A 56595-nucleotide genomic window follows, 5' to 3' on the forward strand; every position below is an offset into this window, starting at 1 on the left:
AACGCGAAACGGGCCACCGTCTCGCGACGGCGGCCCGCTCCGGGGAAGCCCTGTCGTCGCCGCGCCTGGGGCGCGGCGACGCAGGTCGGCTCAGTTGTTGACCTTGGTCGGCGGCGCGGGCTGGTAGACCGCGTAGCCGCCCATGCCCTGCAGGCTGCCGCGGCCGGCGTAGCGCGGCAGGCCGCGCACGTCGACCTTGTTGAGCACCACGCCGAGCAGGCCGCCTTCGTCGAGGCCGAGCCGCGCGAGGTTCTCCACCAGCATGTCCTGGTCCACCCGGCCCCACTCGGCCACCAGGATGAAGGCGTCGATCAGGTGGCTGACGGCATGGGCGTCGATCACCGGCGCCAGGGCCGGCAGGTCGACCACCACGCAGTCCTGGGTGGTGCGCAGCTCCTCCATCACGCTGCTGGCGCGCTCGGAGTAGAGCAGGCCGGCGGCATCGGGCACGCGGTTGGCGGAGGCGGGCAGGAAGCGCAGGCCGGTCTGCGGGTCGCGCCACAGCGCGTCGGTCAGCGACAGCTTGCCGGTCACCACCTCGAAGAAGCCGGGCTGCTTCTCCGGCACCAGCCCCTGCGTCAGCGTCGCCTTGCGCAGGTCGAAGTCGAGCAGGACGGTGCGCCGGCCGGACTGGGCGAAGACCTGCGCCAGGTTGGCCGAGACGGTGCTCTTGCCCTCGTTGGCCATCACCGAGACCACGCCGATCACCTTGATCGGGCGCGAGCGGCGGCGCGGCTTGGCGACGTAGATGCGCAGGTCGCGGATCACCTCGGAGAACTGCGACAGCGGGTGCATCACCACGTGGCGCAGCGTCGAGGGGCGGGTGGAGAGGGTGTGGGCGGCCAGCTGCGCCGCCGCCTCCTCCCGGGTGGTGCGGGCGGCGCGGCCGTGGCGCAGCTCGCGCTTGGTCATGCGCGGCAGCAGGCCGATGCAGTCGAGGCCGGTGAGGGCCTTGACCTGGCTGGGGGTGCGCAGCCCGCGGTCGCCGATGTCGCGCAGGAAGGCGACGGCCACGCCGGCCATGAGGCCGGCCAGGATGGCGCCGCCGAGCACCAGCGGCTTGTTCGGGTTGCTCGGCTTCAGCGGCGCCGTGGCGGCGCTGACCACGCGGGCGTCGGTGATCGGGAAGGACTGGTCCTGCACCGCCTGGGTGTAGCGCTGCAGGAAGTTCTCGTAGTTGGTCCGGTAGGTGTCGGCCGAGCTCTGCAGGGCGCGCAGCATGATGCGGTCGGCATTGGTGTTGGCCGAGGCCGCCACCGCCTCCTGCATCTGCTGCTCGAGGTTGGTGAGGTTGGCGCGGGCCACCGCCAGGTCGCTGCGGTAGCTGTCGGCCAGGCGGCTGAGCTCGCTGCGCAGCGCCTGCTGGAGGCGGCCCATCTCGGCGCGCAGGTTCACGGCGGCCACGTGGTTGGCGCCGTAGCGCTGCGACCACTCGGCCTCACGCCGGGCGGCGTCCAGGTACTGCTGGCGCAGCTGCACCACCACCTGGTTCTGCAGCATGTCGCCCATCTGGGCGCCCATCTGGGCATCGCGCGGGTTGCTGCTCAGCAGCGCCTGGGCGCGGTCGACGCGCGCCTCGGTCTCGGCGACGCGGGCGCGGGCGGCGGAGAGCTGGGTGTTGAGGTCGGAGAGCTGCGCCTCGTTGATCAGGCCGCGATCCGTGTCGACGATGTTGTTGCGGACCTTGAACTCCTGCACCGCGCGGTCGGCGGCGATCGCCTGCTCGCGCAGCTCGCGGATGCGGTCCTCGAGCCAGACGCTGGCGCGGCGGGAGGTCTGCACGCGGCCGTCGAGCTGGGCGGCGGTGTAGGCGTCGACCACCGCGTTGGCGATCCGCGCCGACAGCTCGGGATTGGGCGAGCGGACGCTGATCTCCAGCATGTAGCTGAGGCCGATGCGGCGGATGGCGATCAGCCGCTGCACCGCCTCGGTGTTCTGGATCTCGCGGCGCTCCGCCTCCGTCGCCGGGTTGGCCGGCGCGGCCGAGCGGGGGGAGGTGTCGAGCAGCCGCATGATCGGGCCGACCACGGACTGGATGATCCCCGGCCCGATCGACTGGAAGGCGTGGTCCTCGGCCAGGTTCAGCCGCTCCACGACGAGGCGGGCCACGCCGAAGGAGCGCAGCACCTCGACCTGGCTCTCGACCAGCGCGCTCTCGGAGGCGGAGTCCGAGGAGGTCGGCTGCTGCAGGAACGGGTTGCCCTGGCGCGCGTCGATCACGAGGCTCGTGGTCGCCGTGTACTGGGGCGTCGCGAGGAACAGGTAGACCAGCGCCAGCGCCACGACCCCGGCGGCGGTGCCGATGATGATCGGCCAGCGCCGGCGGACGAACAGCCCCATCTGGCCCATCCACTGGAACGGCAGTGGTTCCGCCAAGGGTGCGGCGTAGGTCAGTTCGGGGGGCCTGTTGGTCGTTGTCATGGCTTGGCGATCCAGGTCTTGGTGGCGTTGGATGCTATGCCGTCGCGGCATGGCGGGCGACGAGGCGGCGGTGCTATCCGGAGCCGTTTCCGGTTGGTCGGCCGTGACCGTCCTGTCGCCCCCGGGACGTCGCTCATGCGGCCAAATCCGGCCAAAAGCGAGCGCTGCCCGAGCGGCGTTCCAGAGAACGCATAGCGTCTAGCGAATTGAGACGCAATGATTTGCTTACCCGCTATCACGATTGTGTTCGACTCCGGGCCTTCGTGGATCGGCGGCAGCCACGGGCGGCGGAGGTGCCCTCGCGCTTCTGTCGCGGTCCTGGACGGCGGACTTCTTCCGGCGAGAGGTCTGAATATCCTTAGCCGGCACCATGGAGCAATCGAATTGCTGCGGCGCAGCGAGTAATTCCGCCGGCATGGTGTCCCGGGCGGAACCGGCCGCGGGAGGCGGCGGATCCGTTCCGGAATCGGATCCGTGGGCAGGGCCGCCCGGTCTTGCATCCGGTGCGACACAACCATTATGATTAATCGTTTATGTAATTCGTATACGAAGATTGCGCCGTCGAACCCGGTTGTGTCAGCGATGACCATGCTCCGGGACCATGGTCCGGTCTGGCCGATGGACCGCCCGCCGCACGCCGCCGCCGGCCGGCCCTGACACCTCCGCGTGTATCGCCGGCTTCCCGACAACCCGGCCGCATCCGTGCCCTGCCCCGCGACGAGGCGGCGCCGGAACGCCGCCCCACGCGCCCCGTTTCCGCCGGACCGGGTGCGGGCCTCCGGCGGGATGGCCGCCGACGACGGGAAACGCCTTTCCGCGTGGGGGAGGGGACCGAAGGCCCCGCCCCCCGCCGTCCGCGCGGCCCCGTCGCCGCTACGGGTTGACGATCCCGCGGATGTTGTTGCCGGAAGTCGTGAAGGGAAGCACCAGCTCGAGGAACTTGTTGAACTCCACCGCCGGCGCGACGGAGATGAAGATGATGTCCTGCTCGCGGATCGGGAAGGCGTTCGAGAGGAAGAAGCCGTCCGCCAGCGTGTAGTCCACCGCGTAGATGGTCGGCACGCGCTCCTCCGCGTCGGCCGGCGGCTGGATGCCCATGTTCGCCAGGGTGGTGCGCGACTCCATGCGGAACAGGAACACCGCCGTCGGGTCGGCGCGGTCGTCCTGCAGGCCGCCGGCCTTGGCCACCGCCTCGGCCATGGTCATGCGGGTCGCGTCGAACGGGAAGCGGCGGGTGAGCTGGCTGAGGCTGGCGCTCTGGCCGTTGGCGCCGAGCACCGAGAAGTAGCGCGGCGTGGTGGCGATGAAGATCGTGTCGCCCGGCCGCAGCGGGATGTTCTGCGTCGGGTCGGCCGCGATCTCCGAGAGCAGGGCGCGCTCGGTCTGGCCGCGGCGCTGCAGGGTGACGATGGTCTCGTAGGCGGCGCCCTTCTGCCCGCCGGCACGGGCCAGGGCGGTCAGCAGCCGCTCGCCGCTCGGGTCGAGCGAGAAGCGGGTGGAGGTGACCACGTCGCCCACCACGCTGACCGGGTCGGCGCGCTTGTCGGCGATGGTGACGACGACCTGCGGCTCCAGGGCGCGGTTGGCCAGGCGGCTCTCGATGTCGCGCTGGATCTCGACCGGGGTGCGGCCGGCGGCGCGCACCGTGCCCGCGATGAAGGGGACGGAGACGTTGCCGCTGCGGTCCACCTGCTGCACCGGCAGGGCGACGGAGTTGCCCTGGCCCATGGAGCCGCCGGTGGGCGACAGGAACAGGCCGCCACGAGCGGACTCGAAGATGGTGATCAGCAGCGAGTCGCCGATGCCGATGGTGCCCGCCGCCTGCGGCGCGTCCGGCATGACCGCGCTGAAGCGCGGCGGCGTGTCGTAGGAGGAGAGCAGGCGGACCACCTCGCGGTTCAGCGGGATCAGCGCGTAGCTGATCTGGCGCTGGCCCTGCGGCTGCTCCACGCGGATGCTGGCGTTGTTGAACACGGAGCGCCGGCCGACGCCCGAGGAGGGCAGGAAGGCGGCGCAGCCGGGTGTGAGGGTCGCGGCGAAGCCGAGCGCGCCCTGCAGGAGGCGCCGCCGCGCGGCGGCGCCCGGCATCAGGTCGACCTGCCGCGCCTCGGGAAGAAGGGCCGGCAGGTCGAGGTGTTTCTTCAGAGCCATGTCACCCCTGTGCGGACGGGGTGCGCGGCACCCCGGAGGAGAGATTGAGGAAGCGCGAAGCGATGGCCTGCCTTTCCCGGTCCCGTCGCAACGCCGGCCTGTCGCTCGCGCGGGCCGCCGGCGTGCGGGAGCGGACGCCATCGCGGAATGGCCCGACGCGCCCGTCCCGGCGGGCGAGGGTGACGCTTCCCGATGGGCGATCCGGCCGCGACGGTCCGGCGACGCCAACCGTTCCGTAATCCGTTCAGTTGATTGACAAGTCAATCCAAATCGCAATGATTCAATATACGAATTTATTCACTGCGCTGTCGGGGACACAGTATCGAGCCGCGGAGCCATGGGCTGGGACGGAAGCGGCGCGAAGGCGGCGCCGGCCTGCGGCGAGTCCGGGAGACGCCCTTCCCCCGGCACTACCGGCGGTAGATGCGCGTCGGCGGCCGGCAGCGCCGCCAGGCCGCCCCTGGCGAAGGCCACCACCTCGGCGTAGCAGGCGGCGGCGGTGAAGCGGGCGCGCGCCGCCGCCAGCGCCGCGGCGGCCAGCGTGCCACGGGCCGCCTTGTCGCGCAGCAGCCGCGTCACGGCCGCGGCGAACTCGGCCGGCTCGTCGGTCACCACCACGGCGCCGTCCCCCAGATCCTCGACGCCCTGCACCGTGACCGGGGTCGCGACGATCGCCTTGCCCCGCCCCATCGCCTCGATCAGCTTGATCTTGAGGCCCGAGCCCGCCAGCAGCGGCGAGATCACCACGGCCGCGTCGCGGTAGAGCCCGTCGAGGTCGTCCACCAGGCCGAGGAAGCGCACCCCCTCCGGCGGGGCGCCGGGGAAGTCCTGCGCCACGCTCCCCGCCACCTCCAGGGTCGCCGCGGGCACGGCGGCGCGGATGGCGGGCCAGCACTCGTCGAAGAACCAGCGCAGCCCGGTGCTGTTGGGCGGCGTCTTGCTGCCGACGAACATCACGCGCGCACCCTGGCCGGGCTGCGGCGCCGCGACCGGCGTGATCGCCATCGGCGCCACGATCACCCTGGTGCCGGGCAGGGCGCGGCGCACCACCGCCCCCTCCTCGGCCTGGATCGCGATCACCGCGTCGGCGCGGCCGAGCAGCGCCATCTCGGTGTCGTGGTCGAGCTGCGTCACCGTGTCCCCGCCGCCGATGCGGCTGAACACGCTGGCGCGGCTGGAGAACAGGTCGTGCATCACCACGGCGCTCGGCGCGTCGGGCCGCAGCGCGTAGGGGATCGCCTGGTTCTGGAAGCAGTAGTCGGTGAGGATCATGTCGGCCCGACCCTGCGCGTGGCGCGCCACGAAGACGAAGTCGGCGGGCTTCCAGGGCGCGCCGATGCCGTAGGGCGCGGCCTTGGCCAGCCCGCCGAGCACCCCGATCCCCGCCCGGCGCAGCAGGCGGTCGGCGACGTAGACGCCGGCCCGCAGCGCGATGCGCGGGTCGGTGGCGACGACCACGTCGCCGAAGCGCCAGCCACCACGTATCGATATCGAATCGAATACCCGCATCTCCGGCTGCAGCTTCAGCCAGGGCCAGCGGCCGAACAGGACGGGGGAGGGGAACACCCCGTGCACCTCCAGCCCCGCCCGCTTCAGCGTCTCGCACAGGCTCAGCAGGTAGGTGGAGCTGCCATTGGTGTAGCCCACCACGCGCTGGCGCGAGATCAGGCAGACGCGGCGTGGCGCGACGGCGCCCGGAGAGACAGGCGCGACGGCGCCCGGAGAGACAGGCGCGACAGAGCCCGGAGAGACAGGCGCGACGGCGCCCGGGGAGGCGGCGGCCGTGGCGGGCGTGCCGGTGGCCGGCGTCTCGCCCCCGCGCCCCGCGAGGCGCTGCCACAGGCGCTCGAGCCGCGCCTTGACCGGCATGCGCAGCAGCAGCGCCCCGCGCGGCCGCTCGGCGGCCAGGCGCAGCAGCCCGCCCAGGTCGCGCTGGCGCACCGCCCCGACCATCTGCTCGTAGGCCAGCGCGTCCTCGATCGAGGCGCGCCGGAAGTCCAGCGCGCGGACGACGCGGCGCTCCAGCGTCGGCGCCTGCGCCCGGAAGCGGTCGTCGGCCGTCGCCATCGCCTCCAGGGTCGCCTCCGAGAAGCGGTGCGAGATCGAGGCCTCGTGCTTGCGGTAGAGGTAGCCGAGTTCCGGCACCAGCCGGAACCGCGCCCCGCGCAGCAGCAGCCGCATGACGATGTCGTAGTCCTCGGCGATGCGCAGCGCGGGATCGTAGCGCACCCCGCTCGCCAGCCAGGTCGCGGCGCGGAACAGCGGCTTGAGGAAGCCGAGCGGCGGGGCGCGGCGGAACAGCGCGTTGCAGCGCGCGTACTCCGCGGCCTCCACCCAGCGCGGCCCGGCCGCGCGCCCGGCGAGGATCAGGTATGGCGCGTAGCGGGCCCGTTCGTCGAAGACCAGCATGTTGTCGGCGACGAGGTCGGCATCCTCCGCCTCGCCCGCCGCCACCAGCCGCTCCAGCCGCTCGGGGTGCATCAGGTCGTCGCTGTCGAGCACCGCGATCCACTCGCCGCGCGCGGCGTCGAAGCCGCGGTTGCGTGCCGCGGCGGGGCCGCCGTTGCGCTCGCTGGTCAGCAGCCGCAGGCGCGGCTCCGCCGCCGCCATCGCCTCGACGATCGCGACGCTCCGGTCCGTGGAGCAGTCGTCCACCACCACAACCTCGATCGACCGCAGCGTCTGTCCCAGGGCGGAAAGCAGCGCGGCCTCGATGAAGCGCTCGCCATTGTGGTTCGCCACCACGACGGTAACCCGGGGGGGCGCGGCGGTGTCGCTCATCCTGCGGTCTCCTGGAGGCGCGGACGGCGCATGGCTTCTTCTTCGCGCATGGCCTCTTCGCAATTGCAGCAATTGCCGGCTAAAGCGGCCGCTGTCAAAGCCTGCGGCGGCAATTCGCGCGATCTTGCCCGGGCGAGCGCAATCGCCGGTCGAGTGTCGCCCGCCGGCAACGGGCCCGCCGCCCGTCCCCTTCCTCCCCCTGGCCTCCCCCTGGCCTCCCCCTGGCCTCCCTCTGGCCTCCCTCTGGCCTCCCTCTGGCCTCCCTCTGGCCTCCCTCTGGCCTCCCTCTGGCCTCCCTCTGGCCTCCCTCTGGAAGCTGGCCCCTGGAAGCTGGCACCCCGCGCCCGGTCGTCCTATAGGCCGGCCATGTCCTCCAGCCTGTCCAGGCGCGCCTCGCACCGCATCCTGCTCACCCTCGGCGTCGACTCGCTGCTCGCGGCGGCGTCGCTGCCGCTCGCGGTCTGGCTCGCCTCCCCCGGCATCCCCTCCGAGGCCTCCCCCGGCGGCTGGCCGCCGGCCGCCTGGTGGCTCGGCGCGGTGCCGGGCGTGGTGCTGGCGCTGCAACTGGCCGGCCTGCCGGTGCGGCTGCGCCAGCAGTACTGGCGCTACGCCGGCCTGCCGGACCTGCTCGGCGTGGTGGGGGCCTCGCTCGGGGCGGCGGTGCTGTTCACCCTCGCCCTGTACCTCCTCGGCGCCTGGCGGCCCGCCAACCCGGGCTTCCCGCTGCTGCACGCGCTGGTGCTCGGCACCGCCATCGGCATCCCGCGGGTGGCCGGCCGGATGCGCCAGTCCCATCGCAGCGGGTCCCATCGCGGCGGGTCGCACCGCCTCGGCCACGCCGAGGGCGACGAGGCGCAGCCGGTGCTGCTGGTGGGCGACGGCGGCGGCGCCGACCTGTTCCTGCGCGCGCTGGCCGGCGAGCGCACCCCGCGCTACCGCGTCACCGGCATCCTCTCCCGGCGCGACCGCCAGTCCGGCCGCCGCATCCAGGGCCACCCGATCCTCGGCACGCTGGAGCAGGCGGAGACGGTGCTGGACCGGCTGCGCGCCGCCGGCCGCCTGCCGGCGGTGATCGTGCTGGCCGGCGCCGAGCTGCACGGCCCCGCCCTGGAGCTGCTGCTCGACGCCGCCGACCGCCACGGCGTGCCGGTGCGCCGCGCGCCGCAGATCACCGTGCTCGGCCCCACCGCCGCCCCGGACGCCGCGCGCGACGCCGACCACCCCGGCGGCCCCCGCCGGGTGGAGCTGCGCCCCGTGGCGATCGAGGAGCTGCTCGACCGCGCCCAGGTGCCGCTGGACCGCGAGGGGATGGCGCGGCTGGTGCAGGGCCGGCGGGTGCTGGTCACCGGCGCCGGCGGCACGATCGGCGGCGAGCTGGCGCGGCAGGTGGCGGCGCTCGGCCCGTCCAGCCTGACGCTGCTCGACCACGGCGAGTACGTGCTCTACGAGATCGACCTGGAGCTTTCCGAGCGCCACCCGACCGTGCCCCGCCGCGCCGTGCTGGCCGACATCCGCGACGAGCCGCGCCTGCGCCGGCTGTTCGAGGAGATCCGGCCCGAGCTGGTCTTCCACGCCGCCGCGCTGAAGCACGTGCCGATGGTGGAGAACGACCCGCTGGAGGGGCTGCTCACCAACGCGCTCGGCACGCGGCAGGTGGCGGACGCGGCGCGCGCCGTGGGCTGCCGCGCCATGGTGTTCATCTCCACCGACAAGGCGGTGAACCCGACCAGCGTGATGGGCGCCTCCAAGCGCCTGGCCGAGATGTACTGCCAGGCGCTCGACCGCACCGCCCGCGCCAACGGCGAAGGCATGCGCTGCGTCACCGTGCGCTTCGGCAACGTGCTGGGCTCCACCGGCTCCGTCGTGCCGCTGTTCCGGCGGCAATTGGAGCGCGGCGGGCCGCTGACCGTGACGCATCCCGACATGCGCCGCTACTTCATGACGGTGCGCGAGGCGGTCGGGCTGGTCCTCCAGGCCAGCGTGGTCGGCGCCGGCGAGGCGACTTCCTCTCCCCCCCTGGCCGCCCCGGCCGGCGGGGAAGGGGGCACGGAAGGCACCGCCGAGATGCGCCGGGCGCTGGCCGAGGGCGGCATCTTCGTGCTCGACATGGGCAAGCCGGTGAAGATCGTGGACATGGCAAGGCGCATGATCCGCCTCGCCGGGCTGCGCCCGGACGAGGACGTGGAGATCCGCTTCACCGGGCTGCGCCCCGGCGAGAAGCTCTACGAGGAGCTGTTCCACGGCCAGGAGCCGCCGCGCCCGACCGTCTATCCCGGCCTGCTGGTGGCCACGCCGCGCACCGCCGACCCGGCCCTGGTCGGGCGCGCCATCGACGAGATCGCCGGCGCCGCGCGCGCCGGCCATGCCCGCGCGGCGCTGGCGCAGCTCTCGCGCCTCGTGCCGGAATTCGCGCACGAGCCGAGCCCGGCCGCGCGGGACGGCGCGGCGACGTGAGGGAGGATCGGGGCTCCGCCCCGGACCCCGCCAGGAAGGGCTTCGCCCCCCCTGGACCCACCCACCGGGGCTTCGCCCCTGGACCCCGCCAGGGTCGGGCGCACTGCGTCCGACGAGTTCCCGGACCTCCCGGGACCTCGGGCCTCGCGCGCCGCGACAGCCGGGCCGTCTCTTTCGCAACGGGGGGTTCCAGGGGGGCTTCGCCCCCTGGCGGGGTTTCCAAGGGGCGGCGCCCCTTGCCGGGGTGCAGGGGCGGAGCCCCTGCTTCTGGTTCCCCTTGCGGCGGCGCCCCTGTCGCTGGCGCCGGCGCCCCCGCCCCGTGATCGCCGCCGCCCTCATCGCCCGCCTCGACGCGCGGGCCGCCCGGATCGGCGTGATCGGCCTCGGCTATGCCGGCCTGCCCCTCGCGCTGCGCTTCGCCGAGCTGGGCTTCCCGGTTTCCGGCTTCGACACCGATCCCGGCAAGACCGGGGCGATCAATGCCGGCCGCTCGCCGGTCCATGGCATCGCGGACGCCCGTGTCGCCGCCGCCGGCATCGCGGCCCATGCCGGCCTCGCCCCGGCGCGGGAATGCGACGCCCTGCTGATCTGCGTCCCGACCCCGATCGGCCCGCACAAGGAGCCCGACCTCGGCGCGGTGCGCGACACGCTGGCGGCGCTGGCGCCGCATCTGCGCGCCGGCCAGGCCGTCTCGCTGGAGAGCACCACCTATCCCGGCACCACCGAGGAGTACGTGCTGCCGGCGCTGCGCGCCGCTGGGCTGACGCCGGGGGTGGACGCCTTCGCCATCTACAGCCCCGAGCGGGAGGACCCCGGCACGCCCGCGCACGGCGTCGGGCAGGTGCCGAAGCTGGTCGCCGGCGCCACGCCCGCCTGCCTCGCCGTGGCGCGGGCGCTGTACGGGCCGGTGGCGGGCGAGCTGGTGCCGGTCTCCTCGCTGGCGGCGGCGGAGATGACCAAGCTCTACGAGAACGTGTTCCGCGCCGTGAACATCGGGCTGGTCAACGAGCTGAAGCGGCTGTGCCACGCCATGGCGCTCGACGTGCACGAGGTGATCGACGCCGCGGCCACCAAGCCCTTCGGCTTCATGCCGTTCCGGCCGGGGCCGGGGCTGGGCGGGCACTGCATCCCGGTCGATCCCTACTATCTCGCCTGGAAGGCGCGCGAGCTGGGCCTCGCCGCCGACTTCGTGGAGCTGGCGGGGCGGGTGAACGACGCCATGCCCGGCTACACGGTGGCGCGGCTGCGCGACGCGCTGGACCGGCGCGGGCGGACGCTGCACGGGGCGCGGCTGCTGCTGCTCGGCCTCGCCTACAAGCCCGGCGTGCCGGACACGCGCGAGAGCCCGGCGATCGAGATCTTCCGGCTGCTGGCCGAGGCGGGCGCCGAGGTCGCGTATCACGACCCGCTGGTGCCGCGCTTCCCCGCCACGCGCCGCCTCGGCGGCACGGCGCCGGACCTCGCGAGCCTGCCGCTCTCGGCCGCCATGCTGGCCGGGTTCGACGGGGTGGTGCTGGTGACGCCGCAGCCGGGGATGGACCTGGCGCTGGTGCGCCGCCATGCCCGGCTGGTGCTCGACACGCGCGGCACGTTCCGCGACGTGCCCGCCGCCCCGCTTCCCGCCGCCCCGCTTCCCGTCTCGCCGGTGGCCGCGCCCCCCGGCTTCGCCGAGCCGCAGGAACCCCTGGGGCCTCCCGAGGCTCCCCCGGGCGCCCCTCTGGTCGTCCCCTTGGCCGCCCCTCTGGCCTCCCCCCTGGCCTCCCTTGCGGGCGGCCCGTTGCAGGACGACACGAGCGGTGATTTTCCCTCGCGCGCCCCGGGCGTGTACGAGAAGGCCGCCGCCGCCTCCGCGCCCGCCCCTCCCGGCGGCCAGGCCGTCATCGTGCAGGGCTGACGCCGCGGCGGCACGCAACAGGGATCTTCCGGACGGATGAGCGCCACCACCCCACGCCCCATCGCCTTCTTCGACATGCAGGCGCAGCAGCGGCTGATCCGCGGCGACATCGATGCGCGCATCGCCCGCGTGCTCGACGGCGGCCGCTTCGTGCAGGGGCCGGAGGTGGACGAGCTGGAGGCGAAGCTGGCCGCGTTCGCGGGCGTGGCGCACTGCGTCGGCGTCTCCTCGGGCACGGACGCGCTGCAGATCGCGCTGATGGCCGAGGGCGTCGGGCCGGGCGACGCGGTGTTCCTGCCCGCCTTCACCTACACCGCGACCGCCGAGGTGCCGCTGGTGCTGGGCGCCACGCCGGTCTTCTGCGACGTGGAGGAAGGCAGCTTCAACATCGACTTCGCCGACCTCGAGCGGCGCCTCGCGCTGGTGAAGGCGGAGGGGCGGCTGCGGCCGCGCGCGGTGATCGCGGTCGACCTCTACGGCCGGCCCGCCGACTGGCCGGCGATCGAGGCGCTCTGCGCGCGCGAGGGGATGTTCGCGCTGGACGACGCGGCGCAGGCCTTCGGCGGCCGGCTGCGCGGGAAGCGCCTCGGCGGCTGGGGCGACGCGGCGGCGCTGAGCTTCTACCCGACCAAGACTCTCGGCTGCTACGGCGACGGCGGCGCCATCCTGACCGACAGCGCCGAGCGCGCCGAGCTGTACCGCTCGCTGCGCACCCACGGCGAGGGCAAGTCGCGCTACGAGGTGCTGCGCACCGGCATGAACGGCCGGCTCGACACCATCCAGGCGGCGATCCTGCTCGCCAAGCTGCCGCTGTTCGAGCAGGAGCTGGCGGCGCGCGCCCGCGTCGCCGGCTGGTACGCGGCGGCGCTGCGGGGGAACGACGCGGTGGTGGCGCCGGCCGCGATGCCGGGCGGCGAGAGCGCCTGGGGCATCTACACCGTGCTGCTGCCCGACGCCGGGGCGCGCGGGCGGGTGCAGGCGGCGATGCAGGCGCGCGGCGTGCCCGCCGCCGTCTACTACCCGCGCCCGCTGCACCATCAGCCCGCCTATCGCGACCACCACGCCGCCGCGCTGCGCGGGGCGCCGCCGCTGCCGGTCAGCGAAGCGCTCTGCGGCCGCGTGCTGTCGCTGCCGATGCACCCCTACCTGACGGAAGCCGAGGCGCACCGCGTCGCCGAGGCGGTGCTGGCCGACCTGTAGCGCCCGGCGGCATGCCATCGGACCCAGCCGACCGCGCCGCCGATCCGGTGCCCGCCTCCCGGATGACAGCTCCCGGGACGACAGCTTCCGGGATGCCAACTTCTGGGATGCCAGCCCCTGGGATGCCCGCCTCCGGGACGCCGGCGCCCGTCGCCGTGTCGGCCGCCGGTCCCGATGGCGCCGTTCCCCGTCCCGGCCCGGTCGCCGCGCCGGATGCCGACGGCCCGCCCGGCGGCATCCGCGCCGCCGGCGCCGCCGACGCGCCTTCCCTGGCGGCGCTGCACGCCCTGGCCTTCCCGGCGGAGAAGTGGGGGCCGGATGCCATCGCCCTGATGCTGGAGCTGCCCGGCACCGTGGCGCTGCAACGGCCCGGCGAAGGCTTCGTGCTGCTGCGCGCGGCGGCGGGGGAGGCCGAGATCCTGACCCTGGCCGTCGCCCCGGCGGCCCGGCGCCGCGGCTGCGGCGGCGCGCTGCTCGCCGCCGCCCTCGCCGCCGCCGCCGCCCTCGGCGCGCTGGCGATGTTCCTGGAGGTGGCGGCGGGCAACGCGGCGGCGCGCGCCCTCTACGCGGCGGCGGGCTTCACGCAGGTCGGCCTGCGCCGCCGCTACTACGCCGACCGCTCCGACGCGCTGGTGCTGCGCCGCGACCTGGCGCCGATCGAAGACGGACCGGACCGCCCGCGGGCGTAGCGCGGCCGCGGGCGGCGACCGGCCCGGCGCCGCCGCCGGCGTCCCGCCCGTCGGCAAGGCCCGAAGCCTACCTAGAGCATTTTCAAGCTGGGTGTACTCACCCAGCGACCCGGAAAATGCGAAAAACCAAAAAGTTAGAGCCGTTCCGGCCTGATACAGTCAGGCCGGAACGGCTCTAGCCGGGCGACTCCTCGGGCCGGGCGGCGACCGGCCCGGCGGGCCTCGCCGCGATCGCCCGTTCCGGCCGCCCGTCCGGGCGTCCGGCCAGGGGGATCAGGCGCGCCTGCGAAGCAGCATCCGGGCTTCGCCGTCCGGCAGCTCCTCCAGGGAAAGGACGGTGTGGCCCTGCTCCGTGGCGGTCCGCGGCAGGTTGCGCCGTGGCTCGTCGCCGCGCAGCAGCACGAGCAGGAGCTGACCCGGCTGCAGCCTGTCCAGGGCCAGCCGCGTGCGCACGAAGGTCATCGGGCAAGTCTCGGCTCGTATATCCAATTCGCCGTGAGGACGTTCTTCTTCGGGCCGTGGCGATTCGACTGATTTCGTCATGGTGCCACCTGCTGTCCATTGCTAAGGATCGTTTCTGACCTCTATAAGTCAGAAACTGCGCTTTGAGAGGATTTTTTGGGATGACGGATGAGTCGGCACCGGCGCACCTGCTCGGCCTGACCGCTGAAATCGTTGCGGCGCACGTTTCGAACAATACGGTAGCGGTGAGCGACCTTCCTACCCTGATCAACGAGGTATACAGAACACTTTCTTCCGTTGGCACCCAGCCGGCTCCCGTGGCCGACAAGCCGCAACCTTTCGTTGCGGTCAAGAAGTCGATCACACCGGAGTACCTGATCTGCCTGGAGGACGGAAAGAAGCTCAAGATGCTCAAGCGGCATTTGAAAACCGCCTACAATATGACGCCGGAACAGTATCGCGAGCGCTGGGGCCTCGGCCCCGAATACCCCATGGTGGCGCCGAACTACGCCAGTCACCGCTCCTCGCTCGCCAAGAAGATCGGACTCGGCACCAAGCCGCGCGCGAAGCCGGTGCGCCCGGGCGGCCGTGCCGCCACCTCGAAGTCGCCGGCCTGAGGGAGCCGACGGGCCGGCGGGAAGGGGCCCGCGAGCGGCCTAGGGGTCGGCGGCGTCGGAATCCGGCCTGTCCGCCCCGGGCAGGGGCTCCCCGTCGGCCCCCCGACGGGCCGCGCGAAGTTGCGGCCGGCCGTGGGGGAGCCGATGGCCGTCCGCCAATCATGGCGCTATGGTCGTCCCGAACGCCCGGCACGGCCTCGCCCAGCGAGCCCGCGTGCCGCCCAGGAGAGTGCCCGACGCGCATGGACATGCGGCCCCATTCCTCACCGACCGGCCGGGCGGAGCCTGCGCGGCCCGATCCGTCGCGCATCGAGCGCCTGTGCATCGAGCGCGGCCTGAAGATGACGGGCCAGCGACGGCTGATCGCGCGCGTCCTGTCCGAGGCCGAGGACCACCCGGACGTGGAGGAACTCTACCGCCGCGCCATCGCCCTCGATTCCAAGATCTCCATCGCCACGGTCTACCGCACCGTCCGGCTGCTGGAGGAGAAGGGCATCCTGGAGCGGCACGACTTCGGCGGCGGCCGCGCCCGCTACGAGCCCACCGAGCACGGCCACCACTACCACCTGATCGACGTCGACACCGGCAAGGTCATCGAGTTCGAGGCCGGCGAGCACGAACAGCTCGCCAAGGCGATCGCCGCCCGCCACGGCTTCGTGCTGGTCGGCCACCGGCTGGAGCTGTTCGGCCGCCGCGCCGAGCCGGCCGAGCCCGCCCCACCGGCCCCGGCCCGCGGCGGGCCCGGGGCGGGAACGACGGATGAGCGCTGACGGGGAGCCGCGTCCGGTCGGCGGCGACCCCCGCCTACCGCCGTCGCGGGAGATCTCCCCGTCCGCAACCCCGCTGGCCGGGCGCGACGACGAGGCCGGCTTCGGCGAGCAGCGCTCGGGCCGCCTCGGCGTCCGCGTCGCCGCCAGCGAGGCCGAGATCGACGCTGGCCAGGCGCTGCGCTACCGCGTCTTCTACGAGGAGATGGGTGCCCTCCCGGACGACGAGGCGCGCCGCACCCGCCGCGACCGCGACGAATTCGACGCCGTCGCCGACCACCTCGTCGTGGTGGACCACGCGCTCGGCGAGGGGCCGGAATCGGTGATCGGCACCTACCGGCTGATCCGCCGCGCCGCCGCCGACCGCATCGGCCGCTTCTACTCCGCCAGCGAGTACGACCTCGCGCCGCTGCTCGCCTTCCCCGGCGAGGTGCTGGAACTCGGCCGCTCCTGCATCGCCACCGGCTACCGGCAGGGCAAGGCGATGCAGCTCATGTGGCGCGGCATCGCGGCCTACGTGTTCAAGCACCGCATCGACCTGATGTTCGGCTGCGCCTCGCTGCCCGGCACCGACCCGGACGCGCTGGCGCCGGTGCTGACCTACCTGCGCGCCCAGCACCTCGCCCCGCCGGCGCTGCGCCCGCGCGCCCTGCCGGAGCTCTACGTGCCGATGGACCGGCTGGACCCGGCCACCCTCGACATGCGCGCGGTGACGGCGGAGCTGCCGCCGCTGGTGAAGGGCTATCTGCGTCTCGGCGGCTTCGTCGGCGACGGCGCGGTGATCGACCGGCAGTTCAACACCACCGATGTCTGCGTGCTGGTCAAGACCGACCTCGTGACCGAGAGCTACTACAAGCACTACGAGCGGCGCATCGCCCAGGGCAGCGCGGAAGAGGCGGGCTAGAGCGGCTACGCCCGGAGGCGTGAATCCGCTCGGAAGACAATGGGATGGGGCGGCACGCAGTCCCAACCGGTCGGCGTTCCGCTCCAGAGCATTTTCAAGCCGGGTGTACTCACCCGGCTACTGGGGAAATGCGAGAACCCAAAAGGCTGGAGCCGTTCCGGCCTGATACGGTCAGGCCGGAACGGCTCCGGCGCATTTTCGCGCTGCCCTGGGCGATGCGCTCGGCGGCTCGGAAACCGCGCCGTGTCCAGTGCGGCTCGCCGGAAGGCGGACATGCCCGAAGGCGTGCCGCCGCCCCGGAACGGGACCCCGTTGCGACGCGCGGTCCCGACGCATGGTCCCGGCCGGGCCGCGGCTTCCGTGATCGGCACCCGCCGACGCCGGCCTTCCGGCTGGATCGACGCTCAGCGCTCGGCCGACAGCACCGGCCGTGGCCCCGCCGCGTCCCGCGCCAGCGCGATCCGCAGCCCCGGCCGGTCCAGCGCCTCGTCCACCGCCTCGCTCAGCGTCGCCGCCGCGAGCCGCCCCAGCGAGCCGCCCGGCGCGATCACCACCGGCCCCGTGTCGAGCGTCACGTGGCTGGCATCGAGGTTGTAGGACCGTGCATGGTCGAACCAGACGGAACGGCCGTCGCCCCGCGCCACCACGTCCACCAGCAGGTCCGCGGTCGCGTCGAGCCGGTGCCACCGGTCGGCATCGAGCTGCAGCACCGTGACGCGCAGCTCGTAGGCCGGCGTGGTGCCCGCCGGCGCCAGCGCGCCGCGCTGCGCCAGCCCCGCGGCGAAGGCGGCGGACACCACCGACGCGACCGGCGCCTCGGCCGCCACCTCGGCCTGCCGGTAGCCCCAGCCGGTGCGTATCTCGCCCAGGCGCGCGGCCGCCGCGTCGTCGGCCGGGGGCGGGGCCTCCGAGGGTTGCGCCGGCAGGGCGCGCGCGTCGCGCACCTCGGCCACGGCCATGGGCGGCAGCGCCCCGGGTGCCGATACCGGCCCGGTCGGCCGGTAGGGCAGGGCGATCCGCTGCGTGCCGCAGCCGGCGAGCAGGAGCGGCGCGAGCAGCAGAAGCAGTCGGGACATCATGGCTCCGGTGACGACGGGGCAGGGTAGGGCGGATCGCCGGATGTAGCGAGGCCGCCCCGGCCACGGGATTGCCGCCCGGTGACGATTCCCCCAGATCCGCCTGCCCGGATCGCCTTCCCTGTCCGGCGCCATTCCCGCCTCCGCCCCTGCGCCTGCCCCCGGCATCGCCGCCTTGCCGGGTCCCGGCGCCGGCCGTTCCCGCCGTGCTCAGCCCGTGACGCGCGGCAGCCGCGTCAGCCTGCCGTCGCGCAGCCGGAAGCCGAGGCGGTAGGCCAGGGAAAGCAGGTAGTAGGCCGCCTTGAAGGCCAGCACCGGCGTCTGCCGCGCCACGTCGGCATGCACGTCCCCCGCCAGCATGCTCACCACGCCCTGGCGCATGCGGAAGCGGTTGGAGGGCTGGATGAACATGTCGCGGAACACCGGCCGGTTGATCCGGTAGATCAGCCAGGAAAGCCCGCCCACCGCGCGCCGCACCTTGCGCTGGAAGGTGCGGAACAGTGGTGCCGCGCGCGCCGGGTCGTCGAGCCAGGCATCCACCGCCTCGGCCCCCATCTCGGCGCTCGCCATGGCCAGGATCACGCCCGAGGAGAAGACGGGGTCGAGGAAGGCGAAGGCGTCGCCCACCATGATCCAGCCCTCGCCCGCCATCACCGAGGAGCTGTAGGAGTAGTTGCCCGTCCCGGTCGCCGGCCCGGCCGGCGCCGCCTCGCGCATCCGCGCCGAGAGGCTCGGGCTCATCGCCACCGCCGTGCGCAGCACGGCGTCCAGCGCGCCGCCCTCCTTCCCGTCGCCTCCCTTCGCGGCACCCTGGGCCTTGCCCAGCGTCTTGAGGAATTCCGGGTCGCTGACCACGCCGATGCTGGTCAGCCCGTCCGGCAGCGGGATCGCCCAGAACCAGCCGTGGTCGAACAGGTGGATGGTGATGTGGCCATCCTCCGCCACCCCGTCGCGCGGCGCCACCCCGCGGAAGTGCCCGTACACCGCCGCCGTGTTGTTGCGCCTGTTGCGATGCTTGGACCGCATCCGCGAGGCGAGGAAGGTGTCGCGCCCGGAGGCGTCCACCACGAAGCGCGCGACGAAGCGCCGCTCCCGCCCCGCCTCGTCGCGCGCCGTGACGCGCGAGCCGTGCGCGGCGTCGAGCTCGACGGCGGTGACGCGCATCCCGTCCAGCGCCTCGGCCCCCTGCGCCGCCGCGCCGCGGAACAGCAGCGCGTCGAACTGGTCGCGCCGGACATGGTAGCTGTGCGTGTATTCCTGGTTCAGCCCGTCGCGGAAATTGAAGCTGGTGCTGCGGCCGTGCTCGTCGGAGACGAAGGTGGCGCCCGGCTTGTGCACGCCGATCGCCGCCACCGCCTCGCGCAGCCCCAGCCGGTCGAACAGGCGCAGGTTCAGCGGCAGCAGCGATTCGCCGATGTGGAAGCGCGGGTGCCGCTCCTTCTCCAGCAGCACCACCCGCCGCCCCTTGCCGGCCAGGATGGCGGCGGCCGTGGAGCCGGCGGGGCCGCCGCCGATCACCAGCACGTCGCAGCTTGTCGCGGCGCCGTCCCCGGCATCCGTCGCGGGGGAGGTCGAGCTGTCCAGCGGCATGCGTCGCGTTTCCGTCCGGCGCCGCCATGCCCGCCGCAACCACGTCGGTTGCGCCGTCGCCGGCCGGGGCCGTTGCCTCGAATGGTGTCCCAGAAACATCATTCGCCGTTGCAAGGCAACGGATCCTGCCCCGCCACCCTTACGGCTCGGCGCAGGTCCGTGCGATGGACGCGGCGGACCGGCCCGCGATGGAGGAGGCAGCCGTTGCCCACGCACACGGTGCCGAGCGGTGCTCCGATCGGTTCTCCGACCGGGGCTCCGATCGTGGCGCCGGCCGGGAAGGCGCCGGACGCCCGGCCGTGCCCGCCGGAGACCGTGCTGGTGATCCCCGCCTACCAGGAGGCCGCCAGCATCGCCGAGGTGGTGCGCCGCGCCCGCGCCGCCGTGCCCGGCGCGCCCGTGCTGGTGGTCGACGACGGCTCCACCGACGGCACCGCGGCCCTCGCCGCCGCGGCGGGCGCCACCGTGCTCGATGCCGCCGGGCCCGGTACTGCGGGGCCCGGTACTGCGGGGCTTGGTGCCGGCGCATCGGGCGCCGGCGTATCGGGTGCCGGCGAGGGCGGCGTGCCCGCCACCGGCCGCAACCGGGGCAAGGGGGTCGCCCTGCGCCGCGGCATGCGCCACGCCCTCGCGCTCGGCGCGGCGCGGGTGGTGACGCTCGACGGCGACGGCCAGCACCGGCCGGAGGACATCCCGGCGCTGCTCCGCCGCGCCGAGGCGCGGCCGGGTGCCATCGTGATCGGCTCCCGCCGGGCCCAGGCGTCACGCCCCGGCAATGCCGTGCCGGCGGCGCGCCGGCGGGCCAACCGGGTGGCGGACTTCTGGATCTCCTGGGCCGCCGGCCACGCCATCGCCGACACGCAGTCGGGCCTGCGCGTCTACCCGGCGGCCGCGTTGCGCGAGCTCGGCCGCTACGGCGACGGCGTGCCGGGCTTCGTGTTCGAGAGTGCCATCCTGATCGACGCCGCGCGCCGCGGCCACCGCACCGAGGCGGTGGAGATCGAGGCGCTGTACGGCGACGCGCTGCGCCGGCCGAGCCACTTCCGGCCGGTGGCCGACGTCACGCGCATCGTGCTGATGGTGGCGGGCCGGCTGCTCGCGCGCGGCATGGCGCCGACGGGGCTGTGGCGCAGCCTGGCGGAGCGGCGCCGGGCGCGGCGGTGACGCCGGCCGGCCCCGGTTCAGGTCCAGGCCGCGACGAACCGCTCCAGCCCGAAATCGTGCCCGGTGCCGAGCGCCTTGAAGCGCCAGCGCCCGCCCTCGTCCTTGTAGAGCGAGGCGAACTGCACCGCGATCATGCCGACATGGTCCGCGCCCAGGTCGTACTCCGCCAGCACGCCGCCGCTCTCGTCGTTGTAGAGCCTGATCGACGCCTTCAGCCGGCTCCAGTCCTGGCCGCGCGCCCTGCCCTCGTGGATGGTGGCGATGATCGTCACCTCCACCGTCTCCGGCGGCAGCGCCGTGAGATCCACGGTGACGGTCTCGTCGTCGCCCTCGGCCGCGCCGGTGCGGTTGTCGCCCGAGTGCTTCACCACGCCGCCCGGCGAGGCGGTGTTGTTGTAGAACACGAACCACTCGTCGGCGACCAGCTTGCGCGCCTCGCCCACCTGCTTCAGCACGGCGCAGGAGACGTCGGCGTCGAATTCGGCGCCGGCATAGCCGTTCGGGTCCCAGGAGATGCCGACCCGGACGCGCTTCAGGCGCTTCTCCAGGTCGATCGCGCCGCTCTTCTCCAACCTGATCGCCATCCTTCTCTCCCGCCTGTCCCGCCCCGGCCGCCGCATGCCGCCCGACGGTCACGCCCCGCCGGGCGCCTGCCCGGGCATGTGGTTTCCCGATCCGCTTCCGACCAGCCCGTGCCGCCTGGAGCATGTTCAAGCCGGGCGTACTCACCCGGCGACCCGGGAAATGCGCAAAACCAGAAGGCTGGAGCTGTTCCGGCCTGATACGGTCAGGCCGGAACGGCTCCGGAGCGGATCGCCGGCGGGCGGACATGTCCGGCGGCGTGAATCCGCGCCGGGAACAATGAGCTACGGCGAACCGCAATCCCAACCGGACCTCGGTTCGCCGCAGGCCCGGCCCGCCCGCGCCCGCCGTGTTCCGTCCCGGCCTGCCTCAGCCGCGCTGCCCGGACTGCCGCAGCCAGTCCGCCAGCTCCCGGCTGACCAGCCGCTCGTACAGCTCGTCGTCGGAGATGCGCTCCAGGTCCGCCACCGACAGGAAGCCCACGTTCGGGTAGCGCTCGGCCACCTCGCGGATGAAGTCGAACCGCGCCGCGCCGATGCCGATGAACGAGAAGTACACGGGCCGGTCCTGCATCGCCCGCAGCAGCGCGTCGGTCTCCGCCGGGTCCTGGTTCTCGCCGTCGGTGGCGATCAGCAGCAGCGAGGGCTGCGCCGCCGGTGCCGCCGGCCTCGCGCCGAACAGGCGCGAGAGGAGGCCGCCGGGCGAGGGCCGGCCGAACCACGCCTCGGTGGCGAGGCGGATGGCGCCCTCGTAATTGGTGCCGCCCCATTTGTGCACGGCGCGGTCGTCGAGGATGGCGCGCCGGACGTAGCCGGCGAAATCCGCCTCGCCCACCGGCGGCAGCGCCGTCGCGCGGTGGTCGAAGGCGACCATGTCCATGGTGCCGTTGTCGTCGAAGCGCAGCGCCAGGGCGAGGAGGCGCTCCACCACCTGCTGCACCGTGCCGCGCCGGAACAGCTCCTCCATCGAGCCGGAGACGTCGATCGCGAATCCCGTCTGCGCCCGCACGCCGATCAGCCGGCGCTTCTCGAGGACGATGCCGACTTTCTTCTTGCGCAGGTCGATCGAGATCATGGCGCCTTGTCGCTCCCTTTGCTTGCACCGCGCTTACCGCGCCCGGCCGCCCGGCCCGCCGCCCCGCCCACGCCCCCCGGCCGACCGCGCATCCGGCAGCCCGGCACCGCGATACCGGCATCCGCCCGCCCCGTGGCCGCCGCGCCGGCACCCCGCGCGCCGACACCCCGGCATCGCGGCACCCCGCCCCGCGTGCCGGGACCGCGGCGGCGCTACCCCGCGCTGGCGTCGATCGCCGCCACCAGCCGGTCGCGCGAATCGAGCAGCGCCGCCGCCGCCTCGTCCAGCCGCGCGGTGCGGCGCGACTGCAGCAGCATCAGCGCCGCGCCGCACTGCCGCTTCCACAGCCCCACCAGGTCGAGCACCGTGCCGCGCGCCGCCTCGATCAGCCGGAGCTGCCCGTCCTTCATCGCGGCGATCTGCGGCGCGTCCGTCGCCGCGCCGGCGCGCGAGGTGCGCAGCGCCTCCAGCCGCCGCTCCAGCACGCCCATGTTGTAGAGCAGCGCCTGCAACGCCGGCTCGGCCGCGGCGTCGGCGGCGACGCGCCGCTCCGCCGCCGGCACCAGCACCGCGCGGCAGTGCGCCAGCGCCACCTCGCCGGCCACCACATGCGCCTGCACCGCGCGACGTGCTGCCTCGGCCTCGCCGCGCAGCGCGTCGAGCGCCGCGATCCGGTCGTCGGCGGCCGGCAGCGCCGCGCGGATCGCCGCCGATTCCGCCTCCACCTCGGCCAGCGCCGAATCGAGCCGCGCGCGGGGCGAGGCGCCGCCGCGCAGGATCATGCCGAGCAGCCCGGGCGCGGCCGTGCCCAGGATCTCGTCGGCGCCGATCCCCTGCACCGTCCCGCGGATGCGCAGCAGGTGGTCCGTCAGCTCCGCCCGCCCGGCGCGCGCGAGCGCCAGGAGCCGGTCCGAGATCGCCGCCAGCGCCGCCTGCGCCGCCACGCCGTAGCCCATGGCGCGGCGCGTGTCGGAAAGGTCCACGTCGCGCACCAGCCGCCGCACCGCCCGCGCCGCCTCGCGGTCCAGCGGCCCGTGCGGCGCCAGCATGGCGTCCGTCACCTCGATGCCGCCCGGAACCGGCCCGCGAACCCCCGCAAAGGCCGGCATCGGCTCGGCGGGCGGGGCCGGGATCGGCCGGGCCGGGACCGGCGCATCGGAGGTTCGCAAGCCGGAAGCCGCCGGATCCGGGACCGGGGGAGCGGCGCCCGGCGAACCAGCGGCCGGCGGGGCGGGGCGGCGGGGCGCCGGCGCGGCCGGCAGCGGTGCCGCGGCGGGCGCCGGTGGCACGGGAGCAGCGGGGGGAAAGAGCGGCACCGGCTCCGGCCGCCGCGCCGGCGAGGGGACGAAAAGCGGCCGCGGCCCGCCATCCGCGCCGCCATTCGCGCTGCCGGCCGCGACCGGCGGCGCGGCAGGAACCGCCCCGGGAGCAGCCGCCTTCGTCCCGGCGGATGCCCCGGCGGGCGCTCCGGCTGGCGCTCCGTCGGGCGCTCCGGCGGCCGCGTCGGGGGCGGTATCGGGGGTCGGCCCGCGTGCCGCCGGCGGCGCGGCCGGGAAGAGCGGCTTCGGCTCGTTCGGCACCGCCGCCGTGCTCCCTCCGGCCCCGCCGCGCTCAGCGCGCCGGCAGCGCCCGCGGCGGCGCGGCGGCGGCCGGCGCCTGCAACCGGGCGCGCAGCCCGGCCTCCAGCTCGTCCAGCGCGCGACGACCCTCCTCGCGCCGGCGCCGCCCCTCCTCGGCGATGCGCGTGACGCCCTCGATCGTCGAGATCAGGTTGTCGTGCACCACCTTCAGCGTCTCCACGTCGATCACGCCGCGCTGCGTCGCGCGCGCCGTCTCCTGCACCGTGGTGTTCAGCACGGCGGCGTTGCGGCGCATCAGCTCGTTGTTGGCGTCCTGCAGCGCGGTGCCGAGCGCCACCGCGTCGCGCTGCTCCTTCACCGTCAGCGCCAGGGTGAACTGGTTCTTCCACTGCGGCACGGTGAAGGTCACGGCTTGGCGGATGCTGTCGGCCACCTCGATGGCGTTGGCCTGCATCATGCGGATCTGCTGCGCCTTCTGGATGCTGTCCATGCGCAGCAGCTCCAGGTCGTGGATCTTCTTGTCCAGCCGCTCGGCGGCCCGCCGGATCTCCTGCACGCGCTGCAGGCCCACCGCGTCGCCGCCCGCCTGCACCTCGGCGTTCGGGATGTCGTTCGCCTCCGCCTCGCGCAGCCGCTCGCGCCCGGCCGCGATCAGCACCTCCAGATCGCGGAAGCGCTGGTGGTTCAGCGAGTAGAGCTCGTTCAGCTCGACGGCGCGGCCCTCCACCGCCGAGACGCGGCGCTCCAGCTCCGCCACCACCTGCCCGATCTGGTCGGCCACGCTGTCGAAGCGGGCGCGGAAGCGGACCAGCTCGTCGCCGCCGCGCCCGAACAGCCGCGACAGGAGCCCGCCCTTCGCGCCGCCGGCATCGAGCGGGTTGAAGCCCTTCGCCTTCACCAGCAGGTCCGCGAGCAGCCCGCCCACGTCGCCCGCATCGGCGCCCTTCACCCGGCTCAGGAGCTGGTCGTTGAAGGCCGCCATCCCGGCCTGCACCTCCTGCCCGTAGCCCGAGATGCTGAGCGGATCGGCGAGGTCGAGTCGTGCCTTGGCCTGCGCGACGGCGGGCAGCGCCTCGGGCGCGGGGGCCGGCAGCCGCGTCCCCGGCGCCCCCGGCGCGTCGGCCCCCGGCACCGTCGGCGCGTCGGCGATAACGGCGAGCGCGCCGCTCCGGCCGTCGGTGGGGGTGAGGCTCTGCGACATGCGGATCTCCCTCGCTGCCGGCACCGCGTCCCGGCCCCTGCTCCGCGCCAGACTAGCACCGCCCCGCCACCGCACCGAAACCCGATGCCCGTCCGTCGCGGCATGCCTCATGCCGCCGCGCACCTTCCGGCACGACGCTGCCGCGTACCGTCCACTCCACGCCGATTCGCCGCCGGACGACCCGGCCCCGCCCCGCCCGATCCGGCGGCCGGTCGCGGCGCGCCCGACGCCCGCAGGGGGGCGCCGAGAGGGCCGCAACGGCGTGCCGAGGGCGTGCCGAGGGCGTGCCGAGGGCGTGCCGAGGGCGTGCCAAGGGCGTGCCAAGGGCGTGATTGACGCGCTGGCGCAACCGTCCTAGTCCGGCCGCCCCTGGAGGTTGGAGACGGCTGCATCATGACCCCGCTTGCCCGCCGCGTGGCGCTCCGCGCCGTCCTCCTCGCCCCGGCGGCTGCCGCCGTGGCGGCCTCCCTGGCCGGCTGCGCCGCGCAGCCCGCCCCCGCCGGCCAGACGCCGCTTCCCGTGGTGTTCTTCACCGAGGACAGCGCCGCGCTGAACGACGCGGCGCTCGGCGTCATCCGCGAGGCCGCCGCCTCCGCCGCCGCCAACCCGCAATCCGCCGTCTACGTGCTCGGCTTCGCCGATCCCGATGGCGGCCGCGCCTTCAACCGCGCCCTGTCCGAGGCGCGGGCGCAGAACGTCGCCAACCAGCTCCGCCAGGAAGGCGTCGCGCCGGCGCGCATCCGCGTGCGGGCGCGCGGCCCGGTGCCGTTCGAGATGTTCCCGCTGGAAAGCCGCCGCGTCGAGATCCGCATCGGCGAGTAGCGCCCGCCGGGGTGGACGCCGCGTCACCGCGCGGCAACCATCCCGCCGCGGCGCGGTTCAGTCCTCGCTTCCGGCGCCGCGCCCCGGCGGCAGGCAGGCCCCTGGCCGGCCGCCGGCGCGACGAATCCGACCGGGACGACGAACCGGATCAGCCAGATGACGGAGACGAAGATGAACGCCCGCCCGCCCGCCGCATCGCCCGCGCTCCAGGGAGCCGCGCCACGCCGGGCCGCGCTGCTCGGCCTCCTCGCCATCGCCGCCTGCGCGCCGCTCAGCTCGCAGCCGGTGCCGGTGGTGTTCTTCACCCAGGCGGGCACCACCATCGACGAGAACGGCATGGTGGTGATCGAGCAGGCGGCGGCCCTGGCGCGGCGCTGGCCGCTCGCCCGCGTGCGGGTGATGGGCTTCGCGGTGGACCGCGCCAACGTGCCCGACGAGCCGCTCATCCGCCTCGCCGAGGAGCGCGCCACCGCCGTCGCCGCCGCGCTGCGGCAGGCCGGCGTCTCGCCGGGCCGCCTCGTCGTGGAGCCGCGCGGCCCGGTGCCCTTCGAGCAGGCGCCGCTGGAGAGCCGCCGCGTCGAGATCCGCATCGGCGACATGTAGCCTTCCCCGGCCCGGCCAGCGCCCGGCCCGGCCGCCGAGGTCGTGATCCCGGCCGGGATTCCGGCCTCGGCCCGGGCCGCTTTTCCGGCCCCCGGCTGACAGGCCCGCCCGGGCGTGGCAGAACCGCCCGTCATGCCCGACATCACAGCGGCGGCGACGCGGCCCGGCCCCGACCCGGCGCAGGACCCGGCGCCCGACCCGGGGACGGTGCTCCACCGCGTCTTCGGCCACGCCGGTTTCCGCGGCCTGCAGGAGCAGGTGATCCGCCACGTCGCCGGCGGCGGCTCCGGCCTCGTCCTGATGCCCACCGGCGGCGGCAAGAGCCTCTGCTACCAGGTTCCCGCCCTCTGCCGGCCCGGGATCGCCGTCGTCGTCTCGCCGCTGATCGCGCTGATGGAGGACCAGGTCGCCGCCATGCGCCAGCAGGGCGTGGCCGCCGGCGCCCTGCACTCCGAGCTGCCCGAGGAGGAGCGCCGCGCGCTGCGCCGGCAGATGCGCGACGGCGCGCTGAAGCTGCTCTACGTCTCGCCCGAGCGGCTGGTGATGGACGGCACGCTGGACGACCTCGCCGCCCGCCGCCTCGCCCTGTTCGCGATCGACGAGGCGCACTGCGTCTCGCAATGGGGCCACCACTTCCGCGCCGAGTACCGCAACCTCGGCGTGCTGGCGACGCGCTTCCCGGAGATACCGCGCCTCGCCCTGACGGCCACCGCCGACCCGCGCACCGTCGAGGACATCCGCCGCCAGCTCGGCCTCGCCGACGCCCTGGTGTTCCGCGGCGGCTTCGACCGCCCCAACATCCGCATCGAGGCCGCCCCGCGCGAGAGCGAGCGCGGCCAGCTGCGCGCCTTCGTCCGCGCCGCCAGCGACCGCTCCGGCGCCGGCATCGTCTACTGCGGCTCCCGCGCCCGCGCCGAGCAGACCGCCGAGTGGCTGCGCGCGGACGGCCACGACGCCATGGCCTTCCACGCCGGCATGGAGGCGGCCGACAAGCGCGCCGCGCACCGCCGCTTCGCCGGCGGCGACGCCGTCATCATGTGCGCCACCATCGCCTTCGGCATGGGCATCGACCGGCCCGACGTGCGCTGGGTGGCGCACCTCTCGCTGCCGGCGACCCCGGAGGGCTGGTACCAGGAGATCGGTCGCGCCGGCCGCGACGGCCTGCCCGCGCGCGCCCTGCTGCTCTACGCCGCGGGCGACATCGCGCTGGCCCGCCACCGCATCGCCGAGAGCCCCGCGCCCGACGAGCAGAAGCGCATCGAGCGGGGCCGGCTGGAGGCGATGATCGGCGTCGCCGAGGCCGCCACCTGCCGCCGGCGCCTGCTGCTGCGCTGCTTCGGCGAGGATCCCGGCCGGGACTGCGGCAATTGCGACGTCTGCCTACACCCGCCGCGCCGCTACGACGGCACGGTGGCGGCGCAGAAGCTGCTCTCGGCGGTGCTGCGCACCGGCCAGCGCTTCGGCGCCAATCACGTGGTGGACGTGCTGGTGGGGCGGCTGACGCCGCGCATCGCCCAGTTCGGCCACGACCGGCTTCCCACCTTCGGCGTCGGGCGGGAGCTGGGCGCGGAGGGCTGGCGCGGCGTCGCCCGCCAGCTCGTCGCCCAGGGCGTGCTGGACCTCGAGGAGGTCGGCGAGCACGGCCACGCCCTCGTCGCCACCGACCAGACCCGCCCGGTGCTGCGCGGCGAGGCGCCGCTGATGCTGCGCGAGGAGCGCCCGACCGCCACCGGCGGCCGTCCGGGCCGCTCCCTCCGGCGCGAGCGCGACCCGGACCGTCCGCGCGCCAGCGTGGCGCTCGGCGAGGCGGACGAGGCGCTGTTCGAGACCTTGCGCGAGTGGCGCAGGGCCGAGGCGCAGTCGCAGGCCGTGCCGCCCTACCTGATCTTCCACGACCGCACCCTGGCCGAGATCGCCGCCCGCCGCCCCGCCAGCGAGGCGGCGCTGGCGGAGGTGCCGGGTGTGGGAGCCAGCAAGCTGGAGCGCTACGGCGCGGCGTTGTTGCGAATACTCAGAGATTGAGAACCACTTGCAATTGGTGCCGGCACTCTGTTAGACCCCGGTCAACAGGAAGCGAGCCGTCACCGATGTACGTCTGCCTCTGCAACGCCATCACCGACCGGGATGTCCGCCGCGTGGCGAGTGAGAACGGCGTCTCCCGCCCGGCCGAGGTGTACGAGGCCTGCGGCTGCCGCGCCCAGTGCGGGCGCTGCGTCAAGATGATGCTCAACATGCTGCGCGGCGAGGGGAACGAGGGTGCCGAGGCGGCGCTGCAGGGCGCCTGATTGCGAATGATTCTGAGAGGGCTTTTCATTAAGCGTTGATATTATTTGGTTTTTTCTGATCGCCGGCGGTGCTATGGGCTCTCCGAGAAATACGGAGTGCCCCTGCCATGCTGCGCGACCCGAAAGTTGTCGAGCATCTCAACACCCAGCTCACCAACGAGCTGACCGCGATCAACCAGTACTTCCTGCATGCCCGCACGCTGCGCCACTGGGGCGTCACGCTGCTCGGCAAGCACGAGTACAAGGAATCGATCGAGGAGATGCACCACGCCGACTGGCTGATCGAGCGCATCCTCTTCCTCGGCGGCCTGCCCAACGTGCAGCGCCTGAACCACATCATGGTGGGCGAGAACGTGGAGGAGATCCTCCGCAACGACCTCGCGCTCGAGGAGAAGGCGATGACCGACCTGCGCGAGGCGATCGCCTATTGCGAGCAGGTGCGCGACTACGTCTCCCGCGACCTGTTCCGCCGCATCCTCGACAACGAGGAGGAGCATGTCGATTTCATCGACCGCCAGTTCGACCTGATCAAGCAGATCGGCATGGAGCGCTACATCCAGCTCAACTCCGCCCCGGCGCCCGAGCAGGCCGAGAGCCACTGACCGGCCCCGGCGGCGGTTCCCGCCGCCGGACGCCGCGCCTCGAGGCCGCGGTCCGTCGCGCCCCGCCACGGCCGGGCCGCCGTGCCGCCCCGCGGCGCGCGGCCGGTCCCAAGGCGGGATCGCCGGGCGTGGCGGGTGTCGCGCCGCGCAACGGGCCGGCGACGCCGCGCGACCATTCCGTCCAACACTGCGTAAGACGCATGCCTGTTCGCGCAGACCCGCATCCATTGCAGGGCCCGGAACCCTGCCATGCGGCATCTCTGCGTCGGATTCGCGGCCGCCTGGGCCAAATAGGGTGAAGGCGCCGCCGTCCCGGTCGCCGCGAAACAACCTGAAGGCCCGTGGGAAACCAGCGGGAGGCAGACCCATGCGCTACGCCGTCAGCTGCGTGCTGAACTACGACGTCCAGGGCAACGCGCCCTTCGTGTTCAACATCGAGGCGCAGAACACCGAGCACCAGAAGGTGCTCGACGAGACCCTGACCATCTCGCCGCAGCTCGCGATCGAGCGCTTCGACATGCCCGAGAGCGGCAACCGCTACTTCCGCCTGCGCGCCGGCCCGGGCCCGCTCAAGGTCGAGTACCGCGCCACCGTCGAGCTGACGCCCGCGACCTTCGACCCCGAGGCGGTGCAGGAGGTCGAGCCCGGCCGCCTGCCGCTGGAGGCGCTGACCCACCTCTACCCCAGCCGCTACATCGAGAGCGACCTGCTGCAGCAATTCGCCAAGCGCGAATTCGGGCACCTCAAGCCCGGCTACCAGCGCGTCGCCGCGATCGCCAACTGGATCTGCGACAACATCGACTACGTGCGCGGCAGCAGCGACGAGAGCACCTCGGCGCGCGACACGCTGATCCAGCGCCAGGGCGTGTGCCGCGACTTCGCGCATCTCGGCATCGCCTTCTGCCGCGGCCTCGGCATCCCGGCGCGCTTCGTCAGCGCCTATGCCTGGCGCCTGCAGCCGCCCGACTTCCACGCCGTGTTCGAGGCGTGGCTGGAAGGCCCGGAGGGCGGCGCCTGGTTCATGTTCGACCCGACCCGCCTCGCCGATTCCGACGGCCTCGTCCGCATGGGCGTCGGCCGCGACGCTGCCGAGGTCGCCTTCTGCTCGCCCTACGGCGAGGCCGATTGCGGCTCGCCCAAGGTGCGCATCGAGGCGCTGGACCGCGACGCGAACACCACCAAGCCGACCACCCGCGCCGTCACCCTCGCCGCCGCCTGAGGCGGACGGCGCGGCCCTCCGGGCCCTTTGCTCCGGCAAGGGGTTCCCGGGGCGGCCGCGCCCCTCGGGAGCGGGATGACCCGGGGGCAGGGGCGGAGAAGGGCAGGGAGCGGCGTCGCCCTGTCGGGCGCCGGGCTCCGATCCGCCCGCCCCCCGCTTCGTCGCCTGCCTCCGGGCCCGACCCCGGACCCACCCCTGGGCTCACCTTCTTGGGCCCACCCCCTTGGGCCCACTCCGGGACCCACCCCTGGGCACGCCCATCCCGTCCGGGCAGGATGCCCCCGGCGCGCCCCGAGGCGCGCCGGAGGAAATCCGATGAGCATCCCCTTCCGGCGCGACGACGCGCTCCCGCCCGGCGCCGTGGAGCAGGTCTCCCCGCTGGTCCGCCGCGTCCTCTGCGACAACCCCTCCGCCTTCACCTTCCGCGGCACCAACACCTGGATCATCGGCCGCGGCCGCGTCGCCGTGCTCGATCCCGGCCCCGAGGATGCCGCCCACCACGACGCCCTGCTGCGCGCCCTGGACGGCGAGACCGTCACCCACATCCTCGTCTCCCACACCCATCGCGACCACTCGCCCGGCGCCGCCGCGCTGAAGGCGGCGACCGGCGCGCCGACGCTCGGCTTCGGCCCGCACCTCACCCCGCCCGACCGGGGCGGCGAGGGCGGCGACCACGGCTTCGTGCCCGACCGGCGCCTCGCCGACGGCGAGTGGGTGCAGGGCGAGGGCTGGCGGCTCCAGGCGCTGCACACGCCCGGCCACTGCGCCAACCACCTCTGCTTCGCGCTGGACGAGGAGGGCACGCTGTTCAGCGCCGACCTCGTCATGTCCTGGTCCACCAGCGTCGTCTCGCCGCCGGACGGCGACATGGCGGACTACATGGCCAGCCTCGCCCGCCTGCTCGGCCGCGCCGACCGGCGCTACGCCCCCGGCCACGGCCCGCTCCTGCCCGAGCCGCTCGCCTTCGTGGCCGCCCTGGCCGAGCACCGGCGGGAGCGCGAGGCCGCCATCCTCGCGGCACTCGGCGCCGCCGGCCGCGCCGACGCGGCGGCGCTGGTGCCGCCCGTCTACGGCCCGTCGCTCGACCCGCGCCTCGTCCCCGCCGCCGCGCGCTCGCTGCTGGCGCACCTCGTCAAGCTGGAGCGGGAGGCGGCCGTGCGCCGGGAGGGCGAGGCCTGGCTGCCCGGGGGGACGCCCCGGGGCTGACAGCGGCCCCGGCGGCCGCGACCGTCGCCGCCTCTTGCCCGCCTCCCGTTTCCCGCGCAGACCTCGGCCGGCCGCGCCCGGCGGCGGACAGGGAAGCAGGCATGGCCCACTGGCTGGTGAAATCCGAACCCGCGGCCTTCTCCTGGGACGACCAGGTGCGCAACGGCACTGAGGCGTGGACGGGCGTGCGCAACGCCCTGGCGGCGCGGAACCTGCGGGCCATGCGCCGCGGCGACCTCGCCTTCTTCTACCACTCCGTCACCGGCAAGGCGGTGGTCGGCATCGTCGAGATCGTCCGCGAGGCCTATCCCGACCCCACCGACGCCACCGGCCGCTGGGCCTGCGTCGACGTCCGTGCCGTCGCGCCGCTGCCCGCGCCCGTCACCCTGGCCGCGATCCGCGCCGAGCCCGCCCTGGCCGGGCTGCCGCTGATCCGCCAGTCGCGCCTCTCCGTGCTGCCGGTCACGCCGGCGCAATGGGCCGTGATCGCCCGCATGGGCGGCCTGCCCGCCGGACTCCCCGCCGAACTCCCCGCCGCCTGGCCCGTACCCGCATGAGCGCGCCGACCGAGCGGGTGCTCTGCCGCCTCGACGAGATCCCCGATGGCGGCGCCCGTGGCTTCGGCGCGGCGCCCGGCGGCTTCACCGGCCTGTTCGCGGTGCGCCGCGGCGAGCGTGCCTTCGTCTTCGTCAATTCCTGCCCGCATATCGGCGTGCCGCTGGAGATCGTCCCCGACCGCTTCCTCGATGCGCGGGGGGAGCTGATCGTCTGCAGCGTCCACGGCGCCCGCTTCCGCGTCGCGGACGGGCTCTGCGTCGCCGGCCCCTGCCTCGGCGATTCGCTGGAGGCGGTCCCGTCGCGCGTCCAGGACGGCCGGCTGCTGGTGCCCGCCGATTCCGGCCTCTGACGAGCCTTTCTGCCGGGCGCGACGGCGCCGCTTCGGCGGGACCGGCGGGCGCGACCGTGGGCGACGGGTGGCGCGGCGCTGTTACCGCGCGTCACCCTGTGCCCAGGTGTCACCACTTTTTCATCCGCCGGCCGCCATGCCGGCCGGGTTGGATGATCGCATGACAGATGGAGGAAAGGACGCCGCCATGTCGCCGGTAACGTCGCTCCCACGCCGCCTCGCCCTGGCCGCCGCGCTGGTGCTCGGCATCGCCGCCACCGTTCCCGCCGCCCAGGCAGCCAATGGAGCGGCCAATGGAGCGGTCAGTGGATGGGCCGATGGACCGGTCGGCGCCGTGCCTGCCGTTGCCACGACGGCCGGCGCCGAGGTGCTGCCCGTCCAGTACTACGGCCCGCCGCGCGGCTACTACCGCCCGCCGCCGCCGCCCCCGCCGCGCTATGGCGGCTACGGCGGCTACTACCGCCCGCACTGGCACCGTCCGCCGCCCCCGCCGCCGCGCGGCTACTACCGTCCGCCGCCGCGCCCCTACTACTATCGCTGAGTCGGCCGCCATCTCCGGGCCGGGGCGGCCACCCCGGCCCGCATGGCCTGTGAATCTCTTCACAGACCCCTCGACACGGCAGCGATACGGAATCCCCGGCCGGCGACGCGCATCCCGCGCGCGCCGGGCCGGAGAGACCGCATGCCCGACGCCCCTGGCCCCGCCCGGCCGCGCATCACCTATGACGGCCGGCCGGGCGAGCTGTTCAGCCTCTGGCTCGTCAACCTGCTGCTGACCGCCGTCACCCTCGGCGTCTACCGCTTCTGGGCCCGTGCCCGCACCCGCCGCTACCTCTGGTCCCACCTCGCCGTGGACGGTCACCGCTTCGCGTACACCGGCACCGGCGGCGAGCTGTTCCGCGGCTTCCTCCTCGCGCTCCTCGGCGTGCTGGTGCCGGCCCTCCTCGTCGTCCTCGCGGCCCCGCTCGTGCTGCCCGAGCCGCTGGTCCCCCTGGCGATCCTGGCGGTCTACGCCGCCCTCCTGCCGCTCGGCCTGTTCGGCGTGTTCACCGCGCGCCGGTACCTGATGCGCCGCACCGTGCTGCGCGGCATCGCCTTCGAGCAGGGCGGATCCGCCTGGGACTACGCCTTCCGCATGACCGGCCGCCTGCTGCTCACCGCCGTCACCCTCGGCTTGCACGGCCCCTGGATGATCGCCGCCTCGCTGCGCCGCACCGTCGGGGCCACCCGCCATGGCGGCACCGAATTCCGCTTCGACGGCGAGGGCGGGGAGCTGCTCGGCTGGGCCCTCCTCTGCGGCGTCCTCGGCGCCACGGTGATGGGCCTCGCCCTCCTGCTCGCCATGCCCACGCTCGTCCAGGCCGGCGCCATGCTCGGCGGCGCCTCGCCTGGCGAGGGGCTGGGCGCGGGCAGCCCGTTCCGCGCCGACCCGGACCGGCTCGCCTTCCTCCTCCTCGGCGCCGGCGCGCCGCTGCTGGCCGGCTACCTCGTCGCGATCGCCCTCGGCGCCGTCGTCTGGCAGGCCGTGACGTGGCGCTTCCTCGTCGAGCACACCCTCGTCGGGAACGCCGGCACCGGCGCGGCCCGGCTCGACCTCGCCACCGGCCTCGGCGGCATCATGGGCAGCATCGCGTCGAACGCGCTGATCGTGGTGCTGAGCCTCGGCCTGCTGACGCCGATCGCGCAGCACCGCTGGATGCGTTTCGCCACCCGCACCCTGGTGCTGGACGGCCGCCTCGACCTCGACCGCGCCGTCCCGCGCCAGGTCCCGCGCGGCCCCGGCCATGGCGAGGGGCTGGCCGATGCCTTCGGCGTCGGCGCCGCCGCCCTCTGATCCCCGCGCGCCGGCCGGCGGCATCGCCGGTCGGCCGGCCGCGCGTGCCCCGGTGCCGGCATCCCGCCTCGCCCGGCCCGCCCGGCAGGTTCCTCGCCAGGGGCGCCGCCGCACCCCGTGCCGCCCGAGGCCCGGCGGCGCCCTGCGGTCCCCCGGCCACGTCTCATCCCTGCGACACCCCGCCGGGGCGCCCCCGCGCCCTCGTTGCGTCCCCGATTGACGCTTTCCAGGCCGATGCCCACTCTCCCCGGCAAGTGCCGACCACCCGCATGCCCCGCCCCGGGCGGCGGGCTCGCGCCGCAGGAGGAATGCATGTCCGACGACAGCCTGATCGCCGTGAAGCCCGAGATCGCCGCCCGCGCCCTGGTGAACGCGGAGCAGTACGCCGCGATGAGCCGTGCCGCCGTCGAGGACCCGGAAGCCTTCTGGCGCGGCCAGCTCGGCCGCCTCGCCTGGATGCGCGAGCCGACGCGCATGAAGAACACCAGCTTCGAGGGCGACGTCTCGATCCGCTGGTTCGAGGACGGCATGCTCAACCTCACCGTCTCCTGCCTCGACCGCCACCTCGCGCGCGACGGCGACCGCACCGCCATCATCTGGGAAGGCGACGACCCGAACAGCCAGGCGCACGTCACCTACCGCCAGTTGCACGAGCGCGTCTGCCGCCTCGGCAACGTGCTGCGCGACCTCGGCGTGAAGAAGGGCGACCGCGTCTGCATCTACCTGCCGATGATCGTCGAGGCCGCCGTCGCCATGCTCGCCTGCGCCCGCATCGGCGCGGTGCATTCCATCGTCTTCGGCGGCTTCTCGCCCGACAGCCTCGCGACCCGCGTCGAGGATTGCGGCGCCACCGTGCTGATCACCGCCGACGAGGGTCGCCGCGGCGGCCGCCGCGTGCCGCTCAAGAAGAACGCCGACGTGGCGCTGGAATCCTGCCCCGGCGTGCGCCACGTCATCGTCGCCCGCGCGACCGGCGGCACGGTCGCGATGCAGGAAGGCCGCGACCTCTGGTGGGACGAGGCCTGCGACAAGGCCTCGGCCGAGTGCCAGCCCGAGCCGATGGGCGCCGAGGACCCGCTCTTCATCCTCTACACCTCGGGCTCCACCGGCAAGCCGAAGGGCGTGCTGCACACCACCGCCGGCTACCTGATGTGGGCGAGCTACACGCACGAGCTGGTCTTCGACTACCGCCCCGGCGAGATCTACTGGTGCACGGCGGATGTCGGCTGGGTCACCGGCCACACATACATCGTCTACGGCCCGCTCGCGAACGGCGCGACGACGCTGATGTTCGAGGGCATCCCGAACTACCCCGACACCTCGCGCTTCTGGCAGGTGATCGACAAGCACAAGGTCAACATCTTCTACACCGCGCCGACCGCCATCCGCTCGCTGATGCGGGAAGGCGAGGGGCCGGTGAAGAAGACCAGCCGCGCCTCGCTCCGCGTCCTCGGCAGCGTCGGCGAGCCGATCAACCCCGAGGCCTGGCTCTGGTACTACCGCGTCGTCGGCGACGAGCGCTGCCCGATCGTCGACACCTGGTGGCAGACCGAGACCGGCGGCATCCTGATCTCGCCGCTCCCCGGCGCCGTGGCGCAGAAGCCCGGCTCCGCCACCCTGCCGCTGCCCGGCGTGCAGCCCGCGCTGGTGGACGGCGAGGGCAACCTGCTGGAAGGTGCGACCGAGGGCAACCTCGTCATCCTCGACAGCTGGCCCGGCCAGATGCGCACCGTGTTCGGCGACCACGAGCGCTTCGTGCAGACCTACTTCTCGACCTTCCCCGGCAAGTACTTCACCGGCGACGGCGCGCGCCGCGACGCGGACGGCTACTACTGGATCACCGGCCGCGTCGACGACGTGCTCAACGTCTCCGGCCACCGCATGGGCACGGCCGAGATCGAGAGCGCGCTGGTGGCGCATCCCAAGGTCGCCGAGGCCGCCGTGGTCGGCATGCCGCACGACATCAAGGGTCAGGGCATCTACGCCTACGTCACCCTGATCGCCGAGGAGGAGCCGACCGAGGCGCTGCGCAAGGAGCTGGTGGCCTGGGTGAGGAAGGAGATCGGCCCGATCGCCTCGCCGGACGCCATCCAGTGGGCCCCCGGCCTGCCCAAGACGCGCTCGGGCAAGATCATGCGCCGCATCCTGCGCAAGATCGCCGCCAACGAGATCGACAGCCTCGGCGACACCTCCACCCTGGCCGATCCGGCCGTGGTGGAGGAACTCGTCGCCAACCGCGTCTGACCCCGCCGCGGCCGTGCTCCCCGGGCGCGGCCGCGTCTCCCCGCCGCATCCCCCGGCCGATCCCCGGGTCGGCGCGTCCTACCGCCATGCCCCCCGCCATGCCCCTGGCCAGGGCGGTGGCGAACCGTGGTGCGGCCGGCCTGCCTTCCGCCGCCGGAGCTCTCGCTCCCGCGCCGCCGGGCGTCGCCGCCCGCCGGCGATTCGGTCCGTCACCCCGCCCGGCTTCACTCCCGGCCTTGTTCCCTCGGCTTCTCCTCTCGGTCTCTCCCCTGGGCTGATCCTTCGGGCTGATCCTTCGGGCCGGCCGCGCCGGGCGGCGGGTCGCGGCGGCCCGTCGCTTCGTGTATCCGTGAGGGCGACGCACCCGCCCGTCGCGCGGCCACCGCCGACGGTCCGCCGCCGCCATCAGCCTTCGCGGCCCGGTCGCAGCATGTCGCGCCAGATCGCTGCGGGGACATCATAACGGATTTGTATACAACCCTAGGGCGGTGATCCGCGCACCTTTTGTAAGCTTTCTCACAAACCTGTGGATAGTCGCCCTAAACTCAAAATTAAGATTTTCTGCGCAAGACGTACATGGCACAAGGGAGGTGCTGCGGTGCAAGAGGACGCTGCGGCGCGCCGGCCATGCCCTCGCCGGCGTCGACTTACAGCACCCTTCAAGCAGGACCGGCATGAACCAGTTCCAAGCCCTGCGTCGCGCGACCGCGGACATGACGATGGCTCGCCAGCAGCCGATGCGGCCCTCGCGACGTCTGCGCGCCTCGATCCGCCCCTCCCTGAAGCGGTGCATGGATATCGTCGGGGCCGCGACGATCCTGGCCGCGCTGCTGCCGTTGATGCTCGTGATCGCCGGGCTGGTGGCGCTGGATGGCGGGCCGGTGCTGTTCGCGCATCAGCGCGTGGGGCGCGGCGGCCGCGCCTTCGGCTGCCTCAAGTTCCGCACCATGGTGCCGCAGGCCGAGGCCCGGCTCGACGCGCTCCTGCGCGGCGATCCGCTGCTCCGCGCGGAGTGGGAGGAAACCCGCAAGCTGCGCCGCGATCCCCGCGTCACGACGATCGGCCGCCTGCTCCGCGTCTCGTCGATGGACGAGCTGCCGCAGCTCATCAACGTGCTGCGCGGCCAGATGAGCCTGGTGGGGCCGCGGCCGGTGGTGCAGCGCGAGCTGGACGAGCACTACGGCCGCTTCGCCGCCGACTACCTCGCCGTCCGTCCCGGCATCACGGGACCCTGGCAGGTGAGCGGCCGCAGCGACACCAGCTACAGCGACCGGGTGGCGCTGGATGTCGGGTATGTCCGCCGCCTCTCGCTGCGCCGCGACGTCCGGATCCTGTTCCAGACCGTGCGGGCGGTCCTGATCGGCCGCGGCGCCTGCTGATCGCCTGACGGCGGCCGGCACGGCCCCGCCGATCCGGCCGCTTCCCGCGCCGGCGCCGTCAGGCAGGGTACCGCTGGGCAAGGTACCTTTGGGCAAGGCACCGCTGGACGGACCTCCCGCGCATCGTTCACCCTGCGCCCGACCAGGGAACCGGGAGGAAGCGATGCTTGGGATGATGATGGACGTGCCGCTGCTGGTGCCGTCCATCCTGCGCCATGCCGCGCGCTGGCACGCGGACACGGAGATCGTCTCGCGCGACGCCGAGGGCGCGATCCACCGCACCAGCTATGCCGCCCTCTGGGCCCGCTGCCACCGCCTCGCCAACGCGCTGGAGCGGCTCGGCCTGCGCCCGGGCGACCGCGTCGGCACGCTGGCCTGGAACGGCCACCGGCACCTGGAGCTGTACTACGGCGTGGGCGGGGCCGGCATGGTCTGCCACACCATCAACCCGCGCCTCTTCCCCGAGCAGATCGGCTTCATCGTCGAGGACGCGGCCGATTCCGTCCTCTGCGTCGATCCCGGCCTGGTGCCGCTGCTGGAGGGCATCGCGAAGCACCTCGGCGGCGTCCGCGCCATCGTGGTGCTGACGGAGGCGGCGCGTATGCCGCGCTCGGACATCCTGCCCGGCCTGCTCTGCTACGAGACCCTGCTGGAAGCCGAGGGCGAGGACTACGAGTGGCCGGCCCTCGACGAGAACGGCGCCTGCGGCCTCTGCTACACTTCCGGCACCACCGGCAACCCGAAGGGCGTGCTGTACAGCCACCGCTCCACCGTGCTGCACGCCATGTCGGTCGGCCTGCCGGACGTGTTCGGCCTCTCCGCCACCTCCGTGGTGATGCCGGTGGTGCCGATGTTCCACGTCAACGCCTGGGGCCTGCCCTACGCCGTGCCGCTGACCGGCGGCAAGCTGGTGCTGCCCGGCCCGAAGCTCGACGGCGCCAGCCTGCACGCGCTGATCGTGGAGGAGGGCGTCACCTTCACGGCCGGCGTGCCGACGGTGTGGATGGGGCTGCTCGACTGGGTGCGCGCCAACGGGAAGGACATCGCGCCGCTGGGCCGCGTGGTGATCGGCGGCTCCGCCTGCCCGCCGGTGATGATCGAGCGCTTCGCCGCGCTCGGCGCCGAGGTGCGCCATGCCTGGGGCATGACCGAGACCAGCCCGCTCGGCGCGGTCAGCGTGCCCAAGGCGGGGCAGGGGGCGCTGACGCCCGAGGCGCGGCTCGCCCTGTCCACCAAGCAGGGCCGGCCCTTCTTCGGCATCGACCTGCGCGCCGTGGATTCCGAGGGGCGGGACGTCCCGTGGGACGGCGCCACCTACGGCGCGCTGCTGGCGCGCGGCCCCTGGGTCTGCGCCGGCTATCTCGGCCTCGCGGAGAGCCCGGCGCATGCCCGCGCGGGCTGGTTCGAGACCGGCGACGTGGTGACGATCGACCCCGACGGCTTCGTGCAGATCGTCGACCGCACCAAGGACGTCATCAAGTCCGGCGGCGAGTGGATCTCCTCGATCGACCTCGAGAACATCGCCGTCGCGCACCCGGAGGTGCAGGAGGCGGCGGCGGTGGCGCGGCCCGATGCGCGCTGGGGCGAGCGGCCGCTGCTGGTGGTGGTGCCGCGCCCCGGCGCCAGCCCGGACCCCGCCGCCATCCGCGCCTTCTTTGAAGGCAAGGTGGCGAAGTGGTGCATCCCGGACGAGGTGCGCGTGGTCGAATCGCTGCCGCACACCGCGACGGGCAAGCTGCTGAAGTCGCGCATCCGGGAGATGCTCGGGTAGCATCCCCGCCGGCCTGGGCCGTCCCTTGGGGCCGTCCCTTGGGGCCATCCCTTGGGGTCATTCCCTCGGGACGGGCGCCATCGGTTCCCGGTCACGGGCGCGCCGGCGACGTATCGGTGCCGCCGCCCGGTTGCCCCGGCGCCGGCGCGCCGTCATGCTGCCGGCAACGACCGGGGAGACGGACGGGATGGCCCATGCGGGCTTGCGCTTCGGCATCTTCATGGCGCCGTTCCATCGCGTCGGCGACAACCCGACGCTCTCGCTGGCGCGCGACCTGGAGCTGATCCAGTGGCTCGACCATCTCGGCTACGACGAGGCCTGGATCGGCGAGCACCATTCCGCGGGCTGGGAGATCATCGCCTCGCCCGAGGTGTTCATCGCCGCCGCCGCCGAGCGCACGCGCCACATCCGCCTCGGCTCCGGCGTCACCAGCCTGCCCTACCACCACCCGCTGCTGGTGGCGCAGCGCTTCGTGCAGCTCGACCACATGACGCGCGGCCGCGTCATGCTCGGCTGCGGCCCCGGCGCGCTGGTCTCCGACGCCTACATGCTGGGCATCGACCCGAAGGACCAGCGCCGGCGCATGGAGGAGTCGCTGGAAGCGATCCTGCGCCTGCTGGCCGACGAGGAGCCGGTCACGATGAAGACCGACTGGTTCGAGCTGCGCGAGGCGCGGCTGCACCTCGCCCCCTACACCCACCCGCGCTTCCCGGTCTCGGTGGCCAGCTCCACCACCCCCTCCGGTGCCCTGGCCGCCGGGCGGCACGGGCTCGGCCTGCTCTCGCTCGGCGCCGGCCTGCCGGGCGGGCCGCAGAAGCTCGGCGAGTCCTGGCGCACCGCCGAGGACGAGGCGGCGCGCCACGGCAAGCGGGTGGACCGCGCCGACTGGCGCCTCGTCGTCAACCTGCACTGCGCGGAGGAGGACGAGCAGGCCTTCCGCGAGGTGAAGCTCGGCGAGCGGCTGGAGACGCTGAGCTACTTCGCCGAGACGCTGGGCCGCCCGCCCGGCCGCTCCGAGGACCCGCTGCGCGACGGGCTGGCCGCCGGCTCCACCCTGATCGGCTCGCCCGACACCGTCGCCGCCGGCATCGAGCGGCTGCTCTCCTTCACCGAGGGCGGCGCCGGCGGCGTGCTGTTCCGCGCCCATGACTGGGCCAACCGCGAGCAGACCATGCGCTCCTACGAGCTGTTCGCCCGCTGGGTGATGCCGCGCTTCCAGGGCTCGCTCGCGGCGCCCGCCGGCTCGCGCGAATGGGTCAGCGGCCAGCGCAGCGCCATCTTCGCGCCCAACCTGGAGGCGCTGAAGCGCGCCTTCGTCGAGGCGGGCCGCCCGGTGCCGGAGCACATCCGGCTGCAACTGGAGACGGGGCGCTTCGAGACGCCGAAGGGGTGAGGGGCGGGGCCGGCGCCGCGCCGGGGGGCGAGGGGGCCAAGCCCGCTGCGGAATCCCCGCCTGCCCGGACCGGGTCGAAGGCTCCCGCCGGCCCGGGTCGGCGCACCCGCCGGGCCGGCCGGATCAGCTCCGCGCCGGCTTGCTGCCGTGCGAGCGGTCCGGGGTGCCGCGGAACAGCGACATGTGGGTGTGGGTCGCGACCCAGGGGTCCCCCACCTTCGCGCGGGCGAAGGAGACGGTGGCGCGGCCCGGCCGGTCGAATTCCGTGCCGTCAGGCCGGTAGCCGGTCGAGTCCCACACCGCCATGCCCACGGCGAAGAGCCGGTCGGGCGAGACCTGGGCGCGCACGTCGTCGAGCTTCCAGCGGAAGCCCTCGATCGTGCCCCAGACGTTGCGCCACTGGTGCTGCTCGGTGGCGGGCTGGCCCTCCAGGAAGTCGCTGAAGGTGCCGAAGGCGATCATGTCCGGCGCGAAGAGGTGGCGCGCGGCGGCGAAGTCCACGGCCTGGACGTGGTCGGAGAGTTCCTTGAACCAGGCGCGGACCAGGGCGAGGTCCTCGGGCGGTGCGTCGTTGCTCATGGGCTGTTCCGTGCTGGCGGCCGGCGGCCGCGACGGGGCCGAGGATGCCCCGGCGGCGGCGCGGCGTGAACACCGCCCCATGGCCGGGGCGTGGCCGGGGCGTGGCCGGGGGCGTGCGGAGGGGGGCGCTCCGCCGGATGGCGTTGCCGGGCCGCGTGGCCGGCGCGATGGCGGGCACGGCACCATGGCGGCCGTCGGGCGCGGGACATCCGGCATGGTGCATCGGGCGCGGGGCGTCGGGCCGCGCCGCCGGCATCGCCCCCGTGCGCATCCGCCGCTTGATGCGGCGCGGCAGACCTGCCAACTCGGGACCATGCGCGGGCCGGCGCCGGCCGGACCCCGCTCATCAGGCCCCCTGGCCCCCCCTTGGCCCCCCCCTGGCCGCGGCCCCCTCGGCGGGTCGTGGCGGCGTCCGCGGCAGCGAGTTCGGAGAGCATGTTCAGCCTGGAGTTCAGCCGCCGCTACAGCATGGCGCACCGGCTGCGGGCCGGCGCGGCGCCACGCTGCGCCGTGCCGCACGGCCACAACGAGACGGTGACGGTGCGCCTCCAGGCCACCCGCCCGGCGCCGCTGGACGGGCAGGCCAACATGGTCGAGCCCTTCGAGCGGGCCAAGGCGCGCTGGCACCGCTGGATCGACGAGCGGGTGGACCACGCCCTCCAGCTCGGCGCCGCCGACCCGCTGGTCGGCTGGTTCCGCGCCGAGGAGCCCGAGCACCTGCCGCGCCTGCTGGTCACGCCCGGGGACCCGACCACCGAGGTGCTGTGCTGCCTGTTCATGGCCAAGCTCAATGCCTTCCTGGCCGCCGATGGCGGCCGGCTGCGCTGCGCCGCGCTGCGCATCGAGGAGACGCCCACCAACGCGGTCTCCTTCGACGGTGACCCGCTGGCCATGCTGCCGGAGGCGGCACCCGGCTTCCTGCCCTGGTGGCGGCGGCCGGACCTCAGCATCAACGACCTGCTGCCGGCCCCCGACGACGCGGCGGCGCCGGCTCGGGTGACTCTGCGGGCGGCCGTGGCGTGAGCTACGCGGTCAAGGAGATCTTCGCGACCCTCCAGGGGGAGGGGGCGCAGGCCGGCCGGGCCGCGGTGTTCTGCCGCTTCGCCGGCTGCAATCTCTGGTCCGGGCGCGAGGAGGACCGCGCCGCGGCCGCCTGCCGCTTCTGCGACACGGACTTCGTCGGCCTGGACGGGCCGGGCGGCGGCCGCTTCGCCGATGCCGCCGCGCTGGCCGGCGCCATCCTGCGCGCCTGGCCGGGCGGTGCCGCCCGCCGCTTCGTGGTCGTGACCGGCGGCGAGCCGCTGCTGCAGCTCGACGCGCCGCTGATCGACGCGCTCCACGCCGAGGGCTTCGAGATCGCGGTGGAGAGCAACGGCACCGTGGCGCCGCCGCCGGGCATCGACTGGCTCTGCGTCAGCCCCAAGGCCGGCACGACGCTGGCGGTGCGCGGCGGGCAGGAGCTGAAGCTGGTCTACCCGCAGCCCGGCCTGCCGCCGGAGGCGCTGGACGGGCTGGAATTCGGCCACCGCTTCCTCCAGCCGATGGACGGGCCGGAACGCGAGGCCAACACCGGGGCGGCGATGCGCTACTGCCTGGAACACCCGGAATGGCGGCTCTCGGTGCAGGTGCACAAGCTGGTGGGGTTCGCCTGACGGCATCGGGGTTTTCGGGGCGCTGCCCCGGACCCCGCCAGGGAAGGCGCTGCCTTCCCTGGACCCATCCGCCGGGGCCGGGAGGCCCCGGACCCCATTCGTTCGAGGTCGTGGCGGTTCAGACGCAAATACCTGAATTCAAAGGGGTTTCCAAAGGGGCTTCGCCCTTTGGCGGGGTCCGGGGCAAAGCCCCGGCGGCATCCGCGAACGCCGCGCCGACCGTCAGCCCAGCCCCGCCAGCCCCACGAACGCCCCCGCCTCCACCAGCGCCTTCGCCGCCGCGATGTCCGGCGCCATCACCCGGTCCGCCTCCCACGCCGCCGCGCCGCGCACCAGCGCATGGGCCGCCTCCAGCGGCGCCGAGGAGCGCAGCGGGCGGTGGAATTCCAGCCCCTGCGCCGCCGCCAGCAGCTCGATGGCCAGGATGCCGGCCAGGTTGTCCGCCATCTCCAGCACCCGCAGCGCGGCGCCGGGCGCCATGGAGACGTGGTCCTCCTGGTTGGCCGAGGTCGGGATGCTGTCGGCCGAGCGCGGCGCGGCGAGGGCCTTGTTCTCCGAGGCGAGGGCGGCGGCCGTCACCTGGGCCAGCATGAAGCCGGAATTCAGCCCGCCCTCGGCCACCAGGAAGGCGGGCAGGCCGGAAAGCGCCGGATCGGTCAGCAGGGCGATGCGCCGCTCGCTGATCGCGCCGAGCTGGGCGAGCGCCAGCGCCAGCGTGTCGGCGGCGAGCGAAACCGGGGCGGCGTGGAAATTGCCGCCCGAGAGCACCGCGCCGTCCTCGGTGACCAGCGGGTTGTCGGTGACGGCGTTGGCCTCGCGCCCCAGCACGGCGGCGGCATGGTCGAGCAGGTCCAGCGCCGCCCCCGCCACCTGCGGCTGGCAGCGCAGCGAGTAGGGGTCCTGCACGCGCGGGTCGCCTTCACGGTGGCTCTCGCGGATCGCCGAGCCGGCCAGCAGCCCGCGCAGCGCGGCCGCGACGCGCTCCTGGCCGGGCTGGCCGCGCAGCGCGTGGATGCGCGGGTCGAAGGGCGTGTCGCTGCCGCGCGCCGCGTCGGTGGACAGGGCGCCGGCGACCAGGGCGGTGCGCAGCAGGTCCTCGGCGGCGAACAGGCCGGCGAGCGCCAGGGCGGTGGAGACCTGGGTGCCGTTCAGCAGCGCCAGCCCCTCCTTGGGGCCGAGTTCGAGGGGGGCCACGCCGGCGCGTGCCAGGGCCTGGGCGCCGGGCAGGGCGGCCTCGCCGTGGAATGCCTCGCCCTCGCCGATCAGCACCAGCGAGAGATGCGCGAGCGGCGCGAGGTCGCCCGAGGCGCCGACCGAGCCGCGCGCCGGGATCGCCGGCAGCACGCCCGCCTCCAGCAGCGCCAGCAGCGCGCCCACCACCTCGGGCCGCACGCCGGAGGCGCCGCGCGCGAGGGAAAGGGCCTTCAGCGCCAGGATCAGCCGCACCACCGGCGCCGGCAGCAGCGGCCCGGTGCCGGCGGCGTGCGAGCGGACGAGGTTGCGCTGCAATTGCGCGAGCTGCTCCGGCGCGATCCGGGTGCCGGCCAGCTTGCCGAAGCCGGTGTTGACGCCGTAGAGCGCCGCCCCCGTGCCGAGCGCCGCCCGCAGCGCCCCGGCCGAGCGCGCCACCGGCGCCTCCCAGCCCGGCGCGAGGGCGAGCGGGGCGCCGGCCGCCACGGCCCGGAGCTGGTGCAGCGTCGCCTGTCCCGGCGTGGCGGTGACGGGCGTGATCGGAACGTCAGGCCGGGGCCTGTAGGATGTGCCGCGCATGCGCGCAGCATGGCGCCGGGGCCGGCCGCGTTCCAGGCGCCGCCGCGTGACACCGGGGAGGGAAGGGCGCGATGCTGAATTGGCCGGCGCCGCTGCGGCGTCAGGTGCAGACCCTGCTGGACCAGTTCCTGCGGGCGCCGGGCAGCGCCTGGATCGGCATCGCCGGCATCGACCGGCTGGGCAGCCCGGGGGTGATCTCCTCGACCATGCGGCTCGGCGGCCGGCTGGAGACGTTGGGCAGCCGGCCGACCACGCGCGCTTTCGTCTGGGTGCAGGGCACCGAGCCGGAGCTCTGGGTCGATCCGACCGATACGGGCTACCGCGACCTGTACGACGAATTCGCGCGGGAGCGGCTCGGCCTGCCCGGCCGGCCCCCGGGCGGCGTGTTCAACATCGACCACGTCTTCCCCAAGGCGACGGCGGCGCTGGACGGGCTGAGCCATGTGCGCGCCATCGCCGTGCCGGCGGATTCCAACCAGGCCGCCGGGCGCACGCTGGAGAAGGCGATGAAGCAGCGGGCGGATTCCGGCCTCGGCTCGGGCAAGGAGATCCGGCACGCCACCTGGATGAGCATCGGTAAGGCGGCGGGCTTCACCGGCTGGGAATCGCTGCCGGACGGCCGCTCGGCGGCGGGCAACGCGAAGGTGGTGCAGGCGCTGTTCGCCGACCTTGCCGGCAAGGGCATCACCCCGCCCGCCGGCACGCTGGAGCACGGGCTGACGGCGCACACGCTGACCCGGATCGGCTGAGCCGAGCCCACCCGGACCGCTCGGGCCTGCGTCGATGGGGCGAGGCCTTGAGCCGAACGGGGTTTCCGAAGGGGCTTCGCCCCTTGGCGGGAGGGGGGCAGGGGAGGGCGGCGCCCTCCCCGCCTGGGTCCGGGGCGGCGCCCCGGCTGGATGCCGCCCGGATCAGAGCGGGTTGTCCTCCGTCTCCGGCGGCGCCGCGTTCGGGTCCATCGCGTCCGTCGGCAGCGGCCGGGAGACGCGCCGGTAGGAGGCGCGCCGGACGCCGGGCTGGTCGTAGCCGTAGGGGTCGGCGTGCAGCACGGTGCGGCCGGCGGCGTTGGGCCAGGCGGTGAGGTAGGCGAGCGCCACCTGCGCCTCCTGCGGCGGCACCTGCTCGATGGTGCGGCCGGTGGCGACGGTGGCGCGCACCGCGGCCGGGGTGGTGCCGAGCAGCCAGGCGGCGAGGTCGAAGACGCGCTCCACCCGCACGCAGCCATGCGACAGGGTGCGGCCGCCACGCCCGAACAGCTCGGGGTTGCTGGTGCCGTGCAGGAAGATGCCGTTGGAATCGTACAGCCCGATCCGCAGCGGGCCGAGCGGGTTGCGCGGCCCCGGCGGCTGGATCAGCCGGCCGTTGACGACGCGGTAGTCGCGCAGCGCCGCGCCGCGGATCTCGTGCTGGATGCTGGCCGGCACGTACCAGGGCGGGTTGGCGCGCACGCCGGTGACGAAGGTGGCGAGCTGCGGGGTGCGGGTCTTCTCGGCGCCGACGATCACGCGCGAGCGCAGCGCCTCGCGCCCCTCCTCGTAGGCGATGACCTCGGCGGCGGCGATGTTCACGATGATGTGACGACCGGTGGTCAGGTCGACGCCGAGGTCGGCCAGGCGCTCCAGGGTCCGGTCCATGGCCAGCATGCCGCGCCGGTTGGCGGCCGGGATCACCGCGCGGGCCTGGCGGAGCAGCGCGCAGGCATCCGTCGCCGCGCCCTCCACCGGCGGCGGCGCCGCGCCGAAGGCCTGGGCCGCCGCCGGCCGTGGCTGAAGCAGCGTGGCAGCGAAGGGCGCCAGCGCGTTGGCAAGGATCAGGTTGCGGGCAAAGGAGCGTCGGTTCATGACCATCCAGGCGCGCCGGGGGGCTGTTGCGTGCCCAGCATGATACCAAACGGCCGACCAAAAGTATCCGCCGACGGCGCGCGAGCGGCGTGCGTCCGGCGGCGTGGGCTCGGGAGACGGGAACGGCCCGCGGCGGCCCGATGCGGGGGATGCGGCCGGCGGGTCGCGGCAGGGGCTCGCGGAACGCCGGCATGCCCGCTTGCGCCGTGGCCCCGCCGTGGCGATCTGCTGCGGCATGTCAGCATCCCAGGCCATGCCCCCCCGGCCAGAAGCGACCGCCCCGGACGCACCGGGTCTCCACCTGCCCTTCGACAACAGCTATGCCCGGCTGCCGGAGCGCTTCCACGCCCGGCTGGACCCGACCCCGGTCGCCGCGCCGTGCCTGCTGCGGCTGAACGCCGCGCTGGCGGAACGGCTCGGGCTGGACCCGGCGGCGCTGGCCGGTCCCGAGGGCGTGGCGATGCTGGCGGGCAACCGCGTGCCGGCGGGGGCGGCGCCGATCGCGCTCGCCTATGCCGGGCACCAGTTCGGCGGCTTCGTGCCGCAGCTCGGCGACGGGCGCGCCATCCTGCTCGGCGAGGTGGTGGCGCCGGACGGGGCGCGGCGGGACCTCCAGCTCAAGGGCTCGGGCCGCACGCCCTTCTCGCGCCGGGGCGACGGGCGCGCGGCGCTCGGGCCGGTGCTGCGCGAGTACCTGGTCAGCGAGGCGATGGCGGCGCTCGGCGTGCCCACCACGCGCGCGCTGGCCGCCGTCGCCACCGGTGAGCTGGTGCCGCGCGAGCGGGCGATGCCGGGCGCGGTGCTGACCCGCGTCGCCGCCAGCCACATCCGCGTCGGCACCTTCCAGTTCTTCGCGGTGCGCGAGGACATCGAGGCGCTGCGCCTGCTGGCCGATCACGCCATCGCCCGGCACTACCCGGAGATCGCGGGCGCCGAGCGGCCCTACATCGCCTTCCTGCGCGCCGTGGTGGCGCGGCAGGCGGCGCTGGTGGCGCGCTGGATGCACCTCGGCTTCATCCACGGGGTGATGAACACCGACAACACCGCGATCTCCGGCGAGACGATCGACTACGGTCCCTGCGCCTTCATGGACGCCTATGACCCGGCGACGGTGTTCAGCTCGATCGACGCCTATGGCCGCTACGCCTACGGCAACCAGCCCGCGATCGCGCAGTGGAACCTCGCGCGGCTGGCCGAGGCGCTGCTGCCGATCCTGCTGCCGGAGAACGGGCCAGGGAACGGTGAGGCGACGCTGGAGGCGGCGCGCGCGGCGGTCGGCGGCTTCGCCGAGGAGTACGAGGCCGCCTGGCTGGACGGGGCGCGGCGCAAGCTCGGCCTCGCCACGGCCGGGGAGGGCGACGAGGTGCTGGCGCGGGACCTGCTGGCGCGCATGGCGGCGAACGGCGCCGACTTCACCGCCACCTTCCGCCGGCTGGGCGGGGCGGCCGTCTCGGCCGAGGGCGACGCCGCGGTGCGGGCGCTGTTCGCGGATCCCGACGCCTACGACGAATGGGCGGCGGCGTGGCGGCGGCGGCTGGCGGCGGAGCCGGGCGAGCCGGCGGCGCGCCGCGCGGCGATGGAGGCGGCGAGCCCGGCCTACATCCCGCGCAACCATCTGGTGGAGGCGGCGCTGTCGGCGGCGGAGGAGGGCGATCTCGGCCCGTTCGACGAGCTGCTGGCGGTGCTCTCGCGCCCCTACGAGGCGCAGCCGGGGCGCGAGCGCTACGCGGCGCCGCCCGGCCCGCCGGCGCAGCCCTACATGACCTTCTGCGGCACCTGAGCCGGGCCGCGTCCGCCGCACGCAACCGCGCCGCCTGGTCCGGGGCGTCCCGCGCGCGGCGGCGGCGCGGTTGCGCGCGGCGGCGGATTCCGCTTGCATCCGATGCAAGAACGTATCGGGAGGAAGCGCATGCGCCGCCACATCCTGCGGCTCGCCGCCCTGCTGCTGCTCGGCGCCGGCCACCTGTCCTGGCCAGGGTCCTGGCTAGGACCCTGGGCCGGGCGCGAGGCCGCCGCCCAGACGCGCGGGGGCGGCGACGTGCTGCGGGTGAAGCTGTTCGGCGACCTGCGCACGATCGACCCGTTCAGCAGCCCCGAGTACATGGCGCGCAACCATGGCTACATGGTCTACGACACGCTGTTCGCGCTGGACTCGCAGCTCCGCCCGCGGCCGCAGATGGTGGATCGCTGGGAGGTCTCGGCGGACGGGCTGAGCTGGACCTTCGTGCTGCGCGACGGGCTGCGCTTCCACGACGGCGCGCCGGTCACCGCCGGGGACGTGATCGCCAGCCTGCGCCGCTGGGCGGTGCGCGACGGGCTCGGGCAACAGATCATGGCACGCGCCACGGCGCTGGAGGCGGCGGATGCGCGCACCGTGCGCCTCGTGCTGCGCCAGCCCTTCGGGCTGATGCTGGAGGCGCTGGCCAAGCCCTCCGGCCAGCCGCTCTTCATCATGCCCGCGCGCGTCGCGGCGACGCCGGCCGAGCGGCAGATCACCGATCCCACCGGCTCCGGCCCCTTCATGCTGCGGCGCGAGGACTGGCGCATCGGCGACCGCGTGACCTATCGCCGCAACCCGGACTACGTGCCGCGCGCCGAGCCGCCGGACGGGCTCGCGGGCGGCAAGCGCGCGGGCGTCGAGCGCGTGGAATGGGTGTTCCTGCCGGACGCGCAGACCGCGCTCAACGCGCTGGTGACGGGCGAGATCGACCTCTACGAGGAATTGCCGCCCGACCTGTTCCCGGTGGTGCGGCGCGCCCGCAACCTGCGCCTCGGCCCGCAGGACAATGTCGGCGTGCAGCCGATCTTCCGCATGAACCAGGCGCAGCCGCCCTTCGACAACCCGCGCCTGCGGCAGGCGATGCGCCACCTGGTCGATCCGGCGCGCTTCCTGCCGGCCTACCTGAACGACCCCGCGCTGTGGCAGGACTGCCGCTCCTTCTACGTGTGCAGCAGCCGCTACCGCACCGAGGCGGGCTGGGTGCGGCCGGATCTCGCCGAGGCACGCCGCCTCGTCGCCGCCTCGGGCTATGACGGCACGCCGGTGGTGGTGCTGGACGCGCAGGATTCCACCGTCTCCCACACCTTCGCCCTGGTGGCGGCGGATCTGCTGCAGCAGGCGGGGCTGCGCGTGGAGGTGCAGGCGATGGACTGGGCGACGCTGGTGCAGCGCCGCCTCTCGCGCAACCCGCCGGGGCAGGGCGGCTGGGGGCTGTTCGTCTCGGCGCCCTCGGGGCTGGATGCGATGGACCCGGCGGGGCACAACGCGATGCGCTCGGCCTGCGAGCGCACCGGCCTGCCCGGCTGGCCCTGCGACGCGGAGATGGAGCGCCTGCGCGACGCCTATCTCGCGGCGCCGGACGCGGGCGGCCGCGCCGAGGTGGCCGCCGCCTACCATGCCCGCGCGCTGGAGACGGTGCCCTACATGCCGCTCGGCCAGTTCAGCCTGGTGCGCGGCTACTCGGCGCGGCTGCGCGGCATCCTGGACGCGCCGGTGCCGGTGTACTGGAACATCTCCAAGGGGGAGTGAACCGGCGGCGTTCGCGGGCCCGTCGCGACCGTGCCGGCCCGGTGCCCCGATGGTTCAGGCACCGGGACGCCGGACCAGCGATAGGGGGTGCAGGAGGGCAAGGCCCTCCTGCCGGGGGCCGGGGCGGCGCCCCGGCGGCGGTCAGCCCGCCGCCGCCATCGGCCCGCGCGCCTTCCAGGCGGCGAGCCGCGCCAGCGCCTCGTCCAGCACCGCGTCGCTCTTGCAGAAGGCGAAGCGGGCGAAGTGGGTCGGCACGGGCCCGTTCGCGGCCGGGCTGTCCTCGGGCCCCGCGTAGAAGGCCGAGACGGGGATGGCGGTGACGCCGGCCGCCTCGGTGATGTGGCGGCAGAAGGCCACGTCGTCGCCGGCGAAGCCGAGAGGGCGGAAATCGGTGGTGACGAAGTAGCTGCCCATGGTCGGCAGCACGCCGAAGCCGAGCGCCGCGAGGCCCGCCGCCAGCCGGTCGCGCTTGCCCTGGAGCGAGGCGGCGAGGCCGTCGAAGTAGTCGTCGCCCTTGGCCAGCCCCACCGCCACGGCCCGCTGCAGGTTGGGGGCGGTGGTGAAGGTCAGGTTCTGGTGCGCCTTGGCGAGGTTGGGGCCGAGCGAGCGGTCGGCGGTGATGTAGCCGACCTTCCAGCCGGTCAGGCTGAAGGTCTTGCCGGCCGAGCCGATGCGCATGCAGTGCTCGCGCATCCCGGGCAGCGTCATCAGCGGGATGTGCTTCCAGCCGTCGAAGGTCAGGTGCTCGTACACCTCGTCGCAGATGGCGTAGGCGCCGTGGCGCCTGACGAGGTCGGCGATGAAGGCGAGCTCGGCGGCGGTGAACACCTTGCCGGCCGGGTTCATCGGCGAGTTGAGCAGGATCGCCTTGGTCTTCGGCCCGAAGGCGGCGGCCAGCGCCTCGCGCGGCAGCTCCCAGCGCGGCGGCGAGAGGCGCACGAGGCGCGGCACGGCGCCGAGCAGCTTCACCACCGGCAGGTAGGTGTCGTAGAGCGGCTCGATCAGCACCACCTCGTCGCCCGGGTTCAGCACCGCCATCAGGCAGGCGGTGATCGCCTCGGTGGCGCCGGAGGTGACGACCACCTCGGCGGCGGGGTCGATCTCCAGCCCGTAGAAGCGGCGGTTGGCGTCGGCCACGGCCTGGCGCAGCTCGGGCAGGCCGGTCAGCGGCGGGTACTGGTTGCGGCCATCGAGCAGGGCGGCGGCGGCGGCCTCGACCACGTCGCGCGGCCCCTCGTAGTCCGGGAAGCCCTGGCCGAGGTTGATCGAGCGCTTCTCGGCGGCCAGCGCGCTCATGACCGTGAAGATCGTCGTCCCCGTGGCGGACAGGAGCGCGTTCTGCGGCTGCATGGGGGGCTGCCGGGAGGGCTGCCAGGAGGGCTGCATGAGTGGCCGGCCTTTGCGGTGGTGGGCGCCGTCCGGGCGCGGCGGGTCGTCCCGTTCGTGCCGCTTCCCCGGTCCGGGTTTGCCCCTATTTGGCCGGCCCCGGCCCGGGCCGCAAGCGGCGCCACCGGCGGGTGCCGCGGCGGGCACCCTGTCGGGCGTCCGAATATGCGGCCGGCCCGTGCGCGCCGCCGATGCCCGTCGGCCCAGGAGAGAGGCCTGGGGGCGGCCCAGGGGGGTTGACCCAGGGGGGTTGACCCAGGGGGATGCCCAGGGGCGACGCGCCTTTCCGTGGGGCCGGCGCCCCGGCGCGGGCCTTGCCGCCTCTCGCCCGCGGCCTTCCGGGGCGGGGGGCGGCCGACGGCCATCGTTCCGGCCGCTGCCCAATCGCTGCCCATTCCCGGGCGGGCATGCCGCTTCGCTGGGCGGCGGCGGCGGACGGTATCGGCATTTCCCGTGCGGCGACGCATTGCGGGGATGGCACGCAAAGTGCAAAAAAGCACCGGCGGAAACGTGGTGGCCGCCGGCGGCATGATGCGGCATGCGCACACCGCGACATGCGCGCGGTGCAGCAGGCCCGGCGTCATCGGCAGCGACGGCGGAACGGCCGCAAGGAACGGCAAAGCGGACCCGATGAAGAAGATCGAGGCGATCATCAAGCCCTTCAAGCTCGACGAGGTGAAGGACGCGCTGCACGAGATCGGGCTTCAGGGCCTGACCGTGATCGAGGCGAAGGGGTTCGGCCGGCAGAAGGGCCATACCGAGCTTTACCGCGGCGCCGAGTACGTCGTCGACTTCCTGCCCAAGGTGAAGATCGAGGTGGTGTGCGAGGATTCGCTGGCCGACCGGGCCATCGAGGCGATCCAGCTCGCCGCCCGCACCGGCCGCATCGGCGACGGCAAGATCTTCATCTCCGACGTGCAGGAGGTGATTCGCATCCGCACCGGCGAGCGGGGCGAGGACGCGGTCTAGCCACGCCGGCCGGAAGGCACGCGGCGGCCCGACCGTGTGGACCGGCCGTGCGGCCCGCGAGGGTTGCCGGGCCTCCGCCGGGCGGACCGGCGGCGCTCCTCCGGGGACGGGGCGGGCGCCCGCGCCGGCCTCGTCGCGCGCCGCGCCGGCCGGTTCCGGCGGCGCGTTGACCTTCCCGCCGCCTTGTGGATGGCTACGCCCGGCCGCCGCCCGAACGGGCGGCCCGGCCGGGGCTTGCAGGACGCTGCCCGATGCTCCCCGACCCAGGCGAGCCGCGGGCGGCGCTTGGGCGCGGGCCGGGTCGTTCGGCCCGCCGGCGGACTGATCCGGGTGGCGCGAGGCCGGCGCGGCGCCCGGTGACTGGCCAGGGACCGGCGCGCGGAACCTGGCTTCGCCCGACCGGGCGGGCCGCGCAGCGGACGGATGGCGGCCGGGGGCCGCGCCGCCCGGGGCACGGGCCGCGCGAGGCGTGATCGCGGCAGGCGCCCGAGCGGCGCGCCGCGGCGCGGACTGCCTATCGACTGATGCAAGACACAGGGGACAGGATCGACACGATGGCGAAGAAGCCTGCAGCACCGTCCGCCGCGCCGAGCAGCGCGGTCGCCAAGGTCATGGAGATGATCCGGGAGCACAGCGTCGAGTACGTGGACTTCCGCTTCACCGACCCGCGCGGCAAGTGGCAGCACACCGCCCAGCACGTCTCCACCGTGGACGAGGACAACTTCGTCGACGGCATCATGTTCGACGGCTCCTCGATCGCCGGCTGGAAGGCGATCAACGAGTCCGACATGATCCTGATGCCGGACGCGACCACGGCGGTGATGGACCCCTTCGCCGCCAAGCCGCAGATGATCCTGATCTGCGACATCATCGAGCCCTCCACCGGCCAGTTCTACGCGCGTGACCCGCGCGCGACCGCCAAGCTCGCCGCCGCCTACGTCGAGTCCTCGGGCGTGGGCGACACCGTGCTGGTCGGCGCCGAGGCCGAGTTCTTCGTGTTCGACAGCGTGCGCTTCGGCACGGGCGGCAATTTCGGCTCCTACTTCCTCGAGAGCATCGAGGGCCCGGGCGCCAACATGAAGGAGTACCCCGAGGGCAACATGGGCCACCGCCCCCTCGTCAAGGGTGGCTACTTCCCGGTCCCGCCGGTCGACAGCGAGGTGGATCTCCGCGCCGAGATGCTCTCGACCATGGGCGAGATGGGCCTGCCCATCGAGAAGCACCACCACGAGGTGGCGCAGTCCCAGCACGAGCTGGGCACCAGGTTCGGCAAGCTGGTCACGATGGCCGACCAGATGCAGATCTACAAGTACTGCGTGCACAACGTCGCGCACAGCTACGGCAAGACCGCGACCTTCATGCCGAAGCCGATCTACGGTGACAACGGCTCGGGCATGCACACCCATCTTTCCATCTGGAAGGAAGGGAAGCCGATGTTCGCGGGCAACGGCTATGCCGACCTGTCCGAGATGTGCCTCTACGCCATCGGCGGCATCATCAAGCACGCCAAGGCGGTGAACGCGTTCACCAACCCGTCCACCAACTCCTACAAGCGCCTGATCCCGGGCTTCGAGGCGCCGGTGCTGCTGGCCTACTCGGCCCGCAACCGCTCCGCCTCCTGCCGCATTCCCTACACGACGAGCCCGAAGGCCAAGCGTGTCGAGGTGCGCTTCCCCGACCCGACGGCGAACCCCTACCTCGCCTACGCCGCGCTCACCATGGCGGCGATGGACGGCATCAAGAACAAGATCCATCCGGGCGACCCGATGGACAAGGACCTGTACGACCTGCCGCCGGAGGAGCTGAAGGGCATCCCGACGGTCTGCGGCTCGCTGCGCGAGGCGCTGGGCGCCCTCGAGGCCGACCACCAGTTCCTGCTGGAGGGCGGCGTGTTCTCCGAGGACCAGATCGCGAGCTACATCGAGCTGAAGTGGAACGAAGTGTACCGCTTCGAGCACACCCCGCACCCGGTCGAGTTCGAGATGTACTACTCCGCCTGAGCCGGGTTTCCGGGCCGCCGGTGCGGCGGCCCGGGCTTCCGGTCCGGATCGGTCCAATGGCCCCGCGCGGAGCGATCCGCGCGGGGCTTTCCGTGCGCGGAGGGTTTCCGCCGTGCCCGGGTCGGCGCCGGTTCGTGGTTGCCGGAGCGGATTCACGCCCCTGGGCGTATCCGCCCTTCGGCGATCCGCTCCGGGCTTCCGGCAACGCCGCGGCGACGGCGGCCCAGGCAGGGAGCGGCCGGAATGAGCCCGGACCACATGATCCCGGATCATGTTGCCGAGGCGGGGGGCGCCGAGGCCCCGGCGCCCTTCCCCATGGACAGAACGGCGCGCGCGTAGGGCGGGGCGTTACCCGCCGCGCGCCCGCACCTCCGTCCCAGCCCAGCCCTCCATCACCCTGATCACCGCCGACATGTCCGCCTCGGCGAGCCCCTGCGACGCGGCGAAGGCGTAGAGCCGCGCCACCTGCTCGTTGGCCCACATCGGCACGCCCAGCGCGTGCGCCTCCGACAGGCCGAGCGCCACGTCCTTCTCCAGGATGGCGAGGCGCGCCCCGAAGTCGAAGCTGCCGGTGAGCACGGCGCGCGGCACGATGTCGGTGGTGACGAAGCTGCGGCCGGTGCCGGCGTTCAGCACCTCGGCCATGATGGCGGGGTCGAGCCCGGCCCTGGCGCCGTAGACCAGCGCCTCGAAGGTGGTGGCCATGGTGGCGGCGACGGCCAGGTTGTTCACCAGCTTCATGCTCTGGGCGAGGCCGGGCGTGTCGCCGACGCGGAACACGGTGCGGGCGATGCGCGAGAGCCAGGGCAGCGCCTGCTCCACCGCCGCCGGCGCGCCGGCCGTCATCACCGCGAGGGCGCCGGCGCGCACCCGGGCCGGGCCGCCGGTGACGGGCGAGTCCACGAAGCCGATGCCACGCGCCGCGAGCCGGGCGGCGATGCGCTCCACGGTGGCGCGGCCGATCGTGGACATCTCGACATGGACACGCACCGCCGCGCCTTCGGCGACCTCGGCCGCGACGGACTCGCTGATCGCGGCCTTCGGCAGGCAGGCGAAGACGCAGGCGGCGGCGTCGGCCACGCCGCGCGGGCCGTCGTGCACCACGCAGCCGGCGTCGCGGAAGGGGATGCTGGCGTCGGGGGAGGGATCGAAGACGTGCAGCGTGACGCCCTCGCCGATCAGCCGCTCCGCCATGGGGGCGCCCATCATCCCGAGGCCGATGAAGCCGATCGCGGCGTTCCCGGACATGTCGCCTCCCGTGGTTCTGCTTTTGGCGGACGCGGCCCGCACCTCTCTCCGACGGGCGGCGCCCGCGGCGGCGCGGAGTAGAACGTGCGGCTCCGCGCAGCGTCAAGGCAGGCGGGCCGGGCCTCGCCGGCCCCGTCGCGGCCGTCGGCATGGCGACGACGGCGCGGGGTGCAGCATCCCGCCTGCCTGCCGCGGGCAGGTCCGCGGCGGGATCGCGCGGGCCGTGGGACCGCCACGGCGCGCCGCGCACCGTGCCCGTGGACGAGGCGTTCCGGCCGGAAGCCGAAGGCAGTTTGCCTGCGGGTGCGGCGCCGGGCCGCGCCGCCGCCGTGGCGGCGACGGCGAATCGACACGCCGGCGGCATGACAGGCCGACCGGGCCTCTCCTATCCTGACGCGCTGCAACGGGAAGCGGGGCGTGGCGCATGGAGCGGTTCTTCGGCCTGAGCGGGCGCGGCACCACGGTGCGCACCGAACTGCTGGCCGGCTTCGCCACCTGGCTCACCATGGTCTACATCGTCGCGGTCAACCCGGGCATCATGGCCTCGGCCGGCATCGACCGCGGCGCCGCCTTCGCCGCCACCTGCATCGCGGCGGCGATCGGCTCCACCGCCATGGGGCTGCTCGCCAACTACCCGGTGGCGCTGGCGCCGGGGATGGGGCTGAACGCTTACTTCGCCTTCACCGTCGTCGCCGGCATGGGGCTGAGCTGGCAGGCGGCGCTGGGGGCGGTGTTCCTCTCCGGCGTGC

The 56595-nt window shown here is 74.3% G+C and carries 46 protein-coding genes (1 of these 46 only partly in view); 31 read left to right on the forward strand and 15 right to left on the reverse strand.

The genetic code is table 11. The features are described 5' to 3' along the window. Positions 1-90 precede the first annotated feature (90 nt). From M0638_RS02465 to M0638_RS02475, 3 genes are all read right to left on the reverse strand, one after another. The gene (locus M0638_RS02465) at positions 91-2421 is read right to left on the reverse strand and encodes a GNVR domain-containing protein (protein ID WP_248665370.1); all 2331 of its coding nucleotides are present in this window, start codon (positions 2419-2421) and stop codon (positions 91-93) included. 873 nt (positions 2422-3294) lie between these two features. Continuing rightward, positions 3295-4572 carry a polysaccharide biosynthesis/export family protein gene (locus tag M0638_RS02470; protein ID WP_248665371.1) on the reverse strand — a complete coding sequence of 426 codons (1278 nt, stop codon included), beginning with the start codon at positions 4570-4572 and terminating at the stop codon, positions 3295-3297. A gap of 297 nt (positions 4573-4869) precedes the next feature. Continuing rightward, positions 4870-7353, reverse strand: coding sequence for a glycosyltransferase (locus M0638_RS02475; RefSeq protein ID WP_248665372.1), 2484 nt, complete (start codon positions 7351-7353; stop codon positions 4870-4872). Positions 7354-7719: 366 nt separating this feature from the next. On the opposite strand from M0638_RS02475, the gene M0638_RS02480 reads away from it, so the two are divergent. The 4 genes from M0638_RS02480 (at position 7720) to M0638_RS02495 (ending at position 13590) form a co-directional block, all read left to right on the forward strand. Then, complete coding sequence (locus tag M0638_RS02480; protein ID WP_248665373.1) at positions 7720-9807, forward strand: polysaccharide biosynthesis protein; 2088 nt, start codon at positions 7720-7722, stop codon at positions 9805-9807. A gap of 319 nt (positions 9808-10126) precedes the next feature. Further along, entirely contained in the window at positions 10127-11701 is a 1575-nt protein-coding gene (locus M0638_RS02485; RefSeq protein WP_248665374.1) for a nucleotide sugar dehydrogenase, read from the forward strand. Between the two features lie 36 nt (positions 11702-11737). Continuing rightward, positions 11738-12901 carry a DegT/DnrJ/EryC1/StrS family aminotransferase gene (locus tag M0638_RS02490; RefSeq protein WP_248665375.1) on the forward strand — a complete coding sequence of 388 codons (1164 nt, stop codon included), beginning with the start codon at positions 11738-11740 and terminating at the stop codon, positions 12899-12901. Positions 12902-13023: 122 nt separating this feature from the next. Next, a complete protein-coding gene (locus M0638_RS02495; protein WP_345892980.1) occupies positions 13024-13590 on the forward strand; it encodes a GNAT family N-acetyltransferase in 567 nt (188 codons plus the stop codon). 273 nt (positions 13591-13863) lie between these two features. Here the strand turns inward: M0638_RS02495 and M0638_RS02500 are convergent, their stop codons facing one another. Next, positions 13864-14133 (reverse strand): sulfurtransferase TusA family protein, encoded by a 270-nt coding sequence (locus M0638_RS02500; protein ID WP_248665376.1) that lies wholly within the window; start codon positions 14131-14133, stop codon positions 13864-13866. Between the two features lie 80 nt (positions 14134-14213). On the opposite strand from M0638_RS02500, the gene M0638_RS02505 reads away from it, so the two are divergent. From M0638_RS02505 to M0638_RS02515, 3 genes are all read left to right on the forward strand, one after another. Continuing rightward, entirely contained in the window at positions 14214-14669 is a 456-nt protein-coding gene (locus M0638_RS02505; protein ID WP_248665377.1) for a MucR family transcriptional regulator, read from the forward strand. Positions 14670-14917: 248 nt separating this feature from the next. Continuing rightward, positions 14918-15439 (forward strand): Fur family transcriptional regulator, encoded by a 522-nt coding sequence (locus tag M0638_RS02510; protein ID WP_408902805.1) that lies wholly within the window; start codon positions 14918-14920, stop codon positions 15437-15439. After that, positions 15429-16340: a GNAT family N-acetyltransferase gene (locus M0638_RS02515; protein ID WP_248665379.1), complete on the forward strand. Its 912-nt coding sequence runs from the start codon at positions 15429-15431 to the stop codon at positions 16338-16340. Before M0638_RS02510 ends, M0638_RS02515 begins: the two co-directional genes overlap by 11 nt. A 404-nt stretch (positions 16341-16744) precedes the next feature. Here M0638_RS02515 and M0638_RS02520 read toward each other — a convergent pair whose 3' ends face one another. After that, positions 16745-17416, reverse strand: coding sequence for a hypothetical protein (locus M0638_RS02520; protein ID WP_248665380.1), 672 nt, complete (start codon positions 17414-17416; stop codon positions 16745-16747). A gap of 210 nt (positions 17417-17626) precedes the next feature. Then, positions 17627-19006 (reverse strand): NAD(P)/FAD-dependent oxidoreductase, encoded by a 1380-nt coding sequence (locus M0638_RS02525; RefSeq protein ID WP_248665381.1) that lies wholly within the window; start codon positions 19004-19006, stop codon positions 17627-17629. 315 nt (positions 19007-19321) lie between these two features. Here M0638_RS02525 and M0638_RS02530 point away from each other — a divergent pair, with 315 nt between their 5' ends. Next, positions 19322-20170, forward strand: a complete 849-nt coding sequence (locus tag M0638_RS02530) for a glycosyltransferase family 2 protein (RefSeq protein ID WP_248665382.1) — start codon at positions 19322-19324, stop codon at positions 20168-20170. 17 nt (positions 20171-20187) lie between these two features. Here the strand turns inward: M0638_RS02530 and M0638_RS02535 are convergent, their stop codons facing one another. The 4 genes from M0638_RS02535 to M0638_RS02550 form a co-directional block, all read right to left on the reverse strand. Beyond that, entirely contained in the window at positions 20188-20754 is a 567-nt protein-coding gene (locus tag M0638_RS02535) for a TerD family protein (protein ID WP_248665383.1), read from the reverse strand. A gap of 367 nt (positions 20755-21121) precedes the next feature. After that, the gene (locus M0638_RS02540) at positions 21122-21826 is read right to left on the reverse strand and encodes a VWA domain-containing protein (RefSeq protein ID WP_248665384.1); all 705 of its coding nucleotides are present in this window, start codon (positions 21824-21826) and stop codon (positions 21122-21124) included. A 212-nt stretch (positions 21827-22038) separates the two neighbouring features. Next, positions 22039-22887 carry a toxic anion resistance protein gene (locus M0638_RS02545; RefSeq protein WP_248665385.1) on the reverse strand — a complete coding sequence of 283 codons (849 nt, stop codon included), beginning with the start codon at positions 22885-22887 and terminating at the stop codon, positions 22039-22041. A gap of 550 nt (positions 22888-23437) precedes the next feature. Further along, the gene (locus M0638_RS02550) at positions 23438-24607 is read right to left on the reverse strand and encodes a toxic anion resistance protein (RefSeq protein ID WP_248665386.1); all 1170 of its coding nucleotides are present in this window, start codon (positions 24605-24607) and stop codon (positions 23438-23440) included. 393 nt (positions 24608-25000) lie between these two features. On the opposite strand from M0638_RS02550, the gene M0638_RS02555 reads away from it, so the two are divergent. From M0638_RS02555 to M0638_RS02625, 15 genes are all read left to right on the forward strand, one after another. After that, positions 25001-25429 (forward strand): OmpA family protein, encoded by a 429-nt coding sequence (locus M0638_RS02555; protein WP_248665387.1) that lies wholly within the window; start codon positions 25001-25003, stop codon positions 25427-25429. Between the two features lie 156 nt (positions 25430-25585). After that, on the forward strand, positions 25586-26032 hold the full coding sequence (locus M0638_RS02560; RefSeq protein ID WP_248665388.1) for an OmpA family protein: 447 nt from the start codon (positions 25586-25588) through the stop codon (positions 26030-26032). A gap of 132 nt (positions 26033-26164) precedes the next feature. Next, positions 26165-28054, forward strand: a complete 1890-nt coding sequence (gene recQ / locus M0638_RS02565; protein WP_248665389.1) for a DNA helicase RecQ — start codon at positions 26165-26167, stop codon at positions 28052-28054. 65 nt (positions 28055-28119) lie between these two features. Beyond that, entirely contained in the window at positions 28120-28317 is a 198-nt protein-coding gene (locus M0638_RS02570) for a (2Fe-2S)-binding protein (protein WP_248665390.1), read from the forward strand. A gap of 107 nt (positions 28318-28424) precedes the next feature. Then, positions 28425-28919 (forward strand): bacterioferritin, encoded by a 495-nt coding sequence (gene bfr / locus M0638_RS02575; RefSeq protein WP_248665391.1) that lies wholly within the window; start codon positions 28425-28427, stop codon positions 28917-28919. A 367-nt stretch (positions 28920-29286) separates the two neighbouring features. Next, positions 29287-30138 (forward strand): transglutaminase-like domain-containing protein, encoded by an 852-nt coding sequence (locus M0638_RS02580; protein ID WP_248665392.1) that lies wholly within the window; start codon positions 29287-29289, stop codon positions 30136-30138. 315 nt (positions 30139-30453) lie between these two features. Next, positions 30454-31344 (forward strand): MBL fold metallo-hydrolase, encoded by an 891-nt coding sequence (locus M0638_RS02585; protein ID WP_248665393.1) that lies wholly within the window; start codon positions 30454-30456, stop codon positions 31342-31344. A 101-nt stretch (positions 31345-31445) separates the two neighbouring features. Then, positions 31446-31901 (forward strand): EVE domain-containing protein, encoded by a 456-nt coding sequence (locus M0638_RS02590; protein WP_248665394.1) that lies wholly within the window; start codon positions 31446-31448, stop codon positions 31899-31901. Then, positions 31898-32251: a Rieske (2Fe-2S) protein gene (locus tag M0638_RS02595; RefSeq protein WP_248665395.1), complete on the forward strand. Its 354-nt coding sequence runs from the start codon at positions 31898-31900 to the stop codon at positions 32249-32251. The genes M0638_RS02590 and M0638_RS02595 overlap by 4 nt, the downstream gene beginning before the upstream one ends. 187 nt (positions 32252-32438) lie before the next feature. Next, positions 32439-32792, forward strand: a complete 354-nt coding sequence (locus M0638_RS02600; protein WP_248665396.1) for a hypothetical protein — start codon at positions 32439-32441, stop codon at positions 32790-32792. A 141-nt stretch (positions 32793-32933) separates the two neighbouring features. Continuing rightward, positions 32934-34085, forward strand: a complete 1152-nt coding sequence (locus M0638_RS02605; protein ID WP_248665397.1) for a YjgN family protein — start codon at positions 32934-32936, stop codon at positions 34083-34085. Between the two features lie 312 nt (positions 34086-34397). Beyond that, the gene (gene acs / locus M0638_RS02610; protein ID WP_248665398.1) at positions 34398-36329 is read left to right on the forward strand and encodes an acetate--CoA ligase; all 1932 of its coding nucleotides are present in this window, start codon (positions 34398-34400) and stop codon (positions 36327-36329) included. Between the two features lie 791 nt (positions 36330-37120). Beyond that, positions 37121-37708, forward strand: a complete 588-nt coding sequence (locus M0638_RS02615; protein WP_248665399.1) for a sugar transferase — start codon at positions 37121-37123, stop codon at positions 37706-37708. Between the two features lie 163 nt (positions 37709-37871). Beyond that, positions 37872-39479, forward strand: coding sequence for a long-chain-fatty-acid--CoA ligase (locus tag M0638_RS02620; RefSeq protein WP_248665400.1), 1608 nt, complete (start codon positions 37872-37874; stop codon positions 39477-39479). A gap of 187 nt (positions 39480-39666) precedes the next feature. Beyond that, positions 39667-40872, forward strand: coding sequence for an LLM class flavin-dependent oxidoreductase (locus tag M0638_RS02625; RefSeq protein WP_248665401.1), 1206 nt, complete (start codon positions 39667-39669; stop codon positions 40870-40872). 123 nt (positions 40873-40995) lie between these two features. Here M0638_RS02625 and M0638_RS02630 read toward each other — a convergent pair whose 3' ends face one another. Further along, positions 40996-41451 carry a YybH family protein gene (locus tag M0638_RS02630; RefSeq protein WP_248665402.1) on the reverse strand — a complete coding sequence of 152 codons (456 nt, stop codon included), beginning with the start codon at positions 41449-41451 and terminating at the stop codon, positions 40996-40998. A 435-nt stretch (positions 41452-41886) separates the two neighbouring features. On the opposite strand from M0638_RS02630, the gene M0638_RS02635 reads away from it, so the two are divergent. Together M0638_RS02635 and queE are read left to right on the forward strand one after the other, a co-directional pair. Next, a complete protein-coding gene (locus M0638_RS02635; protein WP_248665403.1) occupies positions 41887-42474 on the forward strand; it encodes a 6-pyruvoyl trahydropterin synthase family protein in 588 nt (195 codons plus the stop codon). Next, entirely contained in the window at positions 42471-43103 is a 633-nt protein-coding gene (gene queE / locus M0638_RS02640; RefSeq protein WP_248665404.1) for a 7-carboxy-7-deazaguanine synthase, read from the forward strand. The genes M0638_RS02635 and queE overlap by 4 nt, the downstream gene beginning before the upstream one ends. 222 nt (positions 43104-43325) lie before the next feature. On the opposite strand, the gene hutH is transcribed toward queE, so the two are convergent. Beyond that, a complete protein-coding gene (gene hutH / locus M0638_RS02645; protein ID WP_248665405.1) occupies positions 43326-44873 on the reverse strand; it encodes a histidine ammonia-lyase in 1548 nt (515 codons plus the stop codon). A 71-nt stretch (positions 44874-44944) separates the two neighbouring features. On the opposite strand from hutH, the gene M0638_RS02650 reads away from it, so the two are divergent. After that, positions 44945-45622: a hypothetical protein gene (locus M0638_RS02650; RefSeq protein WP_248665406.1), complete on the forward strand. Its 678-nt coding sequence runs from the start codon at positions 44945-44947 to the stop codon at positions 45620-45622. A gap of 162 nt (positions 45623-45784) precedes the next feature. Here M0638_RS02650 and M0638_RS02655 read toward each other — a convergent pair whose 3' ends face one another. Continuing rightward, positions 45785-46714 (reverse strand): L,D-transpeptidase family protein, encoded by a 930-nt coding sequence (locus tag M0638_RS02655; protein WP_248665407.1) that lies wholly within the window; start codon positions 46712-46714, stop codon positions 45785-45787. Positions 46715-46967: 253 nt separating this feature from the next. Here M0638_RS02655 and M0638_RS02660 point away from each other — a divergent pair, with 253 nt between their 5' ends. Both M0638_RS02660 and M0638_RS02665 read left to right on the forward strand, forming a co-directional pair. Further along, positions 46968-48494, forward strand: coding sequence for a protein adenylyltransferase SelO (locus tag M0638_RS02660; RefSeq protein WP_248665408.1), 1527 nt, complete (start codon positions 46968-46970; stop codon positions 48492-48494). 129 nt (positions 48495-48623) lie between these two features. Further along, a complete protein-coding gene (locus M0638_RS02665) occupies positions 48624-50243 on the forward strand; it encodes an ABC transporter substrate-binding protein (protein ID WP_248665409.1) in 1620 nt (539 codons plus the stop codon). Between the two features lie 141 nt (positions 50244-50384). Here M0638_RS02665 and M0638_RS02670 read toward each other — a convergent pair whose 3' ends face one another. Next, positions 50385-51593 carry an aminotransferase gene (locus M0638_RS02670; RefSeq protein WP_248665410.1) on the reverse strand — a complete coding sequence of 403 codons (1209 nt, stop codon included), beginning with the start codon at positions 51591-51593 and terminating at the stop codon, positions 50385-50387. Positions 51594-52259: 666 nt separating this feature from the next. On the opposite strand from M0638_RS02670, the gene M0638_RS02675 reads away from it, so the two are divergent. Both M0638_RS02675 and glnA read left to right on the forward strand, forming a co-directional pair. Next, positions 52260-52598, forward strand: a complete 339-nt coding sequence (locus tag M0638_RS02675) for a P-II family nitrogen regulator (RefSeq protein ID WP_248665411.1) — start codon at positions 52260-52262, stop codon at positions 52596-52598. Between the two features lie 554 nt (positions 52599-53152). Beyond that, complete coding sequence (gene glnA / locus M0638_RS02680; RefSeq protein WP_248665412.1) at positions 53153-54598, forward strand: type I glutamate--ammonia ligase; 1446 nt, start codon at positions 53153-53155, stop codon at positions 54596-54598. A 348-nt stretch (positions 54599-54946) separates the two neighbouring features. Here glnA and M0638_RS02685 read toward each other — a convergent pair whose 3' ends face one another. After that, positions 54947-55846 (reverse strand): NAD(P)-dependent oxidoreductase, encoded by a 900-nt coding sequence (locus M0638_RS02685; RefSeq protein ID WP_248665413.1) that lies wholly within the window; start codon positions 55844-55846, stop codon positions 54947-54949. Positions 55847-56270: 424 nt separating this feature from the next. Between M0638_RS02685 and M0638_RS02690 the strand changes: the two genes are divergently transcribed. Continuing rightward, positions 56271-56595, forward strand: partial view of an NCS2 family permease gene (locus M0638_RS02690; protein ID WP_248665414.1) — the 5' end (the start) only. It continues 962 nt past the right edge of the window; 325 of the gene's 1287 nt are visible here — the first part of the coding sequence; the start codon lies at positions 56271-56273; its stop codon lies off the right edge, out of view.

It is taken from the genome of Roseomonas acroporae (assembly GCF_023223525.1).
Classification (GTDB): domain Bacteria; phylum Pseudomonadota; class Alphaproteobacteria; order Acetobacterales; family Acetobacteraceae; genus Roseomonas_E; species Roseomonas_E acroporae.

What these genes read in the sequence shown, in the direction of transcription:
- M0638_RS02465 (WP_248665370.1), bottom strand. Translation starts at nt 2,421, where the DNA reads ATGACAACGACCAACAGGCCCCCCGAACTGACCTACGCCGCACCCTTG.
- M0638_RS02470 (WP_248665371.1), bottom strand. Translation starts at nt 4,572, where the DNA reads ATGGCTCTGAAGAAACACCTCGACCTGCCGGCCCTTCTTCCCGAGGCG.
- M0638_RS02475 (WP_248665372.1), bottom strand. Translation starts at nt 7,353, where the DNA reads ATGAGCGACACCGCCGCGCCCCCCCGGGTTACCGTCGTGGTGGCGAAC.
- M0638_RS02480 (WP_248665373.1), top strand. Translation starts at nt 7,720, where the DNA reads ATGTCCTCCAGCCTGTCCAGGCGCGCCTCGCACCGCATCCTGCTCACC.
- M0638_RS02490 (WP_248665375.1), top strand. Translation starts at nt 11,738, where the DNA reads ATGAGCGCCACCACCCCACGCCCCATCGCCTTCTTCGACATGCAGGCG.
- M0638_RS02495 (WP_345892980.1), top strand. Translation starts at nt 13,024, where the DNA reads ATGCCCGCCTCCGGGACGCCGGCGCCCGTCGCCGTGTCGGCCGCCGGT.
- M0638_RS02500 (WP_248665376.1), bottom strand. Translation starts at nt 14,133, where the DNA reads ATGACGAAATCAGTCGAATCGCCACGGCCCGAAGAAGAACGTCCTCAC.
- M0638_RS02505 (WP_248665377.1), top strand. Translation starts at nt 14,214, where the DNA reads ATGACGGATGAGTCGGCACCGGCGCACCTGCTCGGCCTGACCGCTGAA.
- M0638_RS02510 (WP_408902805.1), top strand. Translation starts at nt 14,918, where the DNA reads ATGCGGCCCCATTCCTCACCGACCGGCCGGGCGGAGCCTGCGCGGCCC.
- M0638_RS02515 (WP_248665379.1), top strand. Translation starts at nt 15,429, where the DNA reads ATGAGCGCTGACGGGGAGCCGCGTCCGGTCGGCGGCGACCCCCGCCTA.
- M0638_RS02520 (WP_248665380.1), bottom strand. Translation starts at nt 17,416, where the DNA reads ATGTCCCGACTGCTTCTGCTGCTCGCGCCGCTCCTGCTCGCCGGCTGC.
- M0638_RS02525 (WP_248665381.1), bottom strand. Translation starts at nt 19,006, where the DNA reads ATGCCGCTGGACAGCTCGACCTCCCCCGCGACGGATGCCGGGGACGGC.
- M0638_RS02535 (WP_248665383.1), bottom strand. Translation starts at nt 20,754, where the DNA reads ATGGCGATCAGGTTGGAGAAGAGCGGCGCGATCGACCTGGAGAAGCGC.
- M0638_RS02540 (WP_248665384.1), bottom strand. Translation starts at nt 21,826, where the DNA reads ATGATCTCGATCGACCTGCGCAAGAAGAAAGTCGGCATCGTCCTCGAG.
- M0638_RS02550 (WP_248665386.1), bottom strand. Translation starts at nt 24,607, where the DNA reads ATGTCGCAGAGCCTCACCCCCACCGACGGCCGGAGCGGCGCGCTCGCC.
- M0638_RS02555 (WP_248665387.1), top strand. Translation starts at nt 25,001, where the DNA reads ATGACCCCGCTTGCCCGCCGCGTGGCGCTCCGCGCCGTCCTCCTCGCC.
- M0638_RS02560 (WP_248665388.1), top strand. Translation starts at nt 25,586, where the DNA reads ATGACGGAGACGAAGATGAACGCCCGCCCGCCCGCCGCATCGCCCGCG.
- recQ (WP_248665389.1), top strand. Translation starts at nt 26,165, where the DNA reads ATGCCCGACATCACAGCGGCGGCGACGCGGCCCGGCCCCGACCCGGCG.
- M0638_RS02570 (WP_248665390.1), top strand. Translation starts at nt 28,120, where the DNA reads ATGTACGTCTGCCTCTGCAACGCCATCACCGACCGGGATGTCCGCCGC.
- bfr (WP_248665391.1), top strand. Translation starts at nt 28,425, where the DNA reads ATGCTGCGCGACCCGAAAGTTGTCGAGCATCTCAACACCCAGCTCACC.
- M0638_RS02580 (WP_248665392.1), top strand. Translation starts at nt 29,287, where the DNA reads ATGCGCTACGCCGTCAGCTGCGTGCTGAACTACGACGTCCAGGGCAAC.
- M0638_RS02585 (WP_248665393.1), top strand. Translation starts at nt 30,454, where the DNA reads ATGAGCATCCCCTTCCGGCGCGACGACGCGCTCCCGCCCGGCGCCGTG.
- M0638_RS02590 (WP_248665394.1), top strand. Translation starts at nt 31,446, where the DNA reads ATGGCCCACTGGCTGGTGAAATCCGAACCCGCGGCCTTCTCCTGGGAC.
- M0638_RS02595 (WP_248665395.1), top strand. Translation starts at nt 31,898, where the DNA reads ATGAGCGCGCCGACCGAGCGGGTGCTCTGCCGCCTCGACGAGATCCCC.
- M0638_RS02600 (WP_248665396.1), top strand. Translation starts at nt 32,439, where the DNA reads ATGTCGCCGGTAACGTCGCTCCCACGCCGCCTCGCCCTGGCCGCCGCG.
- M0638_RS02605 (WP_248665397.1), top strand. Translation starts at nt 32,934, where the DNA reads ATGCCCGACGCCCCTGGCCCCGCCCGGCCGCGCATCACCTATGACGGC.
- acs (WP_248665398.1), top strand. Translation starts at nt 34,398, where the DNA reads ATGTCCGACGACAGCCTGATCGCCGTGAAGCCCGAGATCGCCGCCCGC.
- M0638_RS02615 (WP_248665399.1), top strand. Translation starts at nt 37,121, where the DNA reads ATGGATATCGTCGGGGCCGCGACGATCCTGGCCGCGCTGCTGCCGTTG.
- M0638_RS02620 (WP_248665400.1), top strand. Translation starts at nt 37,872, where the DNA reads ATGCTTGGGATGATGATGGACGTGCCGCTGCTGGTGCCGTCCATCCTG.
- M0638_RS02625 (WP_248665401.1), top strand. Translation starts at nt 39,667, where the DNA reads ATGGCCCATGCGGGCTTGCGCTTCGGCATCTTCATGGCGCCGTTCCAT.
- M0638_RS02630 (WP_248665402.1), bottom strand. Translation starts at nt 41,451, where the DNA reads ATGAGCAACGACGCACCGCCCGAGGACCTCGCCCTGGTCCGCGCCTGG.
- M0638_RS02635 (WP_248665403.1), top strand. Translation starts at nt 41,887, where the DNA reads ATGTTCAGCCTGGAGTTCAGCCGCCGCTACAGCATGGCGCACCGGCTG.
- hutH (WP_248665405.1), bottom strand. Translation starts at nt 44,873, where the DNA reads ATGCGCGGCACATCCTACAGGCCCCGGCCTGACGTTCCGATCACGCCC.
- M0638_RS02650 (WP_248665406.1), top strand. Translation starts at nt 44,945, where the DNA reads ATGCTGAATTGGCCGGCGCCGCTGCGGCGTCAGGTGCAGACCCTGCTG.
- M0638_RS02655 (WP_248665407.1), bottom strand. Translation starts at nt 46,714, where the DNA reads ATGAACCGACGCTCCTTTGCCCGCAACCTGATCCTTGCCAACGCGCTG.
- M0638_RS02660 (WP_248665408.1), top strand. Translation starts at nt 46,968, where the DNA reads ATGCCCCCCCGGCCAGAAGCGACCGCCCCGGACGCACCGGGTCTCCAC.
- M0638_RS02665 (WP_248665409.1), top strand. Translation starts at nt 48,624, where the DNA reads ATGCGCCGCCACATCCTGCGGCTCGCCGCCCTGCTGCTGCTCGGCGCC.
- M0638_RS02670 (WP_248665410.1), bottom strand. Translation starts at nt 51,593, where the DNA reads ATGCAGCCGCAGAACGCGCTCCTGTCCGCCACGGGGACGACGATCTTC.
- M0638_RS02675 (WP_248665411.1), top strand. Translation starts at nt 52,260, where the DNA reads ATGAAGAAGATCGAGGCGATCATCAAGCCCTTCAAGCTCGACGAGGTG.
- glnA (WP_248665412.1), top strand. Translation starts at nt 53,153, where the DNA reads ATGGCGAAGAAGCCTGCAGCACCGTCCGCCGCGCCGAGCAGCGCGGTC.
- M0638_RS02685 (WP_248665413.1), bottom strand. Translation starts at nt 55,846, where the DNA reads ATGTCCGGGAACGCCGCGATCGGCTTCATCGGCCTCGGGATGATGGGC.